The 57671-nt window shown below is 63.3% G+C and carries 52 protein-coding genes and 2 tRNA genes (1 of these 54 running past the window's edge); 18 read left to right on the top strand and 36 right to left on the bottom strand.

Annotation, left to right across the window (positions count from 1 at the left end; all coding sequences use genetic code 11):
• Both AC3EDY_RS11980 and leuA read left to right on the top strand, forming a co-directional pair.
• Positions 1-229 carry the 3' portion of a YceI family protein gene (locus AC3EDY_RS11980; RefSeq protein ID WP_488572731.1) on the top strand. Its footprint begins 425 nt before the window's first position, so only the last 229 of its 654 coding nucleotides appear in the window; the start codon falls outside the window, past its left edge; its stop codon occupies positions 227-229.
• A gap of 271 nt (positions 230-500) precedes the next feature.
• Entirely contained in the window at positions 501-2171 is a 1671-nt protein-coding gene (leuA, locus tag AC3EDY_RS11975; RefSeq protein WP_488572730.1) for a 2-isopropylmalate synthase, read from the top strand.
• A 66-nt stretch (positions 2172-2237) separates the two neighbouring features.
• Here the strand turns inward: leuA and AC3EDY_RS11970 are convergent, their stop codons facing one another.
• From AC3EDY_RS11970 to AC3EDY_RS11960, 3 genes are all read right to left on the bottom strand, one after another.
• Positions 2238-2714 carry an AHH domain-containing protein gene (locus tag AC3EDY_RS11970; RefSeq protein WP_488572729.1) on the bottom strand — a complete coding sequence of 159 codons (477 nt, stop codon included), beginning with the start codon at positions 2712-2714 and terminating at the stop codon, positions 2238-2240.
• A 68-nt stretch (positions 2715-2782) separates the two neighbouring features.
• Positions 2783-3523 (bottom strand): hypothetical protein, encoded by a 741-nt coding sequence (locus tag AC3EDY_RS11965; RefSeq protein ID WP_488572728.1) that lies wholly within the window; start codon positions 3521-3523, stop codon positions 2783-2785.
• Positions 3524-3632: 109 nt separating this feature from the next.
• A complete protein-coding gene (locus AC3EDY_RS11960) occupies positions 3633-4115 on the bottom strand; it encodes an NAD(P)H-dependent oxidoreductase (protein WP_488572727.1) in 483 nt (160 codons plus the stop codon).
• Between the two features lie 148 nt (positions 4116-4263).
• Here AC3EDY_RS11960 and recJ point away from each other — a divergent pair, with 148 nt between their 5' ends.
• From recJ to AC3EDY_RS11945, 3 genes are all read left to right on the top strand, one after another.
• Entirely contained in the window at positions 4264-6075 is a 1812-nt protein-coding gene (recJ, locus tag AC3EDY_RS11955) for a single-stranded-DNA-specific exonuclease RecJ (RefSeq protein WP_488572726.1), read from the top strand.
• Positions 6076-6152: 77 nt separating this feature from the next.
• A tRNA-Glu gene (locus AC3EDY_RS11950) sits at positions 6153-6227 on the top strand.
• Between the two features lie 19 nt (positions 6228-6246).
• Positions 6247-6321, top strand: a tRNA-Glu gene (locus tag AC3EDY_RS11945).
• A gap of 238 nt (positions 6322-6559) precedes the next feature.
• On the opposite strand, the gene AC3EDY_RS11940 is transcribed toward AC3EDY_RS11945, so the two are convergent.
• On the bottom strand, positions 6560-6781 hold the full coding sequence (locus tag AC3EDY_RS11940) for a hypothetical protein (RefSeq protein WP_488572725.1): 222 nt from the start codon (positions 6779-6781) through the stop codon (positions 6560-6562).
• Positions 6782-7302: 521 nt separating this feature from the next.
• Between AC3EDY_RS11940 and AC3EDY_RS11935 the strand changes: the two genes are divergently transcribed.
• The 7 genes from AC3EDY_RS11935 (at position 7303) to phoB (ending at position 14743) form a co-directional block, all read left to right on the top strand.
• Positions 7303-8493 carry a sensor histidine kinase gene (locus tag AC3EDY_RS11935; protein WP_488572724.1) on the top strand — a complete coding sequence of 397 codons (1191 nt, stop codon included), beginning with the start codon at positions 7303-7305 and terminating at the stop codon, positions 8491-8493.
• Positions 8494-8653: 160 nt separating this feature from the next.
• Positions 8654-9700: a substrate-binding domain-containing protein gene (locus tag AC3EDY_RS11930; RefSeq protein WP_488572723.1), complete on the top strand. Its 1047-nt coding sequence runs from the start codon at positions 8654-8656 to the stop codon at positions 9698-9700.
• Between the two features lie 33 nt (positions 9701-9733).
• Complete coding sequence (gene pstC / locus AC3EDY_RS11925) at positions 9734-11116, top strand: phosphate ABC transporter permease subunit PstC (protein ID WP_488572722.1); 1383 nt, start codon at positions 9734-9736, stop codon at positions 11114-11116.
• Positions 11109-12395: a phosphate ABC transporter permease PstA gene (gene pstA / locus AC3EDY_RS11920; protein ID WP_488572721.1), complete on the top strand. Its 1287-nt coding sequence runs from the start codon at positions 11109-11111 to the stop codon at positions 12393-12395. Before pstC ends, pstA begins: the two co-directional genes overlap by 8 nt.
• Position 12396: 1 nt before the next feature.
• A complete protein-coding gene (gene pstB, locus AC3EDY_RS11915) occupies positions 12397-13263 on the top strand; it encodes a phosphate ABC transporter ATP-binding protein PstB (protein WP_488572720.1) in 867 nt (288 codons plus the stop codon).
• A 10-nt stretch (positions 13264-13273) separates the two neighbouring features.
• Positions 13274-13936, top strand: a complete 663-nt coding sequence (phoU, locus tag AC3EDY_RS11910) for a phosphate signaling complex protein PhoU (RefSeq protein ID WP_488572719.1) — start codon at positions 13274-13276, stop codon at positions 13934-13936.
• A gap of 117 nt (positions 13937-14053) precedes the next feature.
• On the top strand, positions 14054-14743 hold the full coding sequence (phoB, locus tag AC3EDY_RS11905; protein WP_488572718.1) for a phosphate regulon transcriptional regulator PhoB: 690 nt from the start codon (positions 14054-14056) through the stop codon (positions 14741-14743).
• Between the two features lie 234 nt (positions 14744-14977).
• On the opposite strand, the gene AC3EDY_RS11900 is transcribed toward phoB, so the two are convergent.
• From AC3EDY_RS11900 to ndhC, 20 genes are read right to left on the bottom strand one after another with little or no spacing between them, the layout of a single operon-like run.
• Positions 14978-15250, bottom strand: a complete 273-nt coding sequence (locus AC3EDY_RS11900) for a DUF1467 family protein (RefSeq protein ID WP_488572717.1) — start codon at positions 15248-15250, stop codon at positions 14978-14980.
• Between the two features lie 32 nt (positions 15251-15282).
• A complete protein-coding gene (locus AC3EDY_RS11895; RefSeq protein WP_488572716.1) occupies positions 15283-16935 on the bottom strand; it encodes a ribonuclease J in 1653 nt (550 codons plus the stop codon).
• Complete coding sequence (locus AC3EDY_RS11890) at positions 16932-17738, bottom strand: type III pantothenate kinase (protein WP_488572715.1); 807 nt, start codon at positions 17736-17738, stop codon at positions 16932-16934. Before AC3EDY_RS11890 ends, AC3EDY_RS11895 begins: the two co-directional genes overlap by 4 nt.
• On the bottom strand, positions 17738-18484 hold the full coding sequence (locus AC3EDY_RS11885) for a biotin--[acetyl-CoA-carboxylase] ligase (protein ID WP_488572714.1): 747 nt from the start codon (positions 18482-18484) through the stop codon (positions 17738-17740). The genes AC3EDY_RS11890 and AC3EDY_RS11885 overlap by 1 nt, the downstream gene beginning before the upstream one ends.
• A 7-nt stretch (positions 18485-18491) precedes the next feature.
• Positions 18492-19955, bottom strand: coding sequence for an NADH-quinone oxidoreductase subunit NuoN (gene nuoN, locus AC3EDY_RS11880; RefSeq protein ID WP_488572713.1), 1464 nt, complete (start codon positions 19953-19955; stop codon positions 18492-18494).
• A complete protein-coding gene (locus AC3EDY_RS11875; RefSeq protein WP_488572712.1) occupies positions 19955-21487 on the bottom strand; it encodes an NADH-quinone oxidoreductase subunit M in 1533 nt (510 codons plus the stop codon). Before AC3EDY_RS11875 ends, nuoN begins: the two co-directional genes overlap by 1 nt.
• Positions 21484-23547 carry an NADH-quinone oxidoreductase subunit L gene (gene nuoL / locus AC3EDY_RS11870; protein ID WP_488572711.1) on the bottom strand — a complete coding sequence of 688 codons (2064 nt, stop codon included), beginning with the start codon at positions 23545-23547 and terminating at the stop codon, positions 21484-21486. The genes AC3EDY_RS11875 and nuoL overlap by 4 nt, the downstream gene beginning before the upstream one ends.
• Before the next feature lie 4 nt (positions 23548-23551).
• On the bottom strand, positions 23552-23857 hold the full coding sequence (gene nuoK / locus AC3EDY_RS11865; protein ID WP_488572710.1) for an NADH-quinone oxidoreductase subunit NuoK: 306 nt from the start codon (positions 23855-23857) through the stop codon (positions 23552-23554).
• On the bottom strand, positions 23857-24474 hold the full coding sequence (locus tag AC3EDY_RS11860; protein ID WP_488572709.1) for an NADH-quinone oxidoreductase subunit J: 618 nt from the start codon (positions 24472-24474) through the stop codon (positions 23857-23859). Before AC3EDY_RS11860 ends, nuoK begins: the two co-directional genes overlap by 1 nt.
• A gap of 12 nt (positions 24475-24486) precedes the next feature.
• Positions 24487-24972, bottom strand: coding sequence for an NADH-quinone oxidoreductase subunit NuoI (nuoI, locus tag AC3EDY_RS11855; protein WP_488572708.1), 486 nt, complete (start codon positions 24970-24972; stop codon positions 24487-24489).
• Complete coding sequence (nuoH, locus tag AC3EDY_RS11850) at positions 24969-26018, bottom strand: NADH-quinone oxidoreductase subunit NuoH (RefSeq protein ID WP_488572707.1); 1050 nt, start codon at positions 26016-26018, stop codon at positions 24969-24971. The genes nuoI and nuoH overlap by 4 nt, the downstream gene beginning before the upstream one ends.
• Complete coding sequence (gene nuoG / locus AC3EDY_RS11845) at positions 26015-28033, bottom strand: NADH-quinone oxidoreductase subunit NuoG (protein ID WP_488572706.1); 2019 nt, start codon at positions 28031-28033, stop codon at positions 26015-26017. The genes nuoH and nuoG overlap by 4 nt, the downstream gene beginning before the upstream one ends.
• Positions 28033-29325, bottom strand: coding sequence for an NADH-quinone oxidoreductase subunit NuoF (gene nuoF / locus AC3EDY_RS11840; protein ID WP_488572705.1), 1293 nt, complete (start codon positions 29323-29325; stop codon positions 28033-28035). The genes nuoG and nuoF overlap by 1 nt, the downstream gene beginning before the upstream one ends.
• 3 nt (positions 29326-29328) lie before the next feature.
• Complete coding sequence (locus tag AC3EDY_RS11835) at positions 29329-29997, bottom strand: complex I 24 kDa subunit family protein (protein WP_488572704.1); 669 nt, start codon at positions 29995-29997, stop codon at positions 29329-29331.
• Entirely contained in the window at positions 29997-30332 is a 336-nt protein-coding gene (locus AC3EDY_RS11830) for a nuclear transport factor 2 family protein (protein ID WP_488572703.1), read from the bottom strand. Before AC3EDY_RS11830 ends, AC3EDY_RS11835 begins: the two co-directional genes overlap by 1 nt.
• A gap of 1 nt (position 30333) precedes the next feature.
• Positions 30334-30543, bottom strand: coding sequence for a hypothetical protein (locus AC3EDY_RS11825; protein ID WP_488572702.1), 210 nt, complete (start codon positions 30541-30543; stop codon positions 30334-30336).
• Positions 30540-31751, bottom strand: coding sequence for an NADH-quinone oxidoreductase subunit D (locus tag AC3EDY_RS11820; protein ID WP_488572701.1), 1212 nt, complete (start codon positions 31749-31751; stop codon positions 30540-30542). Before AC3EDY_RS11820 ends, AC3EDY_RS11825 begins: the two co-directional genes overlap by 4 nt.
• Positions 31748-32479, bottom strand: coding sequence for an NADH-quinone oxidoreductase subunit C (locus AC3EDY_RS11815; RefSeq protein WP_488572700.1), 732 nt, complete (start codon positions 32477-32479; stop codon positions 31748-31750). Before AC3EDY_RS11815 ends, AC3EDY_RS11820 begins: the two co-directional genes overlap by 4 nt.
• 13 nt (positions 32480-32492) lie before the next feature.
• Positions 32493-33056 carry a NuoB/complex I 20 kDa subunit family protein gene (locus tag AC3EDY_RS11810; protein WP_488572792.1) on the bottom strand — a complete coding sequence of 188 codons (564 nt, stop codon included), beginning with the start codon at positions 33054-33056 and terminating at the stop codon, positions 32493-32495.
• 5 nt (positions 33057-33061) lie between these two features.
• Entirely contained in the window at positions 33062-33436 is a 375-nt protein-coding gene (gene ndhC, locus AC3EDY_RS11805) for an NADH-quinone oxidoreductase subunit A (RefSeq protein WP_488572699.1), read from the bottom strand.
• A gap of 470 nt (positions 33437-33906) precedes the next feature.
• Here ndhC and AC3EDY_RS11800 point away from each other — a divergent pair, with 470 nt between their 5' ends.
• The gene (locus AC3EDY_RS11800) at positions 33907-35103 is read left to right on the top strand and encodes an acetyl-CoA C-acyltransferase (RefSeq protein ID WP_488572698.1); all 1197 of its coding nucleotides are present in this window, start codon (positions 33907-33909) and stop codon (positions 35101-35103) included.
• 86 nt (positions 35104-35189) lie between these two features.
• Here AC3EDY_RS11800 and AC3EDY_RS11795 read toward each other — a convergent pair whose 3' ends face one another.
• The gene (locus AC3EDY_RS11795) at positions 35190-35690 is read right to left on the bottom strand and encodes an SH3 domain-containing protein (RefSeq protein ID WP_488572697.1); all 501 of its coding nucleotides are present in this window, start codon (positions 35688-35690) and stop codon (positions 35190-35192) included.
• A gap of 231 nt (positions 35691-35921) precedes the next feature.
• Between AC3EDY_RS11795 and AC3EDY_RS11790 the strand changes: the two genes are divergently transcribed.
• Positions 35922-36950, top strand: coding sequence for a 2-hydroxyacid dehydrogenase (locus AC3EDY_RS11790; protein ID WP_488572696.1), 1029 nt, complete (start codon positions 35922-35924; stop codon positions 36948-36950).
• 86 nt (positions 36951-37036) lie between these two features.
• Positions 37037-38359, top strand: coding sequence for an ammonium transporter (locus AC3EDY_RS11785; RefSeq protein ID WP_488572695.1), 1323 nt, complete (start codon positions 37037-37039; stop codon positions 38357-38359).
• A 56-nt stretch (positions 38360-38415) separates the two neighbouring features.
• Here the strand turns inward: AC3EDY_RS11785 and AC3EDY_RS11780 are convergent, their stop codons facing one another.
• The 5 genes from AC3EDY_RS11780 to AC3EDY_RS11760 form a co-directional block, all read right to left on the bottom strand.
• Positions 38416-39819 carry an NAD(P)H-dependent flavin oxidoreductase gene (locus tag AC3EDY_RS11780; protein ID WP_488572791.1) on the bottom strand — a complete coding sequence of 468 codons (1404 nt, stop codon included), beginning with the start codon at positions 39817-39819 and terminating at the stop codon, positions 38416-38418.
• A 240-nt stretch (positions 39820-40059) separates the two neighbouring features.
• Positions 40060-41187 (bottom strand): peptide chain release factor 2, encoded by a 1128-nt coding sequence (gene prfB / locus AC3EDY_RS11775; protein ID WP_488572694.1) that lies wholly within the window; start codon positions 41185-41187, stop codon positions 40060-40062.
• 109 nt (positions 41188-41296) lie between these two features.
• The gene (locus AC3EDY_RS11770; RefSeq protein ID WP_488572790.1) at positions 41297-41848 is read right to left on the bottom strand and encodes a peroxiredoxin; all 552 of its coding nucleotides are present in this window, start codon (positions 41846-41848) and stop codon (positions 41297-41299) included.
• Positions 41849-41885: 37 nt separating this feature from the next.
• Positions 41886-44468, bottom strand: coding sequence for a penicillin-binding protein 1A (locus tag AC3EDY_RS11765; RefSeq protein WP_488572693.1), 2583 nt, complete (start codon positions 44466-44468; stop codon positions 41886-41888).
• A 59-nt stretch (positions 44469-44527) separates the two neighbouring features.
• The gene (locus AC3EDY_RS11760) at positions 44528-45376 is read right to left on the bottom strand and encodes an N-acetylmuramoyl-L-alanine amidase family protein (protein ID WP_488572692.1); all 849 of its coding nucleotides are present in this window, start codon (positions 45374-45376) and stop codon (positions 44528-44530) included.
• Positions 45377-46133: 757 nt separating this feature from the next.
• On the opposite strand from AC3EDY_RS11760, the gene AC3EDY_RS11755 reads away from it, so the two are divergent.
• Positions 46134-49040, top strand: a complete 2907-nt coding sequence (locus AC3EDY_RS11755; protein WP_488572691.1) for an Rne/Rng family ribonuclease — start codon at positions 46134-46136, stop codon at positions 49038-49040.
• A 427-nt stretch (positions 49041-49467) separates the two neighbouring features.
• On the opposite strand, the gene AC3EDY_RS11750 is transcribed toward AC3EDY_RS11755, so the two are convergent.
• The 5 genes from AC3EDY_RS11750 to AC3EDY_RS11730 all read right to left on the bottom strand — a co-directional run bounded on the left by AC3EDY_RS11750 (position 49468) and on the right by AC3EDY_RS11730 (position 54693).
• A complete protein-coding gene (locus AC3EDY_RS11750) occupies positions 49468-50088 on the bottom strand; it encodes an HAD family hydrolase (RefSeq protein WP_488572690.1) in 621 nt (206 codons plus the stop codon).
• Positions 50085-50738, bottom strand: a complete 654-nt coding sequence (locus AC3EDY_RS11745) for a hypothetical protein (protein WP_488572689.1) — start codon at positions 50736-50738, stop codon at positions 50085-50087. Before AC3EDY_RS11745 ends, AC3EDY_RS11750 begins: the two co-directional genes overlap by 4 nt.
• A 1-nt stretch (position 50739) precedes the next feature.
• Positions 50740-51243 (bottom strand): BUD32 family EKC/KEOPS complex subunit, encoded by a 504-nt coding sequence (locus AC3EDY_RS11740; RefSeq protein WP_488572688.1) that lies wholly within the window; start codon positions 51241-51243, stop codon positions 50740-50742.
• Between the two features lie 220 nt (positions 51244-51463).
• Entirely contained in the window at positions 51464-52345 is an 882-nt protein-coding gene (locus AC3EDY_RS11735) for a hypothetical protein (RefSeq protein ID WP_488572687.1), read from the bottom strand.
• Positions 52346-52710: 365 nt separating this feature from the next.
• Entirely contained in the window at positions 52711-54693 is a 1983-nt protein-coding gene (locus AC3EDY_RS11730; RefSeq protein WP_488572686.1) for an alpha/beta hydrolase family protein, read from the bottom strand.
• A gap of 515 nt (positions 54694-55208) precedes the next feature.
• Between AC3EDY_RS11730 and AC3EDY_RS11725 the strand changes: the two genes are divergently transcribed.
• On the top strand, positions 55209-55991 hold the full coding sequence (locus AC3EDY_RS11725; protein ID WP_488572685.1) for a succinate dehydrogenase iron-sulfur subunit: 783 nt from the start codon (positions 55209-55211) through the stop codon (positions 55989-55991).
• Positions 55992-56085: 94 nt separating this feature from the next.
• Positions 56086-57204: a cell division protein ZapE gene (zapE, locus tag AC3EDY_RS11720; RefSeq protein WP_488572684.1), complete on the top strand. Its 1119-nt coding sequence runs from the start codon at positions 56086-56088 to the stop codon at positions 57202-57204.
• A 210-nt stretch (positions 57205-57414) separates the two neighbouring features.
• Here zapE and AC3EDY_RS11715 read toward each other — a convergent pair.
• A partial coding sequence (locus tag AC3EDY_RS11715) for a hypothetical protein (RefSeq protein ID WP_488572683.1) occupies positions 57415-57671 on the bottom strand: 257 nt, incomplete at its 5' end.

Genomic DNA, 57671 nt, shown 5'->3' with positions numbered 1-57671 from the left:
GAGCGCGACTGTCGCGGGTAATCTGACGCTCAATGGCGTGACGAAGCCGGTTTCCATCGCGGCGCGCTTCGTTGGTGCCGGCAAGAACATGATGTCGGGCAAGGAAACCGTCGGCTTCGAAGGCATGACCGCGATCAAGCGTTCCGATTTCGGTCTCAGCGGCCTGGTCCCGTTCGTGTCCGACGAAGTGAAACTCAATATCACGATCGCATTCGAAAAGACGGCCTGACGTTCGTTGCGATGCTTTTCCAGCCCTGCATCGGCGTTGCCGGTGCGGGGTTTTTGCTGCCCTGGCGCATTTGCGCGGCGCCTGACATTTGATCTGGACAAGCCAGGCGCAAACCACCATAGGCTTGCGCCATGTTTGCCGCGCTGAACCTTACCCTGCGACTTACACGCCCTTGGGCGTGAGCTGACGCGTCGGTTTTGCGGCGCGCACGGCGCCCAAGGGTGATCCCTTCGCACCTGACGCATCATTTCCAATTCAAGGTTCAGCCGACATGGCCATGCTGAAAACTCCCGGCATTAAGTACCGTCCGTTTCCGCAGGTGGATCTGCCCGATCGCCAGTGGCCCTCGCGCACGATCACCAAGGCGCCGCGCTGGCTTTCCACCGATATGCGCGATGGCAACCAGTCGCTGATCGACCCGATGGACGCCGAAAAGAAAGCGCGCTTCTTCGATCTGCTGGTCAAAGTCGGTCTCAAGGAAATCGAGGTTGGTTTCCCCAGCGCCGGGGCCACCGAATACGATTTCATTCGCTCGCTGGTGGACGAAGGGCGCATTCCCGACGACGTGATCGTTCAGGTGCTGACGCAATCGCGCGAAGACCTGATCAAGACGTCATTCGAAAGCCTGGCCGGTGCCAGACAGGCCATCGTGCATGTCTACAACGCGGTTTCGCCGCTCTGGCGCACGGTGGTGTTCGGCATGGAGCAAAGTGAAATCCGTGAGATCGCGCGGCGCGGCGCCACCTACCTGCGCGATCAGGCCGCGCGTTTTCCGCAGACCGAATGGCATTTCGAATACAGCCCGGAAACGTTTTCGACCGCGGAACTGGATTTCAGCATCGCCTGCTGCGAAGCGGTCATGGATGTGTTGCAACCGACGGTTGAAAAGCCGATCATTCTCAATCTGCCCGCCACGGTAGAGGCGGCAACGCCCAATATCTATGCCGATCAGATCGAGTATTTCTGCCGTAACCTGCCCGGCCGCGATCGCGCCATCATCAGCCTGCATACGCACAACGACCGGGGAACCGGCGTCGCCGCAGCCGAACTGGGCCTGATGGCCGGTGCCGATCGCGTGGAAGGCTGTCTGTTCGGAAATGGCGAACGGACCGGCAACTGCTGCCTCGTAACCGTGGGCCTCAACCTCTATACCCAGGGCGTGGATCCGGAACTGGACTTCTCGGATATCGACGAAGTGATCCGGACGGTCGAATACTGCAACCAGTTGCCCGTCCATCCCCGCCATCCCTATGGCGGCGAACTGGTGTTCACGGCTTTCTCGGGCAGCCATCAGGATGCCATCAAAAAAGGCTTTGCCGCGCAGGAAAAGCGCAACGATCAGCTGTGGTCCGTGCCCTATCTGCCGATCGACCCTGCCGATCTGGGCCGCAGCTATGAAGCGGTGATCCGCGTCAATTCGCAAAGCGGCAAAGGCGGCTTTGCCTGGGTGCTCGAACAGGACCAGGGCCTGAAACTGCCCAAGCGGATGCAGGCCCATTTTTCCCGCCATGTCCAGGATCTTGCCGACGCGCTTGGCCGCGAGTTGCAGGCGGCCGATATCTGGGGCGTGTTCCGCAAGACCTACTGCCTCGATACGCCGCAGCATTTCCAGCTGGTGGATTATGACGAGCAGCGGGCGGCCGACGGCACGTATGTCTTTGCCGGCAAGATCACTGTGGATGGCGACGTGCAGACCGTCAGCGGGCGGGGCAATGGCCTTCTTTCATCAGTGGTTGCCACATTGCGCGACGGGTTCGGTGTCGATCTGGAAGTGCGCGATTATTCCGAGCATGCGATAGGCAGCGGTACCGACGTGCGTGCCGCCGCCTATGTGGAATGCGCGCTGCCCGACGGCCGCGTGATATGGGGCGTGGGCGTCGACGAAGACGTTGCCACTGCCGGTGTGCGCGCCATTCTTTCGGCCGCAAACGCCGGGCGCTGAGCCTTTCCAGCAGGAATGCAAGGGGTGCCCCCGGGGGAAGCCCGGGGGCCGTTGCGCGTGACCGGCTCAAACCGTGCCTTGGGTATCGGTCCAGAGCATTTCGGCCATGGCGTCCAGATGGCTGAAATCGACTGCAGGATCGCGCTGATTGAGCGGCAGCCCGCCCCAGCGGCGCGGATCGAGCAGACGACGGCGCAGGGCACGCTGCAGCAGATCGAGCCGCATCAGTGCTTCGCGATCGGCAGCCAGATCGTTGCTGGCACGGTGCTTGCGCCATCCCGCCTCGATCTGGCCGATGCGTTCCAGCACGAGTTGGTTATACTGCCGGTGCGGACCACGGTGCAGCGGCCTGAACATCCGCTGTGCCGCAGTTTCGGTTGCGGGCAACAGCAGGCCGTTGCGGCGAAAATCGTGGAATCCTACCTGCTCCTCGCCCAGCCGCGCGAGCATGGGCTGCAGAGGCAATTTCACCAAAGCCTGGCGCGGAAGAATATGGTGGCGCTGCATATGGGCCTGATAATCCGGCCGCCCCGCTACGTTCACGCAATGGAACGGGAGCGCCGCCCGCGTTGCGGCTCGCAGCTTTACGGACGAATCAGGAACACCGTGCGTCAACCCCATTGCGTCGAAATATTACCGCATGCATCGGTTTCTAGCCAGAGCGTACCCATTCCAGGCAGGGTCACGGGTTGCGGTTCCACTATCCGGCCATGGGCCACCAGCCAGTCGATCAGGCGCACCGCGGCGCGGGCGTGGGTCTGGTTGGGCCGTTCCCCGCTGGTATGCAGGACGAATTCCTGGCCGATCAGGAAACCCAGGCCATTGCTGGCCACCGTGTCCGTACCCCGTTCGAGCGACGTCAGTGCCAGGGCCGGAAAGGGGCCGCCATCGAGCCAGGGCCCCACCGCATCGGTGAACCAGCGCGGTGAAACGAGATTGCCGGCAGGCAGCCATCCGATGCCCAGAAGGCCCGGGAGCGCAGCCAGGGCCAGCAGCAGGCCCGCTGCCACCTGGACCACGGGCAAAAGATTCTCCGCACCGGCAAGATGTGGGCCAGGCGCCAGAAACAGGGCTTCGCCAGCCGTGGGGTCGAGCCCGCCGGGCAAACCCATGCGTAATGTGGCCGCGCGTCCCGGTTTGGCCCCAGCAGGCGCCAAACCGTTGATATCGAACGTCAGACCATCGCGAAGCAGTTCCACCCAGCCCGGGGTTCCTGCCGGCCGATGGCTGACCGAAAAAGCATGGCCGGTTTCCGCCAGCCGGTTCAGCACATCTGCATCGGGACGCGCGCCAGGGGCGAACACCAGCATTGCGATCGCGCGCGTGCCAGCAGTGTCATTGCCCTTGTCCACCCATGCGCTCCTGCTTCGGCCTCACCCGCGAACTGCAATCCTTTGCAATTCGGTCAGGCCCCTGCGCCCATTAAAGTCGATATCTGGCCGGCACTGGATTGCGAGATGGTTAAAAAGCACCCAAATCCAGGCCCGCCGCCAACAGTTGTCCCAAATCATGACATCTTTGCGCCGCGTTAGGCGGCAATTTCTTGGGCGCCAATATCGATTCGGCCCGATCCGCATCTGTAAGGACGATACACGGCGGAGCCACTCTGCGCAGACGCCAGCCCGTCACGATCCGGTCGATCTGCATCTGCGCGCCCTGCCCCGCCGTGCCTGCCGCGATTGCCGTGGCATAGGCACGGCCTTCGATCCGGCCCAGCAACGGATAATAGCAGCGATCGAAGAACGCTTTCATTTCGCCGCTCACGCCGCCGAGGTTCTCCGGGCAGACAAAAAGAAAGCCCCGCACGGCCAGGCAAACGTCGGGGGTGGCGTCATCGGCCGGCAGCAATGTCGCAGGCGCACCTGTCGCAATCGCGCCTTGTGCGGCCGCTTCGGCCATGGCCTGCGCTGCGCCGGTGCGGCTGTGCCAGATGATCGCCAACATGCCTTTTGTCCTTCCGCCAGCCTTAACCCTGGCACGCCTGCGGCATTGCCGCCAAAACGGATATGAATGCAACTGCGCCCGGCAGGGTTTCCACGTCTGCCGCATGGTGCGATTTGCCCGGTGCCCGGCATTAGGCTACCGCGCCGGAATGATCCCGATCACTGCGATTACCCAATCTCTTTCCGGCCTTGCCTGGCGCTGGCGGGGCGGCAATGTGGACCTTTCGGGACGCTTCGGCCACGGCGCGGATGACAGGAGTCTGTCGACGGACCTGATCGATCAACTGCTGCTGTCGCGTGGCGTTCCCCACCACGATCTCGAACGTCACCGCCGCCCGACCTTGCGCGATTTTCTGCCGGATCCCTCGATCTTTCGCGACATGGACCTGGCCGCCCGGCGGCTGGCCGACGCGGTGACGCAGAACGAGCGGATCACCGTCTATGGCGATTACGATGTCGACGGGGCCACCAGCGCGGCTCTGCTGCTGCGCCTGCTGCGCGATCTGGGGATCGAGGCTCAGGCCTATATCCCCGATCGCCTGCTCGAGGGCTATGGCCCTTCGGGCGAGGCCCTGGTGCGGCTGGGGCGCGAAGGCAGCCAGCTGATCGTCACCGTAGATTGCGGCGCCATGGCCCATGACGCGCTGGCGCAGGCCCGCAATGCCGGGATCGACGTGATCTTGGTCGATCATCACAAGTGCGCGGCCGAACTGCCGCCGGCCGTCGCGCTGGTCAACCCCAACCGCCTTGACGAGGCAGACGAAGCGGCGGCCCATGGCCATCTGGCGGCTGTCGGCGTCGCATTTCTTCTGGCTGTCGCCACGGTGCGCGTGCTGCGCGCCCGTGGCTGGTTCGCTGCCCGCCCCGCGCCCGATCTCATGACGCTGCTCGATCTGGTGGCATTGGGCACGGTCGCCGACGTGGCGCAGTTGAAAGGCCTCAACCGCGCGCTCGTCGCCCAGGGGCTCAAAATCATGGCGCGGCGATCGAACGTGGGCCTTTCGGCGCTCATTGACGCCAGCCGCCTTACCCGCGCGCCCACCGCAAGCGACCTGGGATTTGCCTTGGGCCCGCGGATCAATGCGGCCGGACGGATCGGTGATTCCTCGCTGGGGGTTCGCCTGCTCACCACGCAGGACGCCGACGAGGCCAAGGCGATCGCGGCGCGGCTTTCTGCCCTCAACGACGAGCGCCGCACGATCGAGCAAGCCGTGCAGGAAGCAGCCGAAGCCCAGGTCGCGGCCCAGCACAACCGCGCCGTGGTGGTGATGGCAGGCACCGGTTGGCACCCCGGCGTAATCGGGATCGTTGCCGGGCGCATCAAGGAAAAGACCGGGAAGCCCGCGCTGGTCATCGCGCTGGACGATAGCGGACAGGCCGAAATGGACGGCGCGGGCCTGGGCAAGGGATCGGGCCGATCGATCCCCGGCGTGGATCTGGGTGCCGCGATCATCGCCGCACGCGAAGCCGGGCTGCTGGTGAAAGGAGGCGGACACGCCATGGCCTGCGGATTGACCATCGCGCCCGACCGTGTCGAACAGCTGGCGCAATGGCTGGACGAACGCCTGGGGCGCGACGTCGCCAATGCCAGGGCCGTGCAAAGCCTGGCACTCGATCTTTCGCTCAGTCCCGGCGGCCTGACGCCCGGCCTGGTCGAAACGCTGGAAGGCGCCGGCCCCTATGGGGTCGGATGGCCCGGCCCCCGCGTCGCGATCGGTCCGGTGCGGCTGGTCAAATGCGATCTGGTAGGAAACGACCACGTGCGTGCCATCGTTGCCGGCGCCGACGGCCGCTCGTTCAAAGCCATGGCTTTTCGCGCGGCCCAAACCGACCTGGGGCAGGCTCTTCTCCACGGTTGCAAGGGGCGTCAGCTCTGGCTGGCCGGGCGCGCACGGCTGGACGACTGGGGCAGCCGGCCCGCGGCCGAACTGCATATCGAAGACGCTGCGTTCGCTGACTGATTTTTTTGGCTGCGCGGGTTGACGCACCGCGCCCAGCCGAATAGAGGCGCGAACCTGTCAAGCGGCGCAAGCCCGACGGCCCCTTCGTCTAGCGGTCAGGACGCGGCCCTTTCACGGCTGAAACACGGGTTCGATTCCCGTAGGGGTCACCATCCTTGCGCAAAGCCCGACGGCCCCTTCGTCTAGCGGTCAGGACGCGGCCCTTTCACGGCTGAAACACGGGTTCGATTCCCGTAGGGGTCACCATACCCGGCCTGTTGGCATTCCGCGTTTTCCCAGAACATCATCGGCCCAGAATATCATAGGCCAAGAATATCATAAGCCAAGAATATCATAAGCCCAGAACATCCTACCTGTCATCGGTCGAGGCTCACGGCCGCGGCAAAGTGCTCGACACGCGATGTCTCGCCAGATCGGTACTCGGTCGGACATCTTTTGCGCGATGTTGAACGCGTCGTCCAAAATGCTTCGACGAGGAAGGCGGTCAATGTATCTGCGATGACTGTATCGTCACAGGGATACCGGCAATCCCCTCGACCACCCGAGGGCCGGCAAGCTCTTTGCGCATCAGGTCGAGCACCATGGAGAGATGCGCGGCGGCAAGCGATGCGCCCTGACGATCGAGCACGACCAACGATCCTTCCAACATGCCAATCAGGTCAGCCAAAATGGCCTTGTCGTTGCTGGTGCGATCCAACGATTTCATGCCAAAATCCTCCACTGCATGGCATCGGTCGGGATGTGCAGCGTTGCAACACCGTCTTTCGGGCGGCTTTCGCGCCGGCCTCTTCAAATCAGCCGGCAACCGGCCCGCGCACCCGCCGCCCGTGCCTGCCACAGTGGCGGGCCATGATGGAGAATGTTCGACCTGTCGTTTGATTTACGCGCCCAAACGATGCGGTACCACGGCTTTCCCGACAGATTTGGCGATATCGATTGTCGGCATCGGTCAGTCCGGCCCGTCGACGAATTCTATACACCATAATGGCATCAGATATTTAGCTGACTTCGCCAGGTGCTTTTACGGGTGCACGGCGTATCGCCGGTCCCGCCGAAACGGAAGCAAAACGCATCGGATCGAACGCAAGACGCCGCCGCCAGGCATACTGCCCCGTGCTTCTGCCAGCGAGGCGGGCAAGTATGACCATGGGGCGGCAGGCTTGCCGACCTTGGCCAGCTCGCCTAACACCAAGGCAATATCGTTTCGCGCGAAAGTGACCTGCTCGAATGAAAGGTTTGGCCTTGCCCTGGACAAGCGTGGCCATCGCGCTTGCGGCTGCTGTTGCCATGCTGTTTGCCGGGGCCGGCCTGTGGCTTTCCTTCGCCGTTCTGGTGGTGTGGCTCGCCTCGCTCTGGCTTGCCAGTCCCGAGCCGGAAATCGTTCAGGTTCGGCCGGAAGAAGGCAGCGTTTCCCGCCAGGCGATGATCGCGCTGGTCGAACCGTTCAGCGTCCCCGTTCTCATGCTCGATGGCCAGCGCATCGCCTCGGCCAATGCCGCCGCGCGCGAGGCTCTGGGGCCGCACATCGTCGGCCAGGACGCCCGTGTGGCCTTGCGCCATCCGGAAGCAGTCACGTTGCTCGACAAGCCTGAGGGAACCGCTCTGGTACGCGGATTGACCGGCGCGCGCAGCATTTGGCAGGTCAGCCGCGTCGCCATCGACGAACGCTTTTCTCTGATCGAACTGGTCAACCGCACGGCCGAGGCCGATATCAGCCGGGCACATACCGATTTCGTGGCCAATGCCAGCCACGAGTTGCGCACCCCTCTGGCATCGATCATCGGTTACGTGGAAACCCTGGCCGATCCCGATGCAAAGATCGATCCGGTCACGTCGGCGAAATTCCACGCCACGGTCCTGCGCGAGGCCAAGCGCCTTCAGACGCTGGTGGAGGACCTTATGTCGCTTTCCCGTATCGAAGCGGAAAAGCACGAGTTTCCACGCGAGCAGATCGATCTGGGGCAGATGGCGCAAACCATTGCCGGCGAGGTCGGGTTTACCGTAAGCGAAGAACGGATCGTGGCCGAAACGGTGGAGGGTATCGTTTGCGGCGACCGCCAGCAACTGGACCAACTGATCCGCAACCTGATCGACAATGCGTTCAAATATGGCGACCCCCACGCCCCGGTGACCGTGCGCGTGCGGCGCGAGGCGGCCGAAGCCGTGCTGGAAGTGGCCGATCGCGGCGAAGGGATCAATCCTGATCACCTGCCCCATCTCACCCGCCGCTTTTACCGCTCCGATCCCGGGCGCAGCCGGGCCGCGGGGGGAACCGGCCTAGGCCTCGCGATCGTCAAGCATATTGTCGAGCGTCACCGCGGCAAGCTCGACATCGCCAGCACGCTGGGCGAAGGCACGACGGTTACAGTGCGCCTGCCGCTGGTGGTAGACGATGGCGCCGAAGCGGCGACGGGCTGACCGCGATCCGCGCCGGCCTGGCCCATGCCCATGTCCGCCATCACCCGATCATAATTTCGGCGTCATAATTGCGGCTTTTCTGTCATAAACATGTCATTCCCAGGTCTCATTGGCGCAGCATTCACGGGGCTCCGGGCCGCCGGGAAAGGAACGTTCGATCATGGTCGTCTACCGCGCATTTGCGCTTTGCATCGTTGCCGCGGGATCGATCGGCCTTGCCGGATGCGATAGCGCCGATGCCGGCAGCCGCGATCAGGTCCGCGCGGTAGGGTCGTCCACCGTCTATCCGTTCGCCAAGGCCGTTGCCGAGCAGCTCGCCAAGAGCGACCCGGCGATCAAATCGCCGATCATCGAATCGACCGGAACCGGCGCTGGCATGAAGCTGTTCTGCGGCGGCATCGGCCCGCAACACCCCGACATCGCCAATGCCTCGCGCCGCATCAAGAAAAGCGAATTCGACGAATGCGGGGCCAACGGCGTCAAGGACATCACCGAAATCCAGGTGGGCCTTGACGGCGTGGCGTTTGCCGAGGCCAAGGGCGGCGCCGGCCTCGCGCTGACGCCCGAAGACATCTACAAGGCGCTGGCCAAGAACCCTTATGGGCAGCCCAATCAAGCCAGGACCTGGCGCGATGTCAACCCCGCGCTGCCGGCCGATCCGATTCTGGTCTATGGCCCCCCATCCACGTCGGGCACGCGTGACGCGCTCAAGGAACTGATCCTGACCAAGGGCTGCGAGGCGAACCCGGCGATGGACGCGCTGAAACAGCGCGACAGGAAAAAGCACGATGCTCTCTGTTCGCAGGTCCGCGAAGACGGTGTCTATGTCGACGCGGGTGAGAACGACAACCTCATTGTCCAGAAGATCGAGGCCAATCCCAAGGCAATCGGCATTTTCGGTTTTTCCTATGTGGAAGAGAATGCCAATCGTATCAAAGGCCTGACGATGAGCGGCGTGACGCCGACCTACCAGACCATATCCGATTTCAGCTATCCCGGCGCCCGGCCGCTCTACATCTATGTCAAGAAAGCGCATCTCAAGGCGATCCCCGGCCTCAAGGCCTATGTCACGCAATGGTCAAAGCTGTGGAGCAAGGGGGGTACGCTGGCCAGGCTCGGCATGGTCGTCGCCCCCGAAGCGGTGCTCGTGCAAAGCGCCCGGACCGTCGCCACGATGCCCTCGCTGGACGGTTCGCAACTCCAATAGGTGCAATAGGATAAAGGACGGAACAGCCCGGTGATGTCGCCAGCCATTCTTTTGCTGCTTGCTTTCGGGCTGGGCCTTGTCGGCTGGCTGGCCGCCCGTTCGCGCGCGTGGGCTTTCCGGCGCCGGGCGCCGCACGTGAATCTGCACTCGTTGCCCAATTTTCATGCCTGGTACGTCGCCCTGTGGGTGGCCGTTCCGGCGCTGGCGTTCGCCCTGGCGTGGAACGCGGTCAGCCCCGGGCTGGTTACAGCCCGCGTGCTGGCCGACCCGGCCGCCGCCGCGCTGCCCGGCTTCGGCTTCGAACGCGAAGCCATGCTGGCCCAGGCGCGTGCCGTGGCCACAGGCAACGCCTTTGGCGTGTTCATGCCCGAAGCGGAAGGGCTGGTCGCGCCTTATCGCGTGGCACTTGCGCACTATGAGACGATCGGCCTGATCGTCACTATCGTGGTGGCGCTGGCCGGCGGTGCCTTCGCTTTCCTGCGGCTCAGGCCCGATTTCACCGCCCGCACCCGCGTGGAGCGCGCGGTGATGGCCATTCTGCTGATCGCCTCGCTGGTGGCGATCCTGACCACGGCGGGCATCATCGCCAGCCTGGTGTTCGAAACCGTGCGGTTTTTCGGGATGGTTTCGCCGATCGATTTCCTGTTCGGCACCCACTGGGCGCCCGATCCGATGAGCACCGGCACGCCCGATGGCAAGCAGTTCGGCGCCATTCCGCTATTCTGGGGCACGTTCTACATCGGCGCGATCATCGCCATGCTGGTGGCCATTCCGCTGGGGCTGATGAGCGCGGTCTACCTCACCCAGTATGCCTCGTCCACGGTGCGCAAGGTGATGAAGCCGTTGCTGGAAATTCTGGCCGGCGTACCCACTGTGGTCTACGGCTATTTCGCCGCGCTTACCGTGGCGCCGGCAGTCCGCGATTTCGCGCAAGGCATCGGGATCACCAGCGCCTCTACCGAAAGCGCGGTTGCCGCTGGCCTGGTCATGGGCGTCATGATCATCCCCTTCGTATCCTCGATGGCCGACGATGCGATTGCCGCGGTGCCCGGTTCGCTGCGCGACGGCAGCCTGGCGATGGGCGCCACCCGCGCCGAGACCATCCGCAACGTGCTGATGCCCGCGGCCTTGCCCGGCATCGTGGCCGGGATCATGCTGGCGATCAGCCGCGCGATCGGTGAAACCATGATCGTGGTCATGGCGGCCGGCGCCTCGGCCAATCTGACCGCCAATCCGTTTCAGTCGATGACGACGGTGACGTTCCAGATCGTCGCCATGTTGACCGGCGAAGGCAGCTTCGATCATCCCGCCACGCTTTCCGCCTTTGCCCTGGGCATGGTGCTGTTCCTTGTCACCCTGGCACTCAACTTCATCGCCCTGCGTGTGGTGAAGCGCTATCGCGAAGCCTATGAGTGAGGCGCCGATGACCACGCCCGGTTCCGTTTCGGCCGAGGTGGCGAGCGCCCAGCGCCGCGCCCGCATGGCGGGGCGGCTGGCCCGCCGCCATGCGGGCGACCGGCTGTTCCGCCTGGCCGGGCTGGCGGCCGTTGCCTTTTCCGCCCTGGTCCTGGCCTTTCTGCTGGTGTCGATGGCCTCGAGCGGTCTTGCCGGCTTCCAGCGCAGCGAACTGCGTTTCGACCTGCCGCTGCACGGGCAGATCACGATCGACCGCGACAGGCTGGCGCAGCCCGATCCGGCCAGCGCGCTCGAGCTTGCCGGGCTGCCGGCGCTGGTCGATGCCGCGGCAGAGCGAGGACTGGGCCAAGGCGGGTCGGCGCTGCTGGCCGACGGCGCCTGGCGGGAAGTGGCGGCGCGTCTTGCCGCCGACCCCGCCCTGCTTGACAACGAACGGATCGCGGTATCGCTGCCCGCAACCGACGACCTCGTCGCGGCGCAGCGCGGCGATGGCGACGAGACGCTGCGCCCCGTGGCCCGGCGTCTGGTAGCGCAAGGCAAGCTCGTCCGCGCGTTCGACGATGGTTTCCTCACCCGGTCCGATGCTACGAGCCCCCAGGCCGTAGGCATCTGGGGCGCGCTCAAGGGTTCGATCCTGACCATGCTGGTCACGCTCACGCTGGCGTTCCCCGTCGGCGTGCTCGCCGCGCTCTATCTGGAGGAATATGCCCCGCGCAACCGCTGGACCGATCTGATCGAGATTTCGATCAACAATCTGGCGGCGGTGCCTTCGATCATTTTCGGCCTGCTGGGCCTTGCCGTGTTCCTCGCCCTGTTCCCGCATTACCGCTCGGCCCCATTGATAGGGGGGATGACTCTGGCGTTGATGACCATGCCGGTCATCGTCATTTCCGGCCGCAACGCGATCAAAGCGGTGCCTCCCTCGATCCGCGATGCGGCTCTCGCCATGGGGGCAAGCCCGGTTCAGGTGGTCTTCCACCACGTCCTGCCGCTTGCCCTGCCCGGCATCCTGACCGGCACGATCATCGGCATGGCCCGCGCACTGGGCGAAACCGCGCCATTGCTGATGATCGGCATGCGCGCTTTCGTCGCATCCCCGCCTGGCGGCCTGACATCGCCCTCCACCGTGTTGCCGGTGCAGATCTTCCTGTGGTCCGACGAGATCGACCGCGGTTTTATCGAGCGCACCAGCGCGGCGATCGTGGTGCTGCTGATTTTCCTTCTGCTGATGAACGGTCTTGCCATCTATCTGCGCAACCGCTTCGAGAAACGGTGGTAACATGAGCGTTCCCGGTTCCACGTCTTCACTGGCCAAAGCCGCCCCGACGCCTGCGCTGAAAGAGGGCATTCAGCCCGGTGAGCGGGCAGACGCGGTCACATCCGCGAAAACCGCGGCCAAGATCAGCGCCCGTAACGTCTCGGTGCTGTATGGTGCCAAGCGGGCCATCGACGATGTTTCGATCGACGTGCCGAGCGATTACGTCACCGCGTTCATCGGCCCTTCGGGCTGCGGCAAATCGACGTTCCTGCGCTCGCTCAACCGGATGAACGACACGATCGCCAATGCCCGCGTCGAAGGCGAAATCCTGCTCGACGGGCAGGACATCTATCGTTCGGGCATGGACGTCGTGCAATTGCGTGCGCGGGTGGGCATGGTTTTTCAGAAGCCCAACCCGTTTCCCAAGTCGATTTATGAAAACATCGCCTATGGGCCGCGCATTCATGGCCTCACCACCAGCAAGGCCGAACTTGACGGCATTGTCGAAAGCTCGTTGCAGCGCGCGGGCCTGTGGGACGAGGTCAAGGACCGTCTGACCGACAGCGGCACGGCACTGTCAGGCGGGCAGCAGCAGCGGCTGTGCATCGCGCGGGCCATTGCCGTCGATCCCGAAGTGATCCTGATGGACGAGCCCTGTTCGGCGCTCGATCCCATCGCCACGGCGCGCATCGAGGAACTGATCGACGAACTGCGCGGCCGCTATGCCATCGTCATCGTCACCCACTCGATGCAGCAGGCCGCGCGCGTTTCGCAACGCACCGCTTTTTTCCACATGGGCAAGGTCATCGAATACGGCACCACGTCCGATATCTTCACCAATCCTCGGGAAGAGCGTACCAAGGACTATATTACCGGCCGTTACGGGTAGGGGATCGGACGTGGCTGAACATACCGTCAAGGCTTTCGACGAGGATATCACCCGCCTGCGCGGCCTGGTGGCGGAAATGGGCGGCCTGGCCGAACTTTCCATTACCGAAGCGATGGATGCTCTTGTCAGCGGCAACGAGGATCTTGCCGCCGGCGTGATCGCTCGTGACAAGCGCATCGATCAGCTGGAAGGCGAAGTCGATCGCCTAGCCATCCGCGTGCTGGCCCTGCGTGCGCCCATGGCCGACGATCTGCGCGAAGTGATTGCCGCGCTCAAGATCGCCGGCGTTATCGAGCGCATCGGCGATTATGCCAAGAACATCGCCAAGCGCGTCGGCCACATCGAAGGCCGCAAGCGGTTCGAACCGCTGACTCTGCTGCCGATCATGAACGAACTGGCCAGCGACATGGTGCACGACGTGCTGACGGCCTATGCCGCGCGCGATGCCGTTTCCGCCGCGGAGATCGTGCGGCGCGATGCCAAGGTCGATGCCATCTATGACAGCGTGTTCCGCAATTTCGTGTCATACATGGTGGAGAATCCCGCCACGATCAGCAGCGTTGCCCAGCTGATGTTCGTGGCCCGCAATATCGAACGCGTGGGCGATCATGCCACCAACATCGCCGAGATGGTATATTTCGCGGCCACCGGAACGTATCTGCCTGAACGATAGGGCAGGATTCGCGCTGGTCTGCGGGTCGTGCCGATAATCCACTGGTTTCGTCATGGCCACGTAACAATCGTCGTGCTTTCGCAAGGTTACGGTCAAGGTCCATCCCGGAGGTAACGCGTGTCTGCCCCCAAGCTGCTTCTCGTCGAAGACGATACCGCATTGGCCGAACTGGTCGAATACCGCTTCCGCGGCGAAGGCTACGATGTGCGCAGCACCGATGATGGCGACGAAGCCTTGCTGCTGGCGGCCGAAGACACGCCCGATCTGGTCCTGCTCGACTGGATGATCGGCGGCACCAGCGGGATCGAGGTCTGCCGTCGCCTGCGCCGCAACAAGGCCACCGCGCATGTTCCGATCATCATGCTCACCGCCCGCAGCGACGAGGACGATCGCGTGCGCGGGCTGGAAACGGGCGCCGACGATTACGTGACAAAGCCGTTTTCGCCGCGTGAACTGATCGCACGCGTGGGCGCGGTGCTGCGCCGCGTGCGGCCTGCGCTGGCGGGCGAGACGATCACGGTCGGCGACATGAGCCTTGATCCCACCGCTCACCGCGTGACGCGACGGGGCCAGGCGATCAAGATCGGCCCGACCGAATTCCGCCTGCTCAAGCACTTCATGGAGCATCCTGGCCGCGTCTTTTCGCGCGGACAGCTGCTCGATGCGGTGTGGGGCAGCGGCAGCGATATCGAACTGCGCACCGTCGATGTGCATATTCGCCGCCTGCGCCAGGCCATCGCCCTGCCCGGCGCGGCCGATCCGGTGCGCACGGTGCGATCTGCCGGCTATGCGCTTGAAGGGGTTTGAACGCCAACCTCGGGCCGCGTCCGTCAGCCGTCCTGTTTCGTAGGCCCGGTCCGCATGGAACCGGCGCAGGGACCAGATGAGCCCCCGGCCCGGCTGCCTGGAAACTTTCAGGCCTCTTCGCCCAGACGATCTTCGGCAATCGCAATCGCCGTGTCATAGGATGGCGAACCGGCAACGCCACGCGCCGCATCCGTCCGGCCGCAGCCGGGGCGGAATGCGGCACTGTCAGGCGGATCAGATGCCCAGCAGGCGGGACACGTCCAGGTCTTCCGCGGTTATCCAGCCCTGGCGGAAATTGACATAGAACAAACCAAAGAGCAGGGCGGAAACCAGCGTCGCCCGCAAGGCGACCAAGCCCGGACGGAAATTCACCGGTGCACTGGTGGCATGACCAGCCACGGGGGAAACGCCGGCATCGTCAGGCGTCCGCAAACCGATTGGCAGCACTGCAAAGGCAGATAGCACCCAGAACAAGGTGTAGATCGCGAGCATCGATGTCCAACGCATGATCGTGTCCCTCGCCTTGCCGCTGGCCGCTGTCAACGCTCGCGCAGCAGTACCTGCACCACCGGCTTCTTGCCGCACCAACGCTGCGCTGTCCGCCTTACCGTAAGCCGCACGCATTCGGCAATGGCCACCCGGTCCCGCTTGCGATCGCCTTTGAGTGCTTTCAGCGCCTTGGAAACGTCGTCGCGCGCCTCGTTCAGGAACGGCTCCATATCCTCTTCCAACGGCACGCCGATGCAGCCGAAATCGGCGGCCGAGGCCTGTTTGCCTTCCGGCGTGACAGCCAGGGCCACGCTGATCAGCCCGTTGTTGCCGAGCTTTCGCCGCGCGGCCATGGCTTCGCCATCAGCCGGGGCAATGATATCGCCGTCGAGCACCAGGCGGCCGTTGCGCTCGCTGCTCAGCTTGACCGGCCCGTTGGGCGCAAGGCGCACCAGATCGCCGTTCTTCTGCACGATGGCTTTGGGAATGCCTTCCGACCGGCCCAGGCGGGCCTGTTCCGCCATATGGCGGATTTCACCATGTACCGGCACCAGGATCTGCGGACGAAGCCAGTCGTAAAGCGCCGCCAGCTCCGGCCGGCCGGGGTGGCCGGAAACGTGGATCAGCGATTGCTTGTCGGTCACCAGGCGCACGCCTTTTTCAACCAAGGCGTTCTGCACGCGGCCGATTGCCAGCTCGTTGCCCGGGATCTGCCGGCTGGAAAACACCACCGCATCGCCCGCTTCCAGCTTGATCGGGTGCTGGTCACCGGCAATCCGCGCCAGGGCGGCCCGGGCTTCCCCCTGCCCGCCGGTCGCCAGGATCAGCACTTCGCCGCGCGGCAGGTCCATCGCTTCGTCCATGCCGATCGGGTCGGGAAAATCGAGCAGATAGCCCGAGGCCTGCGAAACCTTGATAATGCGATCGAGCGAACGGCCGGCCACGCACAACTTGCGGTTGGTCGCGGCAGCTACTTCGGCCAGCGTCTGCAACCGCGCCACATTCGATGCAAAGGTCGTCACCACCACCCGGCGCCCGGAAAGCCCGGCAATGGTTTCCAGTAGTCCGGCCCGTACTGCGCCTTCCGATCCGGACGGGTTGGGATTGAAAACATTCGTGGAGTCGCACACCAGCGCCAGCACGCCCTCGTCGCCGATCGCGGTGAGTTCCTCTTCGGTTGCCGGCGTGCCCACGCGCGGTTCGTCGTCCAGCTTCCAGTCTCCGGTGTGGAACACGCGGCCATAAGGCGTGTCGATCACCAGGGCGTTGCCTTCGGCAATGGAATGCGCAAGCGGCACATAGCGGATTGCAAAAGGGCCCAGCGCCAGGCTGCCTTCGTTCGCAATCACGTTCAGTTCCACGCTGTTCTCGATCCCCGCTTCCACCAGCTTTTCGTGCACGAGGCGGGCGGTGAACGGCGTGGCATAGAGCGGTACGCCCAGTTCCTGGGCAAAATAGGGCACCGCGCCGATGTGATCCTCGTGCGCATGAGTCAGCACCACGCCCAACAGGTCCTTCTTGCGCGCCTCGATGAATTCCAGGTCGGCGAAAACCAGTTCCACCCCGGGATACCACGGATCGGCAAACGTCATGCCGAGATCCACCATCAACCACTTGCCGTCACACCCATAGAGGTTGACGTTCATCCCGATCTCGCCCGAACCACCAAGGGCGAGAAAGAGCAATTCCTTTCCGGGCTTCACGCTTGTGTCCTGTTCTGGGCGGCCGCGGTGGCGCGCTCTGCAAGCAAGGCCATGCCATGCAAGGTCAAATCGGCATCGACATGATCGAAAATGCGGGTGTGCCGGTCGAACAGCACCGCCAGCCCGCCCGTGGCGACCACTTTGACCGGCTTACCTATTTCATTGCGCATGCGGGCAATCAGGCCTTCCATCATCGCCACATAGCCCCAGAAAACCCCTATATGCATCTGGTCTTCGGTATTGCGCCCGATCACGCTTTCGCCGTGGCGCGGCACCGACACGGCAATGCGCGGCAGCTTGGCCGCAGCGCTTACCAGGGCGTCAAGCGACAGGTTGATCCCCGGGGCGATGATGCCGCCCTTGTAGGTTCCTTCCGGATTGACCCAGTCGAACGTCGTTGCCGTGCCGAAATCGATGATAATCAGGTGTTCGCCGGGATGGCGCGCATGCCCGGCGATGACGTTCAGCGCCCGGTCCGCGCCCAAAGAGCGCGGCTCATCCACATCCGCGACAAAGCCCCATTCGGCATTGCCCTGCCCCGCCACGATCGCTTCCAGCTTGAAATACTTGTCGGCCAGTACCTGCAGGTTGTGCAGAGCGCGCGGCACAACGGTGGAAATGATGATCTGGCGCACGGCATCGCGGGCAAATCCCTGGATCTGCATCAATTGCAGCAGCCATACGGCATATTCGTCGGCCGTGCGGCGCGGATCGGTCGCCACGCGCCAGCGCGCGCGGATGGTGTGATCCTTGAACAAGGCGAAAACCACATTGGTATTGCCGACATCGACCGCCAGCAGCATCACGCATCTCCTTGGCGATCGGGCACCGGCCATTCCGCCACTAGATCGACATCCCCGGCGTGAATGGCAAGAACCTGGCCATCGGCCAAGCGCAATTGCGCCACACCCTCGGCATCGATCCCGGCAAAGCCGCCCATAACAAGGCCATGATCCTTGTCATTGATCGAAACCAGCGTGCCGCGCGGCATTGCGCGCTCTTCCCATTCCGCCCGCAGCGCTGACCATTGTCCGGCATGCCAGGCCCGCAGGCGCCCGGCCCAGCATGCCGCCAACTGCGTGGCAAAGGCATTGCGATCGATGGCATGGCCCAGCGACGAAAGGGATACCGTGTCGCGGCCAGGCACCTCGGGCGCAAACGCCAGGTTGACGCCGACGCCAACCACAACGGTCTCGCCGGCGCGTTCCAGCAGGATGCCGGCCAGCTTGGCCTTGCCCACCAGCAGATCGTTGGGCCATTTCAGATAGAGACCGGGCAGGCCCGGCGCGCAGGCGCACACGGCATCCCACAATGCCACGCCGGCCACCAGCGCCAGGGTCTGCGGCGCGCGCTCGTGCGGGGCCAGGCGCACAGCGGTCGAACCCATGAAATTGCCCAGTCCACCGGTCCACGATCGCCCCGCGCGCCCGCGGCCCGCGGTCTGGCGATCAGCGACAAGCCAGTGTTCTTCCACGCACGGCACTCCCCCCGCCACGCGCGCCACCAGGGCGGCGTTGGTCGAGGGGATTTCGTCTACCAGTTCGAACAAGAGTGGCTCAGGCCCCGTGAAACAGCGCGGTGGCCGCGTTGCCGGCCAGCACATGCAGCCAGCCGGTCAGCAGATAGCCGAGCGGAGACAGGAACAGCGTGGCGATCACCAGCAACACCGTGTGCGCCAGATCGCTCCTGCCTGTCACCTTGTCGGTCGCCTCGTCGAAATAGAGCACTTTCACGACTTTCAGGTAATAGAACGCACCGATCACCGAGGCGGCAATGCCGATCGCGGCCAAGGCCAGCAGATTGGCCTGAACCGCGGCCTGGAACACCACGAACTTGCCCCAGAAGCCGAACAGCGGGGGGATGCCGGCCAGGCTGAACATGACCGCGGCCAGCGCTGCCGCCAGGCCCGGACGGGTCTTTGACAGGCCGGCCAGATCGGAAATGGCTTCAACCGGCTCGCCATCGGCACCCTTGAGCATCAGCACGGCAACAAAGCCGGCTATCGACATCACGACATAGATGGCCATGTAGACCAGCATGGCGGCCGCGCCCGGCTGGCTGGCGCAGGCGAGGCCGATCAGGATGAAGCCCACGTTGTTGATCGAGGAATAGGCCATCAGGCGCTTGATGTTGTTCTGCCCGATGGCGCCGAGCGCACCGATCACGATCGACAGCAGCGCTGCGAAAATGACGATCTGCTGCCAGGCGGCTACCTGGGCTCCGAACGCCTCCAGGCTCACGCGCATCAGCAGCGCCAGTGCCGAGACCTTGGATGCCGTGGCAAAGAACGTCGTCACCGGAGTGGGCGCGCCTTCATAGACGTCGGGCGTCCACATGTGGAACGGCGCCGCGCTGATCTTGAACGCCAGGCCCGCCAGAACGAACACCATGCCGAACGTGGCGCCAGTGGTCAGCCCATGGCTCAACGCCAGGCGAATGCCTTCGAAGCTGGTCGTGCCGGTAAAGCCATAGGTGAGGCTTACACCATAGAGGAGAATGCCCGATGCGAGCGAGCCCAGCACGAAGTACTTGAGACCAGACTCCGCCGAACGCTCGTCGCTGCGCAGCATGGCCGCCAGCACGTAGGAGGAAAGGCTGTTGAGTTCCAGGCCGACGTACAGCGCCAGTAGATCGGTGGCCGAAACCATGATGCCCATGCCAAGTGCCGAAAACAGCACCAGCAGGGGGAATTCCGCGCGCATGGCCCGCACGCGATCGAAGAACGCGGGCGCCACAATCAGCGTCACGCCAGAACCGGCATAGATCAGCAGCTTGGCAAAGGCGGCAAAGGCATCGGCGCGATACTGGCCGAAAAAGGCCGTCACGTCCGGCCCCGTGGCCGAGCCGCACAGCGCGCGCGCGGCAATGACCGCGCAAACGGCAAGTACGGCCACGGAAACGATCGAGATCAGGCGCGCGGCCCTGTCGCCGCACCAGGCGGCCACCAGCAAGAGCAACACGCCCGAAATGGTCAGCACTTCTTCGGCAAGCGTGATCTGGAGAGAGCGAAGCAGTTCCATCAGTGCGCCTCCCCATGCGCGGCTTCTTGGGCCACTGCCTTGGCAGTGCCCAGTTGCAGTTGCGCGTCGCCCTTCGGCCTGGCCGGCGCCAGGCGCGCTTCAAGCGCAGCGATGTCCTTGCGCATCGGCGCCAGGAAGCTTTCGGGATAGACGCCCATCCACAGGACGACGGCCGCGACCGGCACCATCATGGCCCATTCCCGCGCATCGATATCGCCCATCGCGGCTGCGTCGGCATTCTTCTGTTCGCCGAAAATCACACGGCGATACAGATAGAGCATGTAGGCCGCACCCAGGATGATGCCGGTGGTGCATACCAGCGCTACCCAACTGCTTGCAGCATAGATCCCCAGCAGCGAAAGGAATTCCCCGACAAAGCCACTGGTGCCCGGCAGGCCGATCGACGCCATGGTGAACAGCAACATGAACAGCGCATAATAGGGCATGTTGATGGCCAGGCCGCCATAACGGGCGATCTCGCGCGTGTGCAGACGGTCATAGATCACGCCGACGCCAAGGAACAGCGCACCCGAAACAAGACCGTGGCTGAGCATCACGATCATGGCGCCTTCCAGGCCCTGCCGGTTGAATGCGAACAAGCCGATCGTCACGATCGCCATGTGCGCCACCGACGAATAGGCGATCAGCTTCTTCATGTCGTGCTGGACCAGCGCGATCAGCGAAGTGATCACCACCGCCGCCATCGACAGACCCCAGATCAGCGGCGCGAACTGTGCCGAGGCTTCGGGAAACATCGGCAGCGAAAAGCGGATGAAACCATACCCGCCCATCTTCAGAAGCACGCCGGCCAGAATCACCGATCCGGCCGTGGGCGCCTGCACGTGGGCATCGGGCAACCATGTGTGCACCGGCCACATCGGCATCTTCACCGCAAAGCTGGCGAAAAAGGCCAGCCACAACCAGGTCTGCGCCCGGGCGGGGAAATCGTAGGCCATCAGTGTCGGGATGTCGCTGGTACCGGCCGCGTTGACCATCCAGAACATCGCGATCAGCATCAGCACCGAGCCGAGCAGCGTGTAGAGAAAGAACTTGTAGCTGGCATAGATGCGGTCGGCCCCGCCCCAGATACCGATTATCAGGTACATCGGGATCAGGCCGGCTTCGAACATGATATAGAACAGGAACAGGTCCTGCGCGGTGAACACGCCGATCATCAGCGTTTCCATCAGCAGGAAAGCGGCGTAGTATTCGCCGGCGCGTTTCTCGATCGAATTCCAGCTTGCCCCGATGCAGATGGGCATCAGAAATACGGTCAGCGCGATCAGCAGCAGGGCAATGCCGTCGATCCCGAGTTTCCACGCGAAACCGGCAAAGAGCGCGGCATGCTCCTGGAACTGCCACTGCGCGCCACCCACGTCGAAATGCATCCAGAGCGCCACGCCCAGTACGAAATCGATCAGGGTTGCAATCAGCGCGATCATGCGGGCCTGCTCGCGACTGGCCTTGAGGACCAGGCCGGCGCCGACCAGCGGCACCAGCAGCATGAGCGAAAGGATCGGAAAGCCGGTCATTGTGCGATCACCCAGCTGATCGCACCGACGAGACCGACGAGCATGACCAGCGCATAGCTGTAGAGATATCCGGACTGGAGCTTCACCGCCCCGCGGCTGCCTTGCGCCACCAGCCAGGCAGCGCCGTTCGGGCCGAAGCGGTCGATGATCCCGATGTCGCCCACTTTCCAGAACACGCGGCCAAACCACATGGCCGGGCGCACGAAAATGGCGTGATAGAGTTCATCGAAATACCACTTGTTGAGAAGGAAGCGGTAAAGGAAGCCGAATTGCTCCACGAACGCGGCCGGGAAGGCCGTGTTCACCACATAGGCATATGTCGCAATCAGGAACCCCGTGGCCATGACCGCGAACGGCGCCCACTTCACCCAGTCCGGAACGTGATGCGCGGCATGGATCAGGTGCTCGCTGTAAACCAGCGATCCTTTCCAGAATTCGCCCGTCCCTTCGCTGACGAAGGCGTGGTGGAAAACGAAACCGGCCAGCACCGCGCCCACCGACAAAACCAGCAGCGGCACCTGCATCACCAGCGGGCTTTCGTGCGGATGATAGCCCGCCGTGCCGTCGCCATGCGCGTGGGCATGATCATGACGATCGTGATCATCGCCCTGTGCGTGATGGTCGTGCGCATGATCTGCATGCCCATGGGCATCGTGCACGGCGTGCTGGATATGCTCTGACCGTTCCCAGCGCGGTTTGCCGAAGAACGTCAGATAGACCAGGCGCCAGGAATAGAAACTGGTCAGCAGCGCGGCGAATATGCCCAGGTAGAATGCAAAATGCGCAAGCTCGGTACCCTTGGCCCAGGCGCTCTCCAGGATCGCATCCTTCGAGTAAAACCCTGCAAAGCCGAACACGTCGACAATGCCGACGCCGGTGATCGCCAGCGTGCCGGCCATCATCGTCCAATATGTGACAGGAATTTTCGTTCGCAGGCCACCGTAGAAGCGCATGTCCTGTTCGTGGTGCATCGCATGGATGACAGAGCCCGCGCCGAGAAACAGCAGCGCCTTGAAAAAGGCGTGCGTGAACAGGTGGAACATCGCCGCGCCATAGGCACCCACCCCGGCCGCAAAGAACATGTAGCCCAACTGCGAACAGGTCGAATAGGCGATCACACGCTTGATATCGGTCTGAGTCGTGCCGACAGTGGCCGCAAACAGGCAGGTCATGGCGCCGATGAACGTCACGAACCCGGTGGCGGTGGGGCTCAGTTCGAACAGGGGCGACAGGCGGCAGACCATGAACACCCCTGCGGTCACCATCGTGGCCGCGTGAATGAGCGCCGAAACGGGAGTCGGGCCTTCCATTGCATCAGGCAGCCAGGTGTGCAGGCCCAGTTGCGCCGATTTGCCCATCGCGCCGATGAACAGGAGAATACACAGTACCGTGGCGGTGTCGAACCGATAACCGAGGAAGCCGATCGTCGAACCCGGCAGCACCGATGGCGCCGCGTGCAGGATCGCCGGGATCGACACGGTCCCGAACACCAGGAACACGCCGAAAATGCCCAGCATGAAGCCCAGATCGCCAACGCGGTTGACGACGAAGGCCTTCATCGCCGCGGCGTTGGCGCTGGGCTTGCGGAACCAGAAGCCGATGAGGAGGTACGAGGCCAGGCCCACGCCTTCCCAGCCGAAAAACATCTGCACCAGATTGTCGGCCGTCACCAGCATCAGCATGGCGAACGTGAACAGCGACAGATAAGCAAAGAAGCGCGGCTGATCCGGCTCTTCGCTCATATACCCCCACGAATAGAGGTGAACGAGGAACGAAACGCTGGTGATCACCACCAGCATCACGGCCGTGAGCGTATCGACCCGCAGGGCCCAGAGGAAATCGAGATCCCCCGATTTCACCCATTGCAGTACCGGAGTGACGCTGGCCTCTGCATGGCCGCCCAGGAACGAAAGGAAAATTGGCCACGACAGCGCACAGGATACGAACAATGCGCCGGTGGTGATCGCTTTGGCCGGAACCAGACCCAGCCGCTTGTTGCCAAGGCCGGCAACGATCGCTGCCAGAAGCGGCAGAAAGACGATGACGTTGATGGACGACATGGGTTCAGCCCTTCATCCGGTTGACGTCGTCAACGGCAATCGTGCCGCGGCCACGGAAGTAGATGACAAGAATGGCAAGCCCGATCGCCGCTTCGCCCGCCGCCACCGTGAGCACGAACATCGCAAAGACCTGGCCGACCAGATCGTGAAGGAATACGCTGAAGGCCACCAGATTGAGATTCACCGACAGCAGGATCAACTCGATCGCCATCAGCAGGATGATGACGTTCTTGCGGTTGAGGAATATCCCCAGCACGCCCAGCACGAACAGGATCGCGCTGACGATGACATAGTGTTCGATGCCGATCATCAGAGAGACACCCCCTTCCCGACTTCCGGCTGAAGATTGATCGTGGCTTCTTCCGGGCGCCGCTGCACCTGACGGCTCACGTTCTGGCCGCGTACGCCACTGCGTTGCCGGTGCGTCAGCACGATCGCACCGATCATCGCCATCAGCAGGATGATGCCGGCGGTTTCGAACAGGAACAGATAGCGGGAATAGAGCACGGCGCCGATGGCCGCGGTATTGGAAAGGCCGGCAACCGGCGCTGTCGCCGGGTCGGGGGTGCCCAGGGCCAGCCCGCCGGCCTTGTACGCGCCAATGCCCATGACCAGTTCGGCCAACAGCACGAGGGCGAGCGCAAAGCCCAGCGGCACGTTGTTGATGAACCCGGCCCGCAACCGCGCGAAATCGATGTCCAGCATCATGACCACGAACAGGAACAGCACGGCCACCGCGCCGACATAAACGATCACCAGCAGCATCGCGATGAATTCGGCGCCGATCAGGACCATCAGGCCCGCGGCATTGAAAAATGCCAGGATCAGCCACAGCACCGAATGCACGGGGTTGCGGGCCAGAATGGTGACTGCGCCCGAAGCGATCGTCAGCGTGGCGAAGAGGTAGAAGGCGATTGCCTGGATCATGACGCGCGCCCCTTACCGGTACGGTGCATCGGCTTCAAGGTTCGCGGCAATCGCCCGCTCCCACTTGTCCCCGTTCGCCAGCAGCTTGGCCTTGTCGTACAGCAGTTCCTCGCGCGTTTCGGTCGCATATTCGAGGTTCGGCCCTTCGACGATGGCATCGACCGGGCATGCTTCCTGGCAAAAGCCGCAGTAGATGCACTTGGTCATGTCGATATCGTATCGCGTGGTGCGGCGGCTGCCATCCTCGCGCGGTTGCGATTCGATCGTGATCGCCTGTGCCGGGCAGACCGCCTCGCACAGCTTGCAAGCGATGCAGCGCTCTTCGCCGTTGGGATAGCGACGCAACGCATGCTCACCGCGAAAGCGCGGCGAAAGCGGATTCTTCTCGAACGGATAGTTGATCGTCGCCTTGGGCCTGAAGAAATACTTCAGCGTCAACCAATGCGCTTTTACGAACTCCCAGAGCGTGAAGCTCTTGACGAGCTGTCCAACAGTCATGCGAAATGTCCGGTAGCCATGAGGTAGCCGCTGACGAGGAACACGAACAGCAGCGAGACAGGCAGGAAAACCTTCCAACCCAGGCGCATCAACTGGTCATAGCGATAACGGGGCACCGTCGCCTTGACCCAGCTGAACACGAAGAACCCGAAAGCGATCTTGAGAATGAGCCAGAGCCAGCCGGGAATCCAGTAGAGGATCGCCAGTTCCACCGGCGGCAGATAGCCGCCCCAGAACAGCGTGGCGTTGAGCGCGCACATCAACAGGACGTTGGCATATTCGCCCAGCCAGAACAGCGCGAACGACATCGACGAATATTCGGTCTGATAACCGGCAACGAGTTCACTTTCGGCCTCGGTCAGGTCGAACGGGGCGCGCTGGGTTTCGGCCATGCTGGAAATGAGGAACATCACCCACATCGGAAACAGCAGCGGACTGCACCAGAAACCGTTGATCAAGCCCAACCCGAAACCGCGCTGCGCCTTGACGATATCATTGAGATTGAACGAGCCGGCCCACAACACTACGCAGATCAGAATGAAGCCGATCGAAACTTCATAACTGATCATCTGGGCCGAAGCGCGCATCGCGGAAAAGAACGGATACTTCGAGTTGGACGACCAGCCCGCGATCACGATCCCGTATACGCCCAGCGACGAGATCGCCAGGATATAGAGCAGGCCGACGTTGATATCGGCCAGGATCGCGCCAGAATTGAACGGGATCACGGCCCAGGCCAGCAAGGCCACGGTAAACGTCACGATCGGCGCGATCAGGAACAGACCCTTGTTCGCCGCCGAAGGAATGATCGTTTCCTGCAAAAAGACTTTCAGGCCATCGGCGAACGACTGAAGCAGGCCGAACGGGCCGACCACGTTTGGCCCGCGGCGCAGCGCCATCGAAGCCCAGACCTTGCGATCGACATAGATCACCATGGCCACCGCCAGCATTACTGGCAGCGCAATCAGCAGGATCCCGCAAATCGTGGCGATAGTCCAGGCCACGCCGAACGGAAGGCCCAGAACCGACTGGAAGAACGCCGTCATTCCGCAGCCTCCGCCTGAAATTCACCATGCAGCAGTTCGGCCGAGCAGCGCTGCAGCGTCGGGCTGGCCCGGCCGATGGCGTTGGTCAGATAAGGGTCCTTGATCGGATAGGCGATCGCGCCACGGCAATCGGCCACGGCCGGCGCGGCTGGCAGCGCGCCGTAATCGGCAAGGCCTTCCACCCCAAGCGCCGGCACCGCAGCGATCATCGCGGCGCGCAGTTGTTCAAAGCTGTCAAAGCCTACATCGACGCCGAATGCATCGGCCAGCGCGCGCAGGATCGTCCAGTCCTCGCGCGCCTCGCCCGGTGGGAACACGGCGCGTTCGGCAAACTGCACGCGGCCTTCGGTATTGACGTAGGTGCCGTCCTTTTCGCTGAACGCGGCCGCGGGCAGGATCAGGTCGGCCACATGGGCCGCCTTGTCGCCATGGTGGCCGATATGCACGATCATGCTGCCGGCAAACTGCGTCCAGTCAACCTCGTCGGCACCCAACGAAATCACCATCCTGGGCTTTGCGGCAACCAGGTCGGCAATGCCGCCCGGCTGAGCATAGCCCAGCATCAGGCCGCCCATGCGGGCCGCGGCCATATGCACTACGTTGAAGCCGTTCCAGCCCTCGCGCACCAGGTTGAAGCGCTCGGCAAAGCCCAGGCCGGCTTCCAGCGCGCCCTTGGCCAGCGCCGCCCCGCCCAGAATGATCGCCGGCCTCGCCGCGGCGTTGAATGCCTCGACCACGTCGCTCGGCAAATCCAACAGCAGACCTGCCTCTTCGCCCAGGAACGTGGCGGGATAGGTGGTTTCCCAGACCGGGCCGATCACGAAGATCTTGGCCCCGCGCTTGGCCGCTTTGCGCAGCCGGGCGTTGAGCAGCGGTGCCTCATCGCGGATCTGGCTGCCCGCGATCAGAATCGCATCGGCATCCTCGATCCCCGCAAGCGTGGAATTGAACGCAACGGCGGCAAGGCTGGCGGTGGCATAGGCAAGCCCGGTCTGCCGCCCTTCGAGCAGCGTGGAACCGAGTGCGCCCGCCAGCGCCTTGGCTGCGAACATCGTTTCGCAATCGACCAGATCGCCGGCCACGACCGCGACGGAGGAACCGGGCGACGAACCCCGATTGATCGCGGCGACAGCGGCGAGCGCTTCGCTCCAGGTGGCCGCAACCAGCTTGCCGTCGCGCCGCAGCCAGGGCCGGTCGAGCCGGCGCCGGGTCAGGCCGTCCACCAGATAGCGGGCGCGATCGGCCAGCCACTCCTCGTTCACGTCGTCGTTGACGCGTGGCAGAATGCGCAGCACTTCGCGGCCGCGGCTGTCGAGCCGGATATTGGCGCCGATCGCGTCGGAAACGTCGATCGAAAGCGTCTTCTTCAGCTCCCACGGGCGCGCTTCGAAAGCATAGGGCTTGCTGGTCAAGGCGCCGACCGGGCACAGATCGATCACGTTGGCGGAAAGCTCGTGACGCGCGGCCTTTTCCAGATAGGTGCTGATCTGCATGGCTTCGCCGCGATAGAACGCGCCGATTTCGTCGACACCGGCGATCTCTTCCGAGAAGCGCACGCAACGGGTGCAGTGGATGCAGCGCGTCATCGTGGTCTTGATCAGCGGTCCCATGTACTTGTCGGTGACCGCGCGCTTGTTTTCGTCATAGCGCGAGCCGCCGCGGCCATAGGCGACGGACTGGTCCTGCAGATCGCATTCGCCGCCCTGGTCGCAGATCGGGCAATCGAGCGGGTGGTTGATGAGCAGGAACTCCATCACCCCTTCCCGCGCTTTCTTGACCATTTCGCTGTCGGTGCGGATGTCCTGGCCTTCGCTGGCCGGCAGGGCGCAGGAAGCCTGCGGCTTGGGCGGCCCGGGCTTCACTTCGACCAGGCACATGCGGCAGTTGCCGGCAATGCTCAGCCGTTCGTGATAGCAGAAGCGCGGAATCTCCTTGCCCGCCAGTTCGCAGGCCTGAAGTACGGTGGCCCCGGCTGGAACTTCGAGCTCGACGCCGTCTACTTTGAGCTTGGGCATTATTCTGCGGCCTCCCGAACGTCGGCCCGCGCGGCGATGCGACGTTCGATTTCGGGGCGGAAGTGGCGGATCAGGCCCTGGATCGGCCACGCTGCCGCATCCCCCAGAGCGCAGATGGTGTGGCCTTCGACCTGCTTGGTGACGTTGAACAGCATGTCGATCTCCTCGACCTCGGCATCGCCGGTGCGCAGGCGCTCCATCACGCGCCACATCCAGCCGGTGCCTTCGCGACAGGGCGTGCACTGGCCGCAGCTTTCATGCTTGTAGAAATAGGAAAGCCGGCTGATCGCACGAACGATGTCGGTGGATTTGTCCATGACGATGACCGCCGCCGTACCCAGGCCCGAGCCGAGCGCGCGCAGACCGTCGAAGTCCATCGGCGCGTCCATGATCTCGGCCGCCGGCACGAGCGGTACCGAGGAACCGCCAGGGATCACGGCCAGCAGATTGTCCCAGCCGCCGCGGATGCCGCCGCAATGGCGCTCGATCAGCTCGCGAAACGGAATGGACATTTCTTCTTCGACCACGCAGGGTTTGTCCACATGGCCGCTGATCTGGAACAGCTTAGTGCCCTTGTTGTTTTCGCGCCCGAAGCTGGCGAACCAGGCCGCGCCGCGCCGCAGGATGGTGGGCGCCACGGCGATCGATTCCACGTTGTTCACCGTGGTGGGGCAGCCATAGAGACCAGCCCCGGCGGGGAACGGCGGCTTGAGGCGCGGCTGGCCTTTCTTGCCTTCCAGCGATTCGATCATCGCGGTTTCTTCGCCGCAGATATAGGCGCCCGCGCCGCGATGGACGAAAACGTCGAAATCATAGCCCGAACCGGCCGCGTTCCTGCCCAGCAGCCCCGCGTCATAGGCTTCGGCCACGGCGGCGAACAGCGTTTCGGCCTCGCGGATATATTCGCCGCGGATGTAGATATAGGCCGCCCGCGCGCCCATGGCGAAGCCGGCCACCAGCGCGCCTTCGATCAGCTTGTGCGGATCGTGGCGGATGATCTCGCGGTCCTTGCACGAACCCGGCTCGGACTCGTCGGCATTGATGACCAGGAAGCTCGGGCGTCCATCCTTAGACTCCTTGGGCATGAACGACCATTTCATGCCGGTGGGAAAGCCCGCGCCGCCACGGCCGCGCAGCCCGGAATCCTTCATTTCCTGAATGATTGCGTCGCGTCCGCGCGCGATCAGGTCCTTGGTATTGTCCCAATCCCCGCGCGCTTGGGCAGCGGCAAGGGTCCATGGCTGATAGCCATAGAGATTGGTGAAGATGCGATCCTTGTCGGCAAGGGCCATGGCTTACCACTCCCCTCGATAATCGTGATTTTCCGAAACCATCGCCGCCAGCGAGGTCGGCCCGCCAAGTGGTTCCACGGTGTGGCGGCCGGGCTCCTGGGTTCCGGTCTTGGGCTGGCGCCCGGCGGCCAGTTCGTCGAGGATATGCTCGATCCGCTCGACCGTCAGGTCTTCGTAATTGTCGTCGTTGATCTGGACCATCGGGGCCGAGGCGCAATTGCCCATGCATTCCACTTCGGTCAGGGTGAACAGACCGTCGGGTGTCGTATGGCCTTTCTTCAGGCCCCTTGCCTTGCATGCGGCAAGAATGTCGTCAGACCCGCGCAGCATGCAGGGCGTGGTACCGCATACCTGCACGTGAAACCGGCCGATCGGCGCAAGATTGTACATCGTGTAGAACGTCGCCACTTCCATCACGCGGATGATCGGCATGTCGAGATAGGCCGCGACATATTCCATCACCGGCAGCGGCAGCCAGCCCTGCGTGTTTTCCTCGGTGCCGACCTGGCGTTGCGCCAGATCGAGCAACGGCATGACGGCCGAGCGCTGGCGGCCGGCAGGATAGCGCGCGACGATTTCGCGGGCCTTGGCCGCATTGGCCTCGGTCCAGGCGAAACTGCCCCACCGCGCGCGCAGTTCGGGGCTATCGGGTTCGGGATGACGATCGGCCATTAGCGAATGAACTCCACGCGCGCGCACTTGTCGCCTTCGAAGCTGTAGACGGCGATCACGTCGAACGGCTCGGCACTGGCAGAGCGCCGGACGCGCTCATGAAACACGACATAATGGCCCAGTTCGTTGGCACCGATCACGTCCGCGCGGTTTTCCAGAAACTCGGCAAACATTTTTTCGAGGCCCGCGCGCGTACCTTCCTTGCCCTCGCGCACCACGGCCCCGCGGTAACCCGCTTCGCAGGCATCGCCGGTCATGAAGCTGACGTAAGCGTCGGCATCCTGCGCATTGTAGGCCGCAATCATGCCCCGGGCGATATCGGTCAGACCGGCCATGTCAGCGCCCCCTGGTGCGGCGGCGCGCACGCTCGGCCCACAGGCCCTGGCCAAAGTGGAACAGTTCGAAACCGCCCACGGCGCTGGCCAGCATCGCCAGGGTTTCGGGCGCCCTGCCCGTTATCAGCCAGGCGACGAACCAGGCCGCCGTCAGCACCAGCCCGGTCAGGCAAGCCAGGATCGAGACCTGGTCGATCTGCGTGCGGCTCATCGGTCGCACTCCCCGAACACCACGTCGATCGCGCCCAGGATCGCGGTCGCGTCGGGCAGCATGTGGCCTTTTGACATGAAATCCATCGCCTGAAGGTGGGAAAAGGCCGTGGGGCGGATCTTGCAGCGATAGGGCTTGTTGGTGCCGTCGGCCACCAGATAAACGCCGAATTCTCCCTTGGGACTTTCGGTGGCGACATAGACTTCGCCAGCCGGCACGCGGAAACCTTCGGTGTAAAGCTTGAAGTGATGGATCAGGCTTTCCATCGAGCTTTTCATCTCGCCGCGCTTGGGCGGGGCGATCTTGCGGTCGGTGGTCAGGACCGGGCCTTCGGGCATCTGCGCCAGGCACTGCTTCATGATCCGGGCCGATTGGCGCACTTCTTCCACGCGGACCATCATCCGGTCGTAGCAATCGCCCCGCGTTCCCACCGGAACGTCGAATTCCATCCGGTCATAGACATCATAGGGCTGGGCCTTGCGCAGATCCCACGGTATGCCCGAAGCGCGGATCATCGGGCCGGAGAAACCCCAGCGCACCGCATCGTCCTTGCTGACCACGGCGATATCCACGTTGCGCTGCTTGAAGATGCGGTTGTCCACCACCAGGCTCATCGCGTCTTCGAACAGTTCGGGCAAGCGCGTATCCAGCCAGTCGGCAATGTCAGTCAACAGCTTGAGCGGAACGTCCTGATGGACGCCGCCGGGGCGGAACCAGGCCGCATGCATGCGCGCACCCGATGCACGCTCGAAGAACTGCAGGCAGTCCTCGCGGATTTCGAACAGCCACAGGTTCGGCGTCATCGCGCCCACGTCCATCACGTGACTGCCGATATTGAGCATGTGGTTGCAGATGCGGGTCAATTCGGCAAACAGCACGCGCAGATATTGCGCGCGCAGCGGCACTTCGATGTTGAGCAGCTTTTCCACCGCAAGCACATAGGTGTGCTCCATGGCCAGCGGAGAACAATAGTCCAGCCGGTCGAAGTACGGCAGCGCCTGAAGGTAGGTCTTGTATTCGATCAGCTTTTCCGTCCCGCGGTGCAGCAGGCCGACATGCGGGTCGATGCGCTCGATGATTTCGCCATCAAGCTCCATCACCATGCGCAGCACGCCGTGGGCGGCCGGATGCTGGGGGCCGAAATTGATCGTGTAGTTGGTAATGACCTCGTCGCCGGTGGTGGGCGACTGTTCCAGCGAGAAGCTCATGCGCCGTCTCCGGTGGTCTTGGCAGCGTTCCTGTTGGCCGGTTCGCCCGCACCGGTCTGCGCCGGGCTCGGCGTGTCCTTGGGCGTCGCAACGGGGGCGGGCGCGCTGGTTTCGGCCGCCTTTTCATCGCCCGGCAGCACGTAATCGGCGCCTTCCCAGGGGCTCAGGAAATCGAACTGGCGCAAATCCTGGGCCAGGCGAACGGGTTCATAGACCACGCGCTGGTCTTCTTCGGAATAGCGCAGCTCGACATAGCCCGTCAGCGGAAAATCCTTGCGGAACGGGTGGCCCTGAAAACCATAATCGGTCAGGATGCGACGCAGATCGGCGTTGCCTTCGAACAGCACGCCGTACATGTCATAGACTTCGCGCTCCAGCCAGCCGGCCACCGGCCACAGCGTGGTAACGGTGGGCACCGGGGTCGCCTCGTCGGTCCGCACCTTGACGATGACACGATGGTTGCGGGTCAGGGAAAGCAGACAATAGACCACTTCGAACCGGTCGTGCCGCTGCGGATAGTCCGCGCCCGCGATTTCCATCAACTGCTGGTATTCGTGATCGTCGCGCAACGCGCGCAGTACGTCCTGAATGCGCTCGCGCACGACGAGCAGCACGATCTCGCCATGTTCTTCCCTGGCTTCGATCACGAGATCGCCCAACGCCGCGGCCAGTGCGTCCCTTGCCCCGTCGAACGGAGCATAGCGCGGGGCGGAATGCAAAATCGCCATATGCCCTACCCTCTCAACGTTCGAGCGTGCCGACGCGGCGGATCTTCCGCTGCAACTGCATCACGCCGTAAAGCAGCGCCTCGGCCGTCGGGGGGCACCCCGGCACATAGATATCCACCGGGACGATGCGATCGCATCCGCGCACGACGGAATAGCTGTAATGATAATAGCCACCGCCGTTGGCGCACGATCCCATAGAAATGACGTACTTGGGATCCGACATCTGGTCATAGACCTTGCGCAATGCCGGTGCCATCTTGTTGCACAGCGTGCCGGCCACGATCATCACGTCGGACTGGCGCGGCGATGCACGGGGGGCAACCCCGAAACGCTCCATGTCATAGCGCGGCATGTTGACGTGGATCATCTCCACCGCGCAGCAGGCAAGACCGAACGTCATCCACCACAGCGAGCCGGTGCGCGCCCACTGGAACAGTTCCTCTGTCGAAGTGACGAGAAAGCCCTTGTCCGATACTTCGGCGTTGAGACTTTCGAAAAAGGCCTGATCGGGCGCCACGACAGACGAGCCGACGGCGGCCGGGCCGGCCACGGGCGAAACAGCGGTGTTGGAGGCCATGTCGTTCATTCCCAATCCAGCGCGCCCTTCTTCCAGGCATAGATGAAGCCCAGGACCAGTTCGCCCAGGAACACCATCATGGTGCCCCAGCCGGCCCAGCCGGTCTGCTTCAGGCTGACGGCCCAGGGAAACAGGAACGCCGCTTCGAGGTCGAAGATGATGAACAGGATCGCGACGAGATAGAAACGGACGTCGAACTGGCTGCGCGGGTCTTCGAACGCGGGAAAGCCGCACTCGTATTCGGCCAGCTTGGCGGCGGTGGGATTATAAGTACCCGTCAGACGGGCCGCACCCATGGGCAGAAACACGAAAGCCGCTGAAAGCGCGAGTGCGATCCCGAGAAAAATCAGGATCGGCAGGTAATGGATGAGGTCGACCAAGGGGCTGACTCGCGATGAAATGCACTTGCCACGGGGCACTAGTCCCCCCTTGGCCCATGCGCAAGTGGGGTGCAGCGCAATAAAGGCGGTTCGGCCTACCCATGTGGGCAGGCCATGGGGTAGGACCGCCACGATCCCAGGCAAGCACGCCCGGGATTCGCCCGGAATGCCGGCTTATGCAGATCACCCGGGCAGATCCGTCGGCGCGATTGCGCGCATTGCGCAGACGATTGCATTTCATGCAAAACCACGGCAAGGCTGCTTGGGCCGTGCAATCGCAGCGCGGCGACGGCCCTTTGCCGCCGGCTGATTGCCGCTGTCGATGCTGCGCCGCGTCATTAAATGGCAACCCCTGGCGGCCTTTAATTGCATTCGCTCCGCACGGTCCCTACATCGCGGCGCAAGAAAGACGAAATTTTGCCGCAGGGCCGTTGCGCACTGCCGGCGCAGCACCAGAAGGACCTGTTATCATGGCCCATTTTTCCGCTTCCGATCCTATCGTGATTCTTAGCTATGCCCGCACGCCGATGGGCAGCATGCAGGGCGCGCTGGCCGACGTTCCGGCCACGGAACTTGGCGCCACGGCGATCAAGGCGGCGGTGGAGCGGGCCGGCATTGCCGGGGCCGACATCGAGCGCGTCTACATGGGCTGCGTGCTGCCGGCCGGGCTGGGCCAGGCGCCGGCGCGGCAGGCGGCGATCAAGGCCGGCCTGCCCAAATCCGCCCAGGCCACAACGGTCAACAAGGTTTGCGGATCGGGCATGCAGACGGTGATCATGGCATCCGAGGCGCTGGCCGCGGGCAGCATCGATCTGGCCATTGCCGGCGGCATGGAATCGATGACCAATGCCCCTTACGTCCTCAAGAAGCACCGCTCGGGCGCGCGCATCGGGCACGATACGGCTTACGATCACATGTTTCTCGACGGGCTGGAAGATGCCTATGACGTTGGGCGGGCCATGGGCACGTTCGCGCAGGAAACCGCCGACAGCTATGGCCTGACGCGCGAAACACAGGACGAATACACGCTGGAATCGCTGCGCCGCGCCACAGCGGCGATCGAAAACGGCGCCTTTGCCGAAGAGATCGTGCCGGTCGTGGTCAAGGGCCGCGCAGGCGATGTGATCGTCGATACCGACGAAGCGCCCGGCAAGGCCCGTCCCGACAAGATCCCCGCGCTCAAGCCCGCTTTTGCCAAGGATGGAACGATCACCGCCGCGACATCCTCGTCGATATCCGACGGGGCGGCTGCCCTTGCCCTCACTCGCCAAAGCATTGCCGATGCCAAGGGCCTCAAGCCGGTGGCCCGCATCGTGGCCCTGGCCGCGCATGCCCAGGAGCCTAAGGATTTCACCACGGCTCCGGTCGGTGCGATTACCAAGCTGCTCGAGAAAGCTGGATGGTCGATCGACGACGTCGAACTGTTCGAAGTGAACGAAGCCTTTGCCTGCGTGGCCATGTTCGCGATGCAGGACCTGGGCATTCCGCACGACAGGATCAATGTGCATGGCGGCGCCACTGCGCTGGGCCATCCGATCGGCGCATCGGGTGCGCGCATCATCACGACACTGCTGGCCGCGCTCAAGCGTCACGGCAAGACCAGGGGCGTGGCCAGCCTCTGCATCGGTGGTGGCGAGGCGACGGCCCTGGCGGTCGAACTGATCTGATAGTTCGGGGAATGCGCTTCAAGGGAGTGCGCGTCGCACCGCACCCCTTGGCATTTCCTTGAACGCACCGCCGTGCCGCCCCTTTTTCAGGGCACGCCCGCACCCCACAAGGCATCCTGCGCCATAAATCCCTTGCGCCCTGCGATATCGACCGGGCACCAGCGATTGTGGCATTCGCCCACTATCGCCTGAACGCCGGGTGCGGCGCGCCACAGCACAGGCCCGCTGCCATCGTCGTTGGCCCGGATCGGGGCGACGGCGCCTTTCACCAGCGCGGTACGGGTCCGGCTCAGAAACTGTGCCAGCACCCAGCCTCTTGCGCCGTCGGGATCTTGGATAAGGCGCCAGCCGCCCATCACGCGCAGGACTTTAACCGGCAGCCCACGGCGCACATAGACCCAATTGATGCGGTATTCGCGCCCTGGGCCGACGCGCATGTTGGTCTGGTCCTTGGAAAGGGAAGCCCAATAGGGGCCGGCGCCATCATCGGCGGCATGGAGCCGCTCCGGCCGCCCGGCAACGCCCGCCGCGCCCGCCAGCACGGCAAGGGCCAGCGTCCATCGGAACATGAGGCGTAACTGGATCACGGTCAGATTTCTCCGGCTGTCCGAGCAGGCGGCACGATGTTATCGCGATACGGGGGTTATCGCGACACGGGGCATTTGCGATACAGCATTACCCGGCAAGGGCAACCGCCGGCGCAGCGTCTGCACGGCAAAGGCGCCGATACTGCCGTGCCCGGACCGAACGTGACACCAACCTTGGCGGTCCGATGCCGGCTTGACCATTGCGGCCTCGAGCGCATAGCCATGGCAACGATGAGCCAGCAAGCCCGCCCGCAAGACCTGCGACTGACGCGTCGCATCGACGGCAAACCGCGCGTGGTCGTCACGCGCCGCCTGCTGCCGGAAACGCAACGCCGCATGGCGGAACTGTTCGACGTGACGCTCAATGCCGATGACCGGCCGCTTTCGCGCCAGGCCCTGCTCGATGCCGTCGCGCAGGCTCACGTGCTGGTGCCCACGGTGACCGACGTGATTGATGCCGATGTCATTGCCAGGGCCGGCCCCAGCTTGGGCCTGATCGCCAATTTCGGCGCTGGAATCGAACATATCGATCTGGCCGCCGCCCGCGCGCGCAGGATCATCGTCACCAATACGCCCGGTGTCTTTACCGACGATACCGCCGACATGACCATGGCCCTGATCATTTCGGTGCCACGGCGGCTGACCGACGGCGAACGCGTGATTCGCGAGCAGACGTGGGAAGGCTGGTCGCCATCCAGCCTGCTGGGCCATCGCCTGGGCGGCAAGATGCTGGGGATCGTCGGCATGGGGCGAATCGGCCAGGCCGTGGCCATGCGCGCCCGGGCTTTCGGCCTTGCCGTGGCCTATCACAACCGCCACCCCCTGCCCGCGGCGGTGGAAGCAGCGCTGGGCGCGCGGTACGAGCCTGATCTCGACGTGCTGGTTCGCCAGGCCGATATCCTTTCGCTGCATTGCCCGCACACGCCCGAAACGCATCACCTGCTCGATACGCGGCGCATCGCCATGATGAAGCGGGATGCCTATGTCGTGAACACCGCCCGGGGCGAACTTATCGAAGAAGCGGCCCTGATCGCCGCTCTCGAGGCTGGCGCGATCGGCGGTGCCGGGCTCGACGTGTTCGCCCACGAACCGCAGATCGATCTGCGTCTGCGCCGGCTTTCAAACGTCGTCCTGCTGCCGCACATGGGCAGCGCCACGTTCGAGGGGCGGCTCGCCTCGGGCGACAAGGTTATCGCCAACATCCGTTTCTGGGCCGATGGCCACCGCCCGCCCGACCAGGTGATCGAAGGCTGGGCCTGACGAACCGGCACCCGGCCCCTGCTGGTTGCCCACGGGCTGCTAACCATTTTGGATTTGTCAAAGTCTTGGCCGTAAGGTGCCACGCCATGAACCCTCTGTTTCGGATTCGCCCGCTGCGCACGCTTGCCGCCCTTGCGGCCATGGCCATCCCCGCGCTTGCCCATGCCCAGGACGCCGGAAGCGACGGGAGCGACACTGGCGATGCGGCCTGGCTGCTGGCCGCGACGCTGCTGGGCCTGCTGCTGGTCCTGCCGGGACTCGCCCTGTTTCATGCCGGGCGGGTCCGGAGGCAAAGCATTCTTTCGGTCATGACGCAGACGGCGGCAGCAATGGCGCTGGTTTCGGTGCTGTGGATCGCGGTGGGTTATACGCTGGCCTTTGGCGCCGTCAGCAACGGCTGGCTGGGCAGTGGCAATGCCTGGATGCTGAACGATCTGGGCAACGTGCGTGCGGGCACGCTCGTCCCCGAAAGCGCTTATGTCCTGTTCGAGATGGTCTTCGCCCTGGCCGCGGCGGCGCTGCTGATCGGTGCCTGGGTGGATCGCGCAAGCTTTGGCTGGGTGATCGGCTTCACCGCCTTGTGGAGCCTCATCGTCTATGCCCCGATCGCCCACTGGGTCTGGGGCGGGGGTTGGCTGGCCACGCGCCTGGGCACGATCGATTATGCCGGCGGGCTGGTCGTTCATACCACTGCCGGGGTTTCCGCGCTGATCGTCGCCCTGCTCATGGGCCGGCGGGAGCGGTTTGCCGATGCCTTTGCCAAAACCGGCAGCAGCCCGCTGTTGACCGTGACCGGCAGCGCGCTGGCATGGATCGGTAGCCTGGCTCTGGCGGGCGGCAGCGCCTTTGCCGTCGGAGACGATGCCGCCATGGCCATGATCAACACCCATGTGGTGGCCGCGGTCGCTGCCCTCGCCTGGCTGCTGCTCGATCGCCTCGCCGGCGTGCGGCCACGGCCCACCGGCTGGGCGCGTGGAGCCCTTGCCGGCCTTGCCATCGGCGCCGCGCCGGCCGCCTATATCAGCCCGGGCATGGCCGTGGTGCTGGGGCTGGCGGCGGCAATCCTGGCAAAAGGGGCGAATCATCTGATCCACAAGCGGCTGCATATCGACGATTCACTCGGCGTTTTTGCAAGCCATGGCCTGACCGGCGCGGCTGGAACGGTTCTGGCGGCAGTGGCGCTCGATCCTGCGCTGGGCGGGACGGGCTATGCCGCAGGCGTGGACTTTGCGCATCAGTTGCTGGGCCAGGCCGTGGGCGTGGTGGCCGTGGCTGCGTGGAGCGCGATCGCCACGGCAATCGCAGCGCTGATGGTATCGATGGTGCTGCCCCTGCGCGTTACGGGCGAGGCCGAACTGGCCGGTCTCGACGCGGCGAGCCACGGCGAAGACGTCATTCAGCAAGATTGAAAGCAGGCGGGTGAACGCACGCAGGCCGCGCGTGCGCTCACCCGTGCGAGCGCCTGTCAGTCGCCGGTCAGGATGCGATCTACCAGTTGCTTCACCGTGGGGGTAAAGTTGTTGGAATAGAACGGGTCCTGCTTGAAGCGATAGGCCGCATGGCCGGCAAACATCAGGTTCTGGTTCACATCGCCGCCATGGGCGATATCCTGCAAGGTCTTCTGGATGCAGAAACTGCGCGGATCGGCAAGGCGGCCGGTGGTATAATCGTCGTGATCTTTCCACGAGGAGAAACCGCAGTGCGAAAGGCAGCCCATGCAGTCTGCCTGATCCTTGCGGATTTCGTCACGCTCTTGCGGGCTTACGAAAATGACCGTGTCATCGGGGGTGCGCAGCGCGGTGGTGAAACCAGCACCATACCATTGGCGCGCCCGGGCGAGGTCTGCCGGCGTCACCCAGAAATTCTTGCCCTTCACCCCCACGTCGAGCTGCACCGTGTGTTCGCCCGCCTCTACTTTCGAATAGGGCACCTGGCGTTCCGAGCGGGCTTCCAGCGCGCGTAGAAACGGATTGCGCACGGCCGAAGAATAGAAACCGGTAGGCGAAAAGCGGTGCAGCAGCACGTCGCCCGGCTCCAGCGTACGCAGATGGTCCTTCCACGCCTGGGGGATCGGGCTTTCCGCCGTCAGAAGCGGGCGGGTGCCGAACTGGAAGGCGATGGCGCCAAGTTCGGGATTGTCGATCCAGTCGTTCCACTCGCGCAGATACCACACCCCACCGGCCATCACGATAGGCACGTCGTCGCTGACGCCCTCGGCGCGCATGGTTTCGCGCAAGGCTTTCACGCGGGGATAGGGGTCTTCGGGCTGGCGGGGGTTTTCGGCATTGGACAGGCCGTTGTGCCCGCCGGCAAGCCACGGATCTTCATAGACCACGGCGGCCATCAGGTGCGCAACCTTGTGATAGGCACGCTTCCACAGGGCGCGGAACGCGCGGCCCGACGAAACGATCGGCAGATAGCTGACATTGAAGCGCGCGGCGATCTCCGAAAGCTTGTACGGCATCCCCGCACCGCAGGTCACGCCCGATACCAGGCCACGCGTACGTTCCAGCACGCCTTCGAGCACCGCCTGCGCGCCGCCCATTTCCCACAACACATTGATGTTGATCGCGCCCTTGCCGCTGGCGATGTCATAGGCGCGGCGCACCTGCTCCACCGCGCCGTCGATGGCATAACGGATGAGCTCTTCATGCCGCTCCTTGCGCGTAAGGGCATTGTAGATCTGGGGAACGATCTTGCCTTCGGCGTCATAGCTGTCGGCATTGACGGCGCTGACCGTGCCGATGCCGCCGGCTGCCGCCCAGGCACCCGAACTCATGTGATTGGTGGCGGCAACCCCCTTGCCACCTTCCACCAGCGGCCAAACCTCGCGGCCACCATACAGGATCGGCTTCAGTCCCTTGAACACAGACATAACGTTCCTTTGACGCACCTTGCGCCTGATAAACCGGCTGGCCCGTTCCACCCGCGGCCGGCCATCCCAAAGCGACCCTTCGACCGAAGCTTCCTGGCCCGAAATGAAATCCAATATGCCGACTTACGGCGAAACGCCGCGAAGCGAAAGGCCGGCGTGGCGGTTCTGCCGATTCACGTCGCCAGATTGGGGCACCGACACGTCGGAAGCCCACTTCCAAGCGGCGGATCACGGTCAATCGTAATCTTCCACCGTCACCTTTTCGCCGGTCACGCGCTGCGACAGGGCGGCGGCCATGAACGGGTCGAGCGCGCCGTCGAGCACATCGGTAGGGTTGGTGCTGACGACACCGGTGCGCAAGTCCTTCACCTGCTGATAGGGCTGCAGCACATAGGACCGGATCTGGTGTCCCCAGCCGATTTCGGTTTTGGCGGCATATTCGCCCGACGCCGCGGCCTCGCGCTTGGCCAGTTCGGCTTCATAGATCCGCGCCTTGAGCATGTTCATCGCAGTCGCGCGGTTCTTGTGCTGGCTGCGATCGTTCTGGCTGGCGACGATGATCCCGGTCGGCACGTGCGTGATGCGCACGGCCGAATCCGTTGTGTTGACGTGCTGGCCGCCCGCGCCCGAAGCGCGATAGGTATCGATCTTGAGATCGGCCGGGTTGATTTCCACCTCGATATTGTCGTCGATCTCGGGATAGACCCACACCGAACTGAACGAGGTGTGGCGCCGGGCCGAACTGTCATAGGGGCTGATGCGCACCAGGCGGTGCACCCCGCTCTCGGTCTTGGCATAGCCATAGGCGTTTTCGCCCTTGATCAGCAACGTGGCGCTCTTGATCCCCGCCGCTTCGCCGGCATGATAATCGACCAGATCGACCTTGTAGCCATGGCGTTCGGCCCAGCGCGTGTACATGCGCTGAAGCATTTCGGCCCAGTCCTGGCTTTCGGTGCCGCCCGCGCCCGCGTGCACTTCGAGATAGGCATTGTTGGCATCGGCTTCACCGGCGAGCAGGGCCTGCACTTTGTCGGCATCGGCGCGGGCCGCAAGCGCGGCCAGCGTGGCCAGCCCCTCGGCGACAGTTGCTTCATCGCCTTCCATCTCGCCCAGTTCGACGAATTCGATCGCGTCGGCCATTTCCTGGCCGATCTGGTTGACCGTGCCGATCGAGGCTTCCAGCCGGCGCCGTTCGCGCATCACCGCCTCGGCGTTCTTGGGATCGTCCCACAGCCTGGGATCTTCGACGCGGGCGTTCAATTCATCCAGCCGACGTACCGCGCGATCCCAGTCCAGGAACTTGCGCACCAGTGCCAGCGCCGCTTCGATGCGGTCGATATGAGCCTGCCCTTCGGCACGCATGACGATCTTACTCCATACAAACGAACTGGCCGCTTAGCGAAGCCGGGCCGTTTGTAAAGGTGTGCCCTGGCCGCATGCCGAAACGCTGAGCGCGCGCGGCCGGACGGGATCAACTGCCCTTGTGCTGCAACGCCTGCACCGCCGCGAGCGTCAGCTTGACATGGTCGCGATAGTCCATGTCGGAATGAACCAGCGTGATCCTGCCATCGGGTGCGATGACATAGCTGGTGCGCGAAGTGAACCCGGCAGACTTGCCACCCATTTTGAGATCGACGTCATAGGCCTTGACCACGGCCGGGGTGGCGGCGGCGACGGCAAACTTGTCGCGGCATTCCTCTGTTGAAAAGCGCGTCAACGTGGCGATGTCATCGTTCGACATGCCGATCACCGTCGCGCCGGCCTTGGCGAAATCGGCCGTGGCATCGGCAAAGGCGTGGGCTTCCATCGTGCAGCCGGGAGTAAATGCCTTGGGGTAGAAATACAGCACCACCGGCCCCCGCTTCAGCGCCGCTTTCAGGCTGAAACTGAACGGCTTGCCCGCCAGCGCGCCTTGCGCGGTGAAATCGGGCGCGCGCGCGCCCTTGGGCAACGCGGCCTGTGCCGCGGCAAGGGGAAGGAAGGACAGGGCGGAGGCCACGAGCGCGGCAAGGGGGAAGCGCATGTTCATGATGCGACGCTTAGCACACCTGCGCGCACGCTCAATAGATGCCCCCTTGGTCCTCGACAAAGTTGCTGCCGGCCGGTTTGGCGCCGGCGGTCGCGGCCGGCCCGCGGGCCAAACGTGCCCGGCGCAGCGCATCGAGCACGGCCTGCTTGGCCGTGAGTTCCGATGGCTGCACCGTGCGCCGCGGTTCCGTATCGGGCTTGAATGCTTCCCAGATGATCGATGCTTTGCGATCGTTGTCCTGCGGTGTGCCACCGAACACCCGCTTGCCCGAAACCCGGTCGATCTTGACCATCGAGATACCGGTTGGCGCGGTAAAGGGTATATCGGCCCAGCGTGCGCGCGTTGCCAGCACGAACTGCTTGAAGACCGGCGCGGCGATCCGCCCCCCCTGGGCATAGCCGCCTAGACTGCGCGGCTGGTCATAGCCCATGTAGACCCCGGCGATGATATCGGGCGATCCGCCCACGAACCACACGTTGGTCGGGCCGGAAGTGGTGCCGGTCTTGCCGAACAGCGGCAGGCCCAGATCGTGCAGCGTTTCGGCCGTGCCGCGCACCACCACGCCTTCCAGCATGTGCACCACCTGATAGGCGGTGCGTGGATCGATCACCTGCTTGCCCGCCGGGCGCAGGCGCGGCATGGCGCTGCCATCCCAGCGCGGCATGTTGCATCCGGTGCAGGCGCGGCTGTCGGCCCGCCAGACGACTTTGCCGTTGCGATCCTGCACATAGTCGATCAGCGTGGCATCGCGCTGCCGCCCATGATTTGCCAGCGCCGCATATGCGTTGACCATGCGCGTCACGGTGGTGTCGCCCGCCCCCAACGCCATCGACAGATAGGGCTGATAATCGCCAATGCCCACGGCCTTGATCGTGCGGACCACCTTGTCCATGCCGGTGTCGTTGGCCACGCGCACGGTCATCAGGTTGCGCGACTGCTCGAGCCCCCAGCGCATGGTGTGGCTGCCCGTTCCGCCTTCGTTGTTGAAATTGCGAAAGCACTTCTGGCCCAGCGCCGCGCCCTGATAGACGCAGAACGTGCCGTCGACGATCATCGAGGCGGGGGTCATGCCGTTGTCGAGCGCGGTGGCATAGACGAACGGCTTGATCGTGGAGCCGGGCTGCCGCTGCGCCTGGGTGGCGCGGTTGAAGGAACCCAGCCGTGCGTCGAACCCGCCCTGCATGGCGAGGATGCGGCTGCTCTGCGGGTCTTCCACTACCATGCCGCCGGAAACTTCGGGCACCACGCGCAGGCCCCAGGTATCGCCGCCCGCCGGGGCGACGGTGATGACATCGCCCACTTTCATCGCATCGGGCACGCCGTAAAGCGTGCCGGTCTGCCCATCGGCAAAACCTACCTGGCCGCTCGCACCATTGCGCGCGATCAGCACGGCGACGCGCCAGTCCAGATAGCGGATCGATAGGTTGCTGTTGATCAGTTGCGCCTGCCAGTTGCCCCCGGCGCCCTCGTCCGTCATGGCGATATGCGCGATCGGTCCGTGCCAGGGGCGCCCGGCCGCATAGCGCAGCAATCCGGCACGCAGGGCGTCCTGCGCCGCGGTCTGCAACTGCTGATCGAGCGAGGTACGCACCCACAGCCCGCCGGCATAGACACTGTTCGGACCGTCCTTGGCCTGTTCGCCGAACTGGTCGATCAACTGGCGCCGCACTTCTTCCAGGAAATAACCGGCATCGGCGGTATAGTTTTCCGCCCGGCGCGGCACCAGGCCCAGCGGCTGCGCCTTGGCCTGGGCGACATCGGCCGCGCTTGCCCAGCCGTTTTTCTGCATCTGGTCGAGCACCCAGTTGCGGCGGCCGATCGCCCTGTCGGCAAACCTGGCGCGGCTGTAGGTTTCAGGCGCCTTGGGCAGGATCGCCAGGAACGCGGCCTCGTGCAACGCCAGATCGCCCACGTCCTTGTCGAAATAGGCGCGCGCCGCCGCCTGCACGCCAAAGCTCTGCCGGCCGAGGGGGATTTCGTTGAGATAAAGCTCGAGGATCTGCTGCTTGGTCAGCACGCTTTCGATGCGCCGGGCGAGCAGCATTTCCTTGAGCTTGCGCGTGACCGAATATTCGTTGCCGATCAGGATGTTCTTGGCCACCTGCTGGGTGATCGTCGATCCCCCGCGTGCTCGCTCGCGCGATCCCAGCTTGGCGACATAATCCACCGCCGCGCCGGCAAGCCCGGTCAGATCGACCCCGCCATGAGTCCAGAACGTCTTGTCTTCAGCCGACAGGAACGCATTGATCAACCGAGGCGGAAAATCGACGAAGCGCAGTTGCACCCGCCGCTCGCGGGCATAGCTTGAAACGATCTGCCCATCGGCACCACGCACCATCGTGGGCAGCGGCGGCTGATAGGTCAGCAGGGTTTCGGCCGAAGGCAGCGTGCGCTCGACGCTCAACCACAGCACGCCGCGCAGCATCAGCAGCGCCAGGGCCAGCCAGCCCGCGCGCCGCACCCATCTGGATTGCCGCCACAGGTCTTTCACCCGCGCCCAGAGGCTGCCCCCGCGTCTGATGCGAAAGCGGCCTTGCTTCGGCTCCGGCTCTTGCTCCGGCTGGGGCTGGGACGCATTGCCACGGGCAATGATCGGGGGCAGGTCTTCGGCCATCGTGGCCGCGCTCTAGCATGGGGATTTGCGCACGCACCAGTGCCTTCGTGCGGGCCGCCTCACCCCAGCGGGCCGCTTTCCTGCTCGGCAAGGAAAATGGCGATGGCGCCGGCAACCGAACGGGCAAAGCCGTCGCGCCACGCCTTGTCGGTCATTGCGCGCACATTGTCGGCATTGCTGACATAGCCCGCCTCCATCAGCACCGAAGGCAGATCGAGCGACTTGAGCACCACGAACGCCGCCTCGCGCCGGGGATCGGGATGGAAGCGGATCGTTTCCTGCCCTTCGCGCAGGATCAGGTCCGCCAGGCGGATCGAACGGGTGCGCATGGCGCGCCGGGACAGATCGACCAGGATCGACGATACCGCGTCAGACTGGCCGGAAAGGGCCACGCCGTTAACCGTATCGGCACGGTTTTCCCGCCGTGCCAGGGCATCGGCGGCGGCATCCGATCCACGGTCGGAAACGGTGTAGACCGTGGCCCCGCCGGCATCGGCGCTGGGGGCGGAGTCGGCATGGATCGACAGGAAAACGTCGGCATTGAGGCGCCTTGCGATGCCGGAGCGCTCTTCAAGCGCGAGGAACCGATCATCGCTGCGCGTCAGGGCCACGCGTACGCGACCCTGCGCCAGCAAGGCATCGCGCAGGGCCAGGGCCAGTGCCAGGGTCAGCTGTTTTTCGCGCAAGGTGCCTTCGCCGCTCGCCCCCGGATCGTGCCCGCCATGCCCCGCGTCGATCACCACCAGCGGGCGGCTGGCATCGGCCGGGCCGAGCACCCGGGGCAAGCCGATCGGTACGGCGCCATCGGGCAACGTGAGCCGCACCGCAGAGCGTGGCAGCCTGGCTTCGCCGCCCCAACTGAAACCCATGACGAAATGGGTCCAGCCGAAAAGGGCCAGCAATGGCACCGCGAACAACGCCGCGATGGCCGCGCCCTGCCACGTCCGGCGAAGCCATGTCCGGCGAAAAAATCGATCGATAGCCTTAACCATTGCGACCTCGCCTATGCCGTGCCGCCAGTGGCCTGGTCCAGCGCAAAACGCGCGATCTTCGCGCCGATCCGCGCGGGCGTGGTATCGTCACGGTCACGGTTTTCATTGCCGCTTGGCGATTGCGGTGCTAGCAACCGGCGAACGGAGCAGTTTGACCGGCTGCTTTCCTCGCCGCGTTGCCGCTGCGCCCCAAGGGTGCGCCAGGCAGCAACGCCCACGGCATGCACGCCAATGGCAGGGGAAAGCCGCAGTCGGACTTGGTCCTGGCGGGCAGGAAGGGACAAGGCACAGACGCCGCCCTCGCCCGCACGCGAGGTTGATGCCGTGATGAAGAGCCGCGTACCGTTCCTGCCAAAGCGCCCCTTCGGGGCCTTTGTGCTTGGGACGGATGCGGGCAAGCACGAAAACCAGGACCCCGGCGCGGGCCGATCGTTGCAAGCCTTCGTTACTGCAGACGCACACCAACCGCCGCCGGGCGGCGAGCATCACGGCCCCCTGCCGCAAGGCACCGTGCCCATGCTCCGATCCGGCAAACCCGCATTTGCAAAGCGCCATCGTGCCGGCTTCCTTTTCCGAAAGGATCACGCCCGCAAGCCAGGCCTTTGCTTTACAACAAGAAACCGCGCCAATTGCCCGGGCAATTTCCCGTGGCCGCGCGGCTGGAGACAATGGAATGACTCAGCGCATGCTGATCGATGCGCGCCACCAGGAAGAGACCCGGGTGGCCGTGCTCAAGGGCAATCGTATTGAAGAGTTCGACTTTGAATCTGCCGATCACAAGCAGATCAAGGGTAATATCTATCTTGCCAAGGTCACTCGCGTGGAGCCGTCGCTTCAGGCGGCCTTCGTCGATTTCGGCGGCAACCGCCACGGATTCCTCGCATTCAGCGAAATCCACCCGGATTATTACCAGATCCCCAAGGAAGACCGCGAGGCGCTGCTTGCCGAAGAAGCCGCCCATGCCGAGGAAGAGGCCGCCCTGCGCGCGGCCGAAGACGGCGACGATGACGATTATGAGAGCGGCGCCGACTATGACGGCGGTTACGAGGAAAGTGCCTATGAAGACGGCCAGGGCGTAACCGAAGTCGATACCTCGGAAAAGGATCAGGTTGCCACGATCGAAGGCGGCGTCGTGGAGAACGGTTTCGATCACGAGGCCGAGGATGCGGCCGAAGATGCGGCCGAGGGCGGAACGGAAGACAGCAACGCCGAGGGTGGCCGCCGTCAGCGCCGTCCGCGCCGCCAGGGCCGGGGCCAGAGCAAGGAGGCCGAGGAACTGCGCGCCAAGCGCATGGCCCTGCGCCGTCGCTACAAGATCCAGGACGTGATCCAGCGGCGCCAGGTGCTGCTGGTCCAGGTTGTCAAGGAAGAGCGCGGCAACAAGGGCGCGGCGCTCACCACCTATCTCAGCCTCGCCGGCCGCTATTGCGTGCTGATGCCCAATTCCAGCCACGGCGGCGGCATCAGCCGCAAGATCAGCTCGGCGGCGGACCGCAAGCGCCTCAAGCAGATCATTGCCGAAATGGAATTGCCCCGCACGATGAGCTGCATCGTGCGCACGGCCGGGCTGCAACGCACGAAGCCGGAAATCAAGCGCGACTTCGATTATCTTGCCCGCCTGTGGGACGAAATCCGCGAGCGCACGATGCGCTCTTCGGCTCCGGCGCTGATCCATTCCGACAGCGACCTGATCAAGCGCGCGATCCGCGACATCTATAATCGCGAGATCGAGGAAGTGGTGGTCGAGGGCGAAGCAGGCTATCGCGCTGCCAAGGATTTCATGAAGCTGCTGATGCCCAGCCATGCCAAGCGGGTGCGCCAGTATGCCGATCCGGTGCCGCTGTTCCAGCGCTATGGCGCCGAAGACCAGCTTTCGGCGATGTATGATCCGGTCGTCCAGCTCAAGTCGGGCGGCTATCTGGTCATCAACCCGACCGAGGCGCTCGTCTCGATCGACATCAACTCGGGCCGTTCCACCAAGGAACATGGCATCGAACAGACCGCCGTGGCCACCAATCTCGAAGCTGCGCGCGAAATCGCCCGGCAATTGCGCCTGCGCGACATGGCCGGCCTGGTGGTGATCGACTTCATCGACATGGAATACGGATCGAACGTCCGCAAGGTCGAGAAGGCGATGAAGGAGGCGCTCAGGGACGATCGCGCGCGCATCCAGGTAGGCCGCATTTCCGGCTTCGGCCTGATGGAAATGAGCCGCCAGCGCCTGCGCACGGGTGTGCTCGAAGCCACGACCCGCGCCTGTCCGCACTGCGATGGGTCGGGCCTGGTGCGCACCGCCTCGTCGGCCGGCCTTTCCGCGCTGCGCATGATCGAGGACGAAGCCGCCAAGGGCAAGGGCAATGTGATCACGCTCTATGCCAGCCAGGAAGCGGCGATCTACGTGCTCAACACCAAGCGCGCCGATCTGGCAGAGATCGAAATGCGCTATGGCGTGGCCGTGGAAGTCATTCCCGAGGGCGAGAACGAAGGCGCCAAGATGCGCGTCGCCTCGCGCGGGCCGAAGCCGGAATTCGTGCCCCGTTTCGAACCCATCGTCGAATTCGACGAAGACGACGCGATCGAAGACGCCTATGACGACGAGGAAGAGGTCATCGGCGAAGACGGCCGCGAACGCACCGAACAGCGTGGCGAACGACGCGGCGAAGGCGATCGCGAAAACGGGAGCGAAGGCGGCGGGCGTCGCAAGCGCCGCAAGCGCCGCCGCGGGCGCAACCGGGATCGCCGTGAAGACGGCATGAACGACGAGGCAAGCGAAGACAACGAAACCGAAGCCGACGATGCCGAGCTTGGCGAGCCCGCGCTGGCCGAGGATGCCGACGCGGAGATCGCCGGAACCGGAGAAACCGGCAACGACGACGATGCCGATCGCGGCCCGCGCAAGCGCCGCCGCCGCAGCCGTCGCCGCCGCGGTGGCCTGCGCGAGGATACCGCCGAGGCCCAGAGCGACGATCGCGATGGCGAAGATGGCGAGGCCGACGTCCCGAGCGAGGAAGCCCCTGCCCTCCTGGCCAAGGACGCCGCGCCCGAGCCGACCACGCCCGAGCCGGCCTCACTCGTCCCGGTGGAAGAGGCTGAAGATGCGCCCGCCAAGCCCAAGCGCGTGCGCAGGAAGAAGGCCGCCGATGCACCGGTGGACGTGGCGCTCGAAGCGCCGGTTGCGGTAGCACCGGCCGAAGAAGCACCAGCCGACGAAGCACCAGCCGGGGAAGCGCCAGCGGACGATGCACTAGCCAACGAAGCACCGGCCGACGAAGCACCGGCCAAGCCCAAGCGCGCCCGCAAGAAAAAGGCAGCCGATGCGCCCGCAGAGGTAACCGCCGATGCACCGCTCGCAGAACCTGCCACGGTGCCGACGCCCGCCGAAGAACCTGCCGCCAAGCCCAAGCGCGTGCGCAAGAAAGCAGTGCCGGCACCGGTGGAAACCGGCGAAACGGCTACCGATGCGGCCGAGCCCGCCACGACCGGGCCTACTGCGCCACTGGCAGCGGAAGGCGTCACGGCCGAAGACGAAGACAACGCCTCGCCCCGCCGCGGCTGGTGGCAACGCACGTTCGGCGCCTGAACCCGGGCCGAAAGCCTGCACGAAGACCCGTCGCTGGACCCCCCAGCGGCGGGTCCTTCGTGCATATGGATAGCCTCCTGTTGAGCCAGACGTTCACGCCGCGAGTGGGATGACGGAATGAGGGTGCGTGGGACGAAGCTGTCGTCCAGCACTGCTGACGGGAATGTCAGTGTAAGCCAAGACCCGTCATTCCTGGCGCGCTGCAAGCCCTCGCACCATGACGGAGATGTCGGACACTCCGGAAAGTCTCCTATCAGACGGGAGGATTAGGAAGCGGACTTTCCACAGAGGCAAACCGGCGTGCCGACCTCGCTCCCCTCTTCCGGCATTTAAACCAGTCCAAATTCCTGCTAAATCGAGCAATAGCCCTCCAGTCAACGTCACCGAGATCAGTTTATAAATGGCTTAAGACCGGTTACCAAGCCTACTAAACTGCTAGGCCGCGAAGCCATTTGTAAAGTTCGTCACGACCGTTTACTTCTTTTGTCTGCATGCCTATTTCGCAAGCAGGAGCCAGATCGACATGCCATCGATCTCCCACTGAAACGCAGTGCTCCGGCTCGATGTTCAGTTCTCCGCATATCATCAACAAGTCTGACGCACTTGGCTTGGGATGTGCCAGTTCGTCACCGCCCCTTATGATGGTGAACGCATTAGCTGGAATTCCTAGCGCCTGAATGGCGGCCACTGCGATTTTCGTTCGGGTGTTCGTCACGAGAACAAGCTGCATGATACGACTCAGACGTTCGATCTCGCGAACTAGCTCCGGATCGGCCGAAAGAAGCTTGGCGGGGATTACATGCTCTATCTGGAAACGTTCGATAATTTCGTCCGGGACGCCCATTTGCAGCGCCGTCCCATAGAGCGATGGCCTCCCGGCGGATAATGAATACTGGCCAAGCGCCTGCTCCAACATCGCTTGTGCGTCGTCCTCGGTAGTCTTCTTGTGCTCCGCAATGGCGCGGATAATTGCGCGTTTATTTGCGCGGTCCATGCGGTCGCTATCGTACAACGTGCCATCGAGGTCGAAGATGATTCCCTCAATCATAGCGTTGTACCCTCCAGGAACACAGCGTCAAATGTCGCTGTAAGACCTTGTACCGTTTCTTCGTCTTCGATGAATAAGGCGCTCTTCCCTTGACCTATCGTGCGAACTGCGGTTCGTTGATACCAGCCAATAACCGCTGCCTTTTCAAACAACCAACCTCGGAACATGAGAGGCGACCATTCAACGGCTCGAATTTCGACAGTAACACCACGCCCGGCGATGTCGTTATGCCACCGTGCGGCAACTTTCTTCAGATCATCCAGGCGGGCCTGAGTCGAATCGTTCCGCATCATGACTTTGATGCAAGCTCCCTCCTGTAGTGAGCTTACCCGGTCGTGGATGAAGCCTCGGTAGGATTCTGACTGGCTGCAGAATACCCTGATCGTTTTGGCCGATTTAAGTTTCGTCGCCACGGTATCCGAGAAGAGTTCCACCCGACGCAGTTTTTTGCGCCCCGGTAACTCGCTACCCCACAGGACGACGGCACCCATAACAAACCAGCCTGAGGAAGCCGCTAGCGATAGGACGGTGGCTGTTGTCATTCTTGACCAGTCCCCAATCTTGCAGGCTTCTGGAAAATACTGAACGAACTCAAAGCAGCCAAGAATCCAAACAACGGCAGCGACCAAAAAACCCAATATCTTCAGCATTTCATCCCCCGTTTCTCGTCGCTCTCACAGCCTGATACTTCGTAAGCCGCGCACGCCACATCAGTACAGCTCCCAACCTGCCCCCGGCGGATATGTACCCCTGTATGAGAGCAGCTCGCGCATAGCGTAGCGCCATCCCGCACTTTATGAGCTGATCGATTTCTGCGATCAGCATCCCGATGTCAAAGCCACTGTCCGATAGATGCGCGAATTCAAAGTCCAGCAGGTGAAGTCCCGTTGGCGTCGAAAGTATATTTGCGAGTGTAACATCCCCAAAACTAAAATATCTTCGATGTCTTACGGCGATAGAACCTGTCTTGTACAGCCGTATTATCTGACCCAGGCGCTGACTGGTCAGTAAAAGCCCGCTAAAAAACTGAATACCAATCCCATGCTCGATTTCAGCGATGAACTTTCCCAACTTACGTATTTGATTTGACTTTGGCCATTGGGAGGCACGCAACGAGCGTAAGGGATAGCCTTCAATGTAGGGCATGATATTCATCAGCGAGGTGCTCGCCGCGCAGGCGACCACAGCAACCCCATGGCGGGTGCTTCTCGACCTTCGCGCCAATTCGGCACTCACTCTGCGTTCGACCAGAGACCGTCTTACAGGTAGCGCGATTCCCGTGCCTACGGCCTGCGGACCATAAATTTTTCTCACGAATGGGGGCCTGTCGGGATGCGTGATCTTCGCGACGCTATTCACCTTTGACCGAAAAATCTCAGGCATTTGCAGGGTCAACGGAAATTAGCGCCGATGACCAGGCATAACCAAGGCCATTGGCGGAGCAGATAATGTTTGCGCCATTCTGGCCCACGCGGCGCAGGGCCTCCGTAAGGTTTAGAAGAATGTCCGCCCCTCCGGTATGGCCATGCATTTGACGGCTTTCAATGAGGCGCACCCGCCCGGCCAGCCGTTCGCTCAGCGCTGACAGACGCCCCGCCGTACGGTTGGTCACGCACAGAAGCGGGAGTCCGAGGCGCTCGTCGGATAAGTCCATCAAGGCATGAATGGTTTGGATCTGTGCATCCACGTCTACTTGCCTAAATGCCGTGGACATACGCTTATCTACTTGAAGTCGCCCTTCAGTCAGCCTTGCCATTGAGACGAGGGTCGGATCGGAGAGACTCGCAATTGCCCGAAGCCTAAGTCTGCCACCAGCTTCGATTCTGAGGCAGCATGCCATATTCCGCCATTCCGCATATGCGGGGTCTTCCGTGCCCACCACCACCTCGGAAAACTGATCGGCAGCGATGAGTGCCACGGGCGATAACCCCGAGCCGGCAAAGCTAGCCGCGATCGAAAGGCCGTCGATGATCGCTGAGCATTGGTCGCCTAGGCTGACTATCCGCGCGGGAGAAACACCCGCACGTTCCGCTAACACGAATGCCGCGTCTGCGTTCTCGGCGTAAGGCATCCCACGCGCAAGCACCAATGAGCGTGGACTTTCTTTTCCGAAAGTCTGCGCCAATGCTTTCGCTGCAAGCTGGATGTGTGGGGCACAATCATCGGATACGTAACCAGACTGATCGAGAGAATATGCTGAAACAGCAAAGCCAAGATCTGAAACATCAAAGATTTGGCATGCGAGTTGTGAGAGCATGTGCTGTGACTAGTCCTCGCTGCATTCTGCTGCAACCAGCTTCAGAGAATGCTTGTTTACCCCCCCCAGTGACCTGCCCTATAGTGAACGGGCAACTGCTTTCGAGGCGGCGGCCGGACAGGTCCAAAGGCGGCCATGTCGGCGCCTGCTGCTATGAGGCTCAGACACATGCCAGCGGCAGGTTTCTGCATAAGCGGCCGGTCAAGATGGCCGTTGCGACCGTCGCAATCTGGTCGCAAGCTGCCGACAGCCCGGGTGCGGCTGAGGGGCTGCATCTTTTTTACGGCGCTTGAACTGCCTTTCCGCACCGTCTCCCATCGGCATTGCAATTTGAACGATCCACGTTCCAGCGGTTCTTTGCCCCCTCATGCCGGATTATATTTCGCCAGCCATGCGCCGATCGCTTCCAGCATGGCCTTGCGGTCTTCTTCGCGCGTGAAATAGTGATCGGCCTTGGGCAGGCTCAGATAGTCGACCGTCTTGCCCGCCGCGCGCATGCGGCTGGCCATGGTGTCGGAATGCGAGGCGGCTACCGTCACGTCCTTGCGGCCGTGGATCAGCAACAGCGGCGCCTTGATCCGGTTCACGGCATTGATCGGCGAAACCGCGGCAAAATCGGGCGTCATCGCTTTCCAGTCGTCGGCAAATTTGCCTTCCATGTAGTAGTTGCCGAAATCGTTCACTTCGCGGCGCAGGCTGGCCACACCCGAAATAGAAATTCCGCAACGGTAAAGGTCCGGATCCTTGGCCAGCCCCCACATCGTGGCATAGCCGCCATAGGATGCACCCATGATGCAGGCGCGCGCCGGATCGGCCATGCCCTGGGCAACGGCCCAGGCCAGGCCGTCGGTGATATCGTCCTGCATGGCCAGGCCCATCTGGCCTTCGCCCCTGCGCAGGAAATCGCCGCCATAGCCGGTGGAACCGCGGAAATTGGGCTGGATCACCAGATAGCCAAGGCTGGCGATGTATTGCGCGATATAGTCCCAGCTGGCGACATCCTGCCCCCAGGGGCCGCCGTGGGGAAGCATGACAACTGGCAGATTGCGGGCCTCGCGCCCCTTGGGCACGGTCACCACAGCTTCGATCGTCAGCCCGTCGCGCGCTTTGTATTGCATGGTTTTGACCGGCGACAGCGGGGCCTGCCGCAGCTGATCGTTGAACACCGCGATAAGGTGCATCGCCCCTTCGTCGCGGTTGTAGTAATATAGCGCTCCAGGGTTTTCGGGGCGTGATAGAGTCAGCAGCATCGATTGGCGATCGGCGCTCAGGCTGGATATCGCGACGCTCACACCCTGGGTGGTGACGGCCTTGTCGAACGCGGCCTGCAACGCGGCCATATCGGAATCGAGCCAGTGGATCCGGCTGGGCGCATCGGTTGTCGCGACGCCCAGTACGCCTGACCGGTCATCCGCAAGAACGACGTGATCGATTTCGGTGCCGGCCTGCGCCTCGAACAGCATGCGGCCGGTTTTCTGAGTCAGCATGTCGATTTCGTAAAGCCGGTCGCGGCTATCGTCGCCCGTCACAACGGCCACTGCGGTGTCTGTGCCGGGCAGAAAGATCACCGGCCGCAGCAGCGATTCGCGCGCACGGGAATTGGCCCGGTCGATCGTGTGCAAGGGCTGTGCCGCATCGGCGCCACGATAGAGCAATTGCGACAGCCGGCCGGAGTTGACGTAGGAAACGCCGCTGCGCACCACTCCGTTGCCATCCGCCTCCCAATCGAGCACGCCGGCGCGCGGGCTTTGCACAACGCGTTCACGGCCCGTCGCCAGGTTCACCCGATAGACAGTGGGGAAAAAACCGTTGTCGAGATAGATCGAGCTTTGCGCGGAAACGAGAATTTCCGGCGAACCGTCATGCGCAATCCAGATCATGTCCGATGCGTTCTGGCCGCCAAGCGACCACAGCACGCGGGTGATCTTGCCGGTACGGCGGTTAAGAGCGATCAGGCGGGTGACATAGCTGCGATCACCGTCGCCAACCGGCAGCAGCGCGCGCAATTTCACCAGCAGGTAATCGTTGCCTACCCAGCGCACCCAGTCGGCCTCTGTCTGATCCGGAACGCCGAGACTCACCGGCTTTTCGTTGCGATCGAACAAGTGGCGGACACCGATGATCTGCATGCCTCCAACGCCGAACTTGCCGGCGATGCGCTGTCCATCGGGCGAGATCGCGCCATCGGCAAAAAAGGGGATCCGGGCAAAGGCATCGGCTCCCGGCAAGGCAGAGACCGATTTTCGATCGGATGAAGGTGGCCCGGCCGAGCCCGCCTGGTCGGGCGTGGATTGGTCGGGCGTGGATTGGTCGGGCGTGGATTGGTCGGGCGTGGATTGAGCAGGCATGGATTGAGCAGGCATGGATTGAGCAGGCGTGGATTTGCCGGAACTGGATTCGGCGGTGCCGGATTGGGTCAACGCCGCCTGGGCCAGGGCGGATGTCAGCAATATTGGCCTGCTCTGTTGGATCAGCACGGCTGCCATGAAAGCCACGAATGACATTGTCCTCCAGGCGCGCCGATGCCGCGCCCGATGGCTTCCGTTTCGCATTACTGCCCCCTAAACCATTTGATATTGAACTATTGCAGATTTGCCATGCGTGTCCACAGGGGCGATACGCAATTGCGGCCAAGGCGGACCGGATTGATCTGGGCACCGGCGGGTATGCGCGCCGCCGCCGATGCCTCGTGGCTGTTGCGATTTGCGTTCCGGCAAAGTGGCTCCCCGGCGGGCCGGGCGCATACCATGGGGCAGGTGTGGCAGTCCCCCCTTGCCCCATGCTGCGTTTGCGCTAAGGACGATTCGTTAAAGCCGATCTGGCCTTGCCCGGCCAGCGGCCCAGTGCAGCAGGACCCGGTTTTATGGCGACTTTCACGCTTCCCAAGAACTCCAAGATCACCGGCAAGGCGCGCCACCATGGTGCCGCTACGCAGGGCAAGATCAGGACGTTCAAAGTCTATCGCTATGATCCCGACAGCGGTGAGAACCCGCGGTACGACACCTTCGAGATCGATCTCGAACAGTGCGGCCCGATGGTTCTTGATGCTCTGATCAAGATGAAGAGCGAACAGGACCCTACGCTGACGTTCCGCCGCTCGTGCCGCGAAGGGATCTGCGGTTCGTGCGCGATGAATCTGAACGGCCGCAATGGCCTTGCCTGCACGACCGCGATCGAGGATCTGAAAGGCGAGATCCGCATCACGCCGCTGCCGCACATGGAAGTGATCAAGGATCTCGTGCCTGATTTCACGCACTTCTATGCGCAGTACGCTTCGATTCGCCCGTGGTTGCAAACCGTTTCGCCCACGCCATCGGGCAAGGAGCGACTGCAAAGCCCGGAACAGCGGGAAAAGCTCGACGGGCTTTACGAATGCATTCTCTGCGCCTGCTGCTCCACCTCGTGCCCCAGCTACTGGTGGAATTCCGACAAGTTCCTCGGCCCGGCGATCCTGCTGCAAGCTTATCGCTGGCTGGCCGACAGCCGCGACGAGATGACCGGGGAACGGCTCGACGAGTTGGAAGACCCGTTCCGCCTCTATCGCTGCCACACGATCATGAACTGCGCCAATGTCTGCCCCAAGGGTTTGTCGCCCGCCCGGGCCATTGCCGAAATCAAGAAGATGCAGGCCGAGCGCGCCATCTGACGCACCGATCCCACTCTTATCTCTGCTTCCTTCCAGACGCCGGCCGGTCATTTCCGGCCGGCGTTCCTGTTTTTCAGGGCAAGGCGTTTTCCCCATGACCCGCATCTCCCAGCGTTACGCCCAGCTTGTCGCGGCCGGGGAATTGCGCCCCGATCCCGAACAGGCGAACGCCGCCGCCCGGCTCGATCAGCTGCAGCAGGAGCTGGAAAACCCGCCGCCCGTCCCCGGCCTGTTCGGGCGCCTGCTGGGCCGCAGTGCCCCGCCGCCGCCACGCGGGGTCTACATGTGGGGCGGCGTCGGGCGCGGGAAATCCATGCTGATGGATCTGTTTCACGATAATCTTGCTTTCGGGTCCAAGCGGCGGGCGCATTTCCACGCCTTCATGCTCGATGTTCACGCCCGCCTGCGTGAAGCGCGCAAGAGCGAATCGGGCGATCCGATCATGCCGGTGGCCGCAAGCCTGGCTGCCGAGTGCCGCGTGCTGTGCTTTGACGAAATGGTCGTCAACAACAGTGCTGATGCCATGATCATGAGCCGCCTGTTCACGGCACTGATCGCCGAGCATGGCGTCGTCGTGGTGACCACGTCCAACCGGGCGCCGGCGGAACTGTACAAGAACGGCCTCAACCGCGAGCATTTCCTGCCGTTCATCGCTCTGGTCGAGCGGCGCCTCGACGTACTGGCGCTCAACGGCCCGGTGGATTACCGCTTGCAACGGCTGCAGGGCGTGGGCACCTGGCACGTTCCCAACGGGCCCGCAGCCACCGAGGCGGTGCGCCAGGCATTCTTCCGCCTTACCGATTTCGCCCCGGAAGACAGCGAGCATGTGCCGTCTGCCGATCTCGATGTGGGTGGCGGCCGCCTGCTCCACGTGCCCAAGAGCCTGAAAGGCGTCGGCGTGTTCAGCTTCAAACGCCTCTGCGCCGAAGCCCGCGGCGCGTCCGACTACCTGGCGATCGCCCAGGCCTATCACACGGCGATCATCGTCGGCATCCCCCGCCTGGGACCCGAACACCGCAACGAGGCAGCGCGCTTCGTGACTCTGATCGACGCGCTTTATGAGCACAAGGTAAAACTCATCGCCACCGCAGATGCCGAACCCGTTAACCTTTACGAATCAGGTGATGGCCGATTCGAGTTCGACCGAACCATTAGCCGCCTAATGGAAATGCAAAGCCAAGAGTATCTGGCGATGGGGCACGGGGCGGAGTAGCCATTATTCTAAATAAAATTTTCACTCAATGAAACAAAAAGCCCGCGATTGCTCATCGCGGGCTTTTGCTTTTATTGGGCTTATACAGATCGAAATGGCCACCACTTAAGATTTGCCAAATTTTCGATGCAGTCCCATTTCGGCATTAGCCGAACAGCCAGCGAAGCAGCATGAAAACCTCCATCCACGGTTAGAGGCTTTCAAATATCACTAATTTTCATCCTTAACAAGAAGTAAACAATTGCAAATTTGCCATATAACTGCGAACGCGCCATCCCTCACGCGTAAATGTTTAAAATTAAAAGATAATGCTGCGTATAAAGCAATACACCAAGATTTTTGAAGCTGGAGACCCGCAAAAACCGGGTGGTTGCTGGCGCGGCGGAGTGGCGTGACGATTTCGCCGTTGGCCTTGCCGCTGAAAGGTCGGTGTTGGGGGCGATGCTCGTGATATTCAGAGACGATTT

The organism is Novosphingobium sp. DS6-6 (assembly GCF_057784975.1).
The sequence above is the reverse complement of the archived record's forward strand: the minus strand, read 5'-3'. Positions and strand labels throughout refer to the sequence as shown.

Bases quoted from the DNA above. Each gene is read 5' to 3' on its own strand.
- leuA (WP_488572730.1), top strand. From the start codon at position 501: ATGGCCATGCTGAAAACTCCCGGCATTAAGTACCGTCCGTTTCCGCAG.
- AC3EDY_RS11960 (WP_488572727.1), bottom strand. From the start codon at position 4,115: ATGTTGGCGATCATCTGGCACAGCCGCACCGGCGCAGCGCAGGCCATG.
- recJ (WP_488572726.1), top strand. From the start codon at position 4,264: ATGATCCCGATCACTGCGATTACCCAATCTCTTTCCGGCCTTGCCTGG.
- AC3EDY_RS11940 (WP_488572725.1), bottom strand. From the start codon at position 6,781: ATGAAATCGTTGGATCGCACCAGCAACGACAAGGCCATTTTGGCTGAC.
- AC3EDY_RS11935 (WP_488572724.1), top strand. From the start codon at position 7,303: ATGAAAGGTTTGGCCTTGCCCTGGACAAGCGTGGCCATCGCGCTTGCG.
- AC3EDY_RS11930 (WP_488572723.1), top strand. From the start codon at position 8,654: ATGGTCGTCTACCGCGCATTTGCGCTTTGCATCGTTGCCGCGGGATCG.
- pstC (WP_488572722.1), top strand. From the start codon at position 9,734: ATGTCGCCAGCCATTCTTTTGCTGCTTGCTTTCGGGCTGGGCCTTGTC.
- pstA (WP_488572721.1), top strand. From the start codon at position 11,109: ATGAGTGAGGCGCCGATGACCACGCCCGGTTCCGTTTCGGCCGAGGTG.
- pstB (WP_488572720.1), top strand. From the start codon at position 12,397: ATGAGCGTTCCCGGTTCCACGTCTTCACTGGCCAAAGCCGCCCCGACG.
- AC3EDY_RS11900 (WP_488572717.1), bottom strand. From the start codon at position 15,250: ATGCGTTGGACATCGATGCTCGCGATCTACACCTTGTTCTGGGTGCTA.
- AC3EDY_RS11890 (WP_488572715.1), bottom strand. From the start codon at position 17,738: ATGCTGCTGGCGGTCGATGTCGGCAATACCAATGTGGTTTTCGCCTTG.
- nuoN (WP_488572713.1), bottom strand. From the start codon at position 19,955: ATGGAACTGCTTCGCTCTCTCCAGATCACGCTTGCCGAAGAAGTGCTG.
- AC3EDY_RS11875 (WP_488572712.1), bottom strand. From the start codon at position 21,487: ATGACCGGCTTTCCGATCCTTTCGCTCATGCTGCTGGTGCCGCTGGTC.
- nuoL (WP_488572711.1), bottom strand. From the start codon at position 23,547: ATGTCGTCCATCAACGTCATCGTCTTTCTGCCGCTTCTGGCAGCGATC.
- nuoK (WP_488572710.1), bottom strand. From the start codon at position 23,857: ATGATCGGCATCGAACACTATGTCATCGTCAGCGCGATCCTGTTCGTG.
- AC3EDY_RS11860 (WP_488572709.1), bottom strand. From the start codon at position 24,474: ATGATCCAGGCAATCGCCTTCTACCTCTTCGCCACGCTGACGATCGCT.
- nuoI (WP_488572708.1), bottom strand. From the start codon at position 24,972: ATGACTGTTGGACAGCTCGTCAAGAGCTTCACGCTCTGGGAGTTCGTA.
- nuoH (WP_488572707.1), bottom strand. From the start codon at position 26,018: ATGACGGCGTTCTTCCAGTCGGTTCTGGGCCTTCCGTTCGGCGTGGCC.
- nuoG (WP_488572706.1), bottom strand. From the start codon at position 28,033: ATGCCCAAGCTCAAAGTAGACGGCGTCGAGCTCGAAGTTCCAGCCGGG.
- nuoF (WP_488572705.1), bottom strand. From the start codon at position 29,325: ATGGCCCTTGCCGACAAGGATCGCATCTTCACCAATCTCTATGGCTAT.
- AC3EDY_RS11835 (WP_488572704.1), bottom strand. From the start codon at position 29,997: ATGGCCGATCGTCATCCCGAACCCGATAGCCCCGAACTGCGCGCGCGG.
- AC3EDY_RS11830 (WP_488572703.1), bottom strand. From the start codon at position 30,332: ATGGCCGGTCTGACCGATATCGCCCGGGGCATGATTGCGGCCTACAAT.
- AC3EDY_RS11825 (WP_488572702.1), bottom strand. From the start codon at position 30,543: ATGAGCCGCACGCAGATCGACCAGGTCTCGATCCTGGCTTGCCTGACC.
- AC3EDY_RS11820 (WP_488572701.1), bottom strand. From the start codon at position 31,751: ATGAGCTTCTCGCTGGAACAGTCGCCCACCACCGGCGACGAGGTCATT.
- AC3EDY_RS11815 (WP_488572700.1), bottom strand. From the start codon at position 32,479: ATGGCGATTTTGCATTCCGCCCCGCGCTATGCTCCGTTCGACGGGGCA.
- AC3EDY_RS11810 (WP_488572792.1), bottom strand. From the start codon at position 33,056: ATGGCCTCCAACACCGCTGTTTCGCCCGTGGCCGGCCCGGCCGCCGTC.
- AC3EDY_RS11800 (WP_488572698.1), top strand. From the start codon at position 33,907: ATGGCCCATTTTTCCGCTTCCGATCCTATCGTGATTCTTAGCTATGCC.
- AC3EDY_RS11790 (WP_488572696.1), top strand. From the start codon at position 35,922: ATGAGCCAGCAAGCCCGCCCGCAAGACCTGCGACTGACGCGTCGCATC.
- AC3EDY_RS11785 (WP_488572695.1), top strand. From the start codon at position 37,037: ATGAACCCTCTGTTTCGGATTCGCCCGCTGCGCACGCTTGCCGCCCTT.
- prfB (WP_488572694.1), bottom strand. From the start codon at position 41,187: ATGCGTGCCGAAGGGCAGGCTCATATCGACCGCATCGAAGCGGCGCTG.
- AC3EDY_RS11770 (WP_488572790.1), bottom strand. From the start codon at position 41,848: ATGCGCTTCCCCCTTGCCGCGCTCGTGGCCTCCGCCCTGTCCTTCCTT.
- AC3EDY_RS11765 (WP_488572693.1), bottom strand. From the start codon at position 44,468: ATGGCCGAAGACCTGCCCCCGATCATTGCCCGTGGCAATGCGTCCCAG.
- AC3EDY_RS11755 (WP_488572691.1), top strand. From the start codon at position 46,134: ATGACTCAGCGCATGCTGATCGATGCGCGCCACCAGGAAGAGACCCGG.
- AC3EDY_RS11750 (WP_488572690.1), bottom strand. From the start codon at position 50,088: ATGATTGAGGGAATCATCTTCGACCTCGATGGCACGTTGTACGATAGC.
- AC3EDY_RS11745 (WP_488572689.1), bottom strand. From the start codon at position 50,738: ATGCTGAAGATATTGGGTTTTTTGGTCGCTGCCGTTGTTTGGATTCTT.
- AC3EDY_RS11740 (WP_488572688.1), bottom strand. From the start codon at position 51,243: ATGAATATCATGCCCTACATTGAAGGCTATCCCTTACGCTCGTTGCGT.
- AC3EDY_RS11735 (WP_488572687.1), bottom strand. From the start codon at position 52,345: ATGCTCTCACAACTCGCATGCCAAATCTTTGATGTTTCAGATCTTGGC.
- AC3EDY_RS11730 (WP_488572686.1), bottom strand. From the start codon at position 54,693: ATGCCTGCTCAATCCACGCCCGACCAATCCACGCCCGACCAATCCACG.
- AC3EDY_RS11725 (WP_488572685.1), top strand. From the start codon at position 55,209: ATGGCGACTTTCACGCTTCCCAAGAACTCCAAGATCACCGGCAAGGCG.
- zapE (WP_488572684.1), top strand. From the start codon at position 56,086: ATGACCCGCATCTCCCAGCGTTACGCCCAGCTTGTCGCGGCCGGGGAA.